The sequence below is a fragment of the Accumulibacter sp. genome (assembly GCF_023806565.1).
Taxonomy (GTDB): Bacteria; Pseudomonadota; Gammaproteobacteria; order Burkholderiales; family Rhodocyclaceae; genus Accumulibacter.
In genome coordinates this window covers 1-57,671 of record NZ_JAMTDV010000092.1, presented here as the reverse complement: position 1 = coordinate 57,671, position 57,671 = coordinate 1, and the positions used below count along the sequence as shown (strand labels likewise).

General features: G+C 63.6%; 51 protein-coding genes (1 of these 51 running past the window's edge). 38 read left to right on the top strand and 13 right to left on the bottom strand.

Features of this window, described 5'->3' with window-relative positions; translation table 11 throughout:
• The 6 genes from ispG to NFV80_RS10635 form a co-directional block, all read left to right on the top strand.
• Positions 1-133, top strand: the end of a protein-coding gene (gene ispG / locus NFV80_RS10660) for a flavodoxin-dependent (E)-4-hydroxy-3-methylbut-2-enyl-diphosphate synthase (RefSeq protein WP_295329713.1). Its footprint begins 1,112 nt before the window's first position; 133 of the gene's 1,245 nt are visible here — the last part of the coding sequence; its start codon lies beyond the left edge, outside the window; its stop codon occupies positions 131-133.
• On the top strand, positions 133-1,428 hold the full coding sequence (gene hisS / locus NFV80_RS10655; RefSeq protein WP_296758656.1) for a histidine--tRNA ligase: 1,296 nt from the start codon (positions 133-135) through the stop codon (positions 1,426-1,428). The genes ispG and hisS overlap by 1 nt, the downstream gene beginning before the upstream one ends.
• Positions 1,429-2,115 (top strand): tetratricopeptide repeat protein, encoded by a 687-nt coding sequence (locus tag NFV80_RS10650; protein WP_295329715.1) that lies wholly within the window; start codon positions 1,429-1,431, stop codon positions 2,113-2,115.
• The gene (gene bamB / locus NFV80_RS10645; protein WP_295329718.1) at positions 2,112-3,257 is read left to right on the top strand and encodes an outer membrane protein assembly factor BamB; all 1,146 of its coding nucleotides are present in this window, start codon (positions 2,112-2,114) and stop codon (positions 3,255-3,257) included. Before NFV80_RS10650 ends, bamB begins: the two co-directional genes overlap by 4 nt.
• A complete protein-coding gene (gene der / locus NFV80_RS10640) occupies positions 3,254-4,711 on the top strand; it encodes a ribosome biogenesis GTPase Der (RefSeq protein ID WP_295329720.1) in 1,458 nt (485 codons plus the stop codon). The genes bamB and der overlap by 4 nt, the downstream gene beginning before the upstream one ends.
• A gap of 213 nt (positions 4,712-4,924) precedes the next feature.
• Complete coding sequence (locus NFV80_RS10635; protein WP_295329723.1) at positions 4,925-5,473, top strand: low molecular weight protein-tyrosine-phosphatase; 549 nt, start codon at positions 4,925-4,927, stop codon at positions 5,471-5,473.
• Positions 5,474-5,563: 90 nt separating this feature from the next.
• On the opposite strand, the gene NFV80_RS10630 is transcribed toward NFV80_RS10635, so the two are convergent.
• Positions 5,564-10,183 carry an EAL domain-containing protein gene (locus tag NFV80_RS10630; protein WP_295329725.1) on the bottom strand — a complete coding sequence of 1,540 codons (4,620 nt, stop codon included), beginning with the start codon at positions 10,181-10,183 and terminating at the stop codon, positions 5,564-5,566.
• Between the two features lie 219 nt (positions 10,184-10,402).
• Positions 10,403-11,221, bottom strand: a complete 819-nt coding sequence (locus NFV80_RS10625) for a formylglycine-generating enzyme family protein (protein ID WP_295329727.1) — start codon at positions 11,219-11,221, stop codon at positions 10,403-10,405.
• Positions 11,222-11,445: 224 nt separating this feature from the next.
• Between NFV80_RS10625 and NFV80_RS10620 the strand changes: the two genes are divergently transcribed.
• From NFV80_RS10620 to NFV80_RS10610, 3 genes are read left to right on the top strand one after another with little or no spacing between them, the layout of a single operon-like run.
• Entirely contained in the window at positions 11,446-12,156 is a 711-nt protein-coding gene (locus NFV80_RS10620) for a TIGR04283 family arsenosugar biosynthesis glycosyltransferase (protein WP_295329729.1), read from the top strand.
• Entirely contained in the window at positions 12,131-12,778 is a 648-nt protein-coding gene (locus tag NFV80_RS10615) for a TIGR04282 family arsenosugar biosynthesis glycosyltransferase (protein ID WP_295329731.1), read from the top strand. Before NFV80_RS10620 ends, NFV80_RS10615 begins: the two co-directional genes overlap by 26 nt.
• Positions 12,775-13,539, top strand: coding sequence for a DUF3047 domain-containing protein (locus tag NFV80_RS10610; protein WP_295329733.1), 765 nt, complete (start codon positions 12,775-12,777; stop codon positions 13,537-13,539). Before NFV80_RS10615 ends, NFV80_RS10610 begins: the two co-directional genes overlap by 4 nt.
• A 50-nt stretch (positions 13,540-13,589) precedes the next feature.
• Here NFV80_RS10610 and NFV80_RS10605 read toward each other — a convergent pair whose 3' ends face one another.
• Positions 13,590-14,228 (bottom strand): alpha/beta hydrolase, encoded by a 639-nt coding sequence (locus NFV80_RS10605; RefSeq protein ID WP_295329735.1) that lies wholly within the window; start codon positions 14,226-14,228, stop codon positions 13,590-13,592.
• Between the two features lie 62 nt (positions 14,229-14,290).
• On the bottom strand, positions 14,291-14,599 hold the full coding sequence (locus NFV80_RS10600) for a ferredoxin (RefSeq protein WP_295329738.1): 309 nt from the start codon (positions 14,597-14,599) through the stop codon (positions 14,291-14,293).
• Positions 14,600-14,825: 226 nt separating this feature from the next.
• On the opposite strand from NFV80_RS10600, the gene NFV80_RS10595 reads away from it, so the two are divergent.
• Positions 14,826-15,851, top strand: a complete 1,026-nt coding sequence (locus tag NFV80_RS10595) for a DnaJ C-terminal domain-containing protein (RefSeq protein WP_295329741.1) — start codon at positions 14,826-14,828, stop codon at positions 15,849-15,851.
• Positions 15,852-15,857: 6 nt separating this feature from the next.
• Here NFV80_RS10595 and NFV80_RS10590 read toward each other — a convergent pair whose 3' ends face one another.
• Positions 15,858-16,958 carry a VanZ family protein gene (locus NFV80_RS10590; RefSeq protein ID WP_295329743.1) on the bottom strand — a complete coding sequence of 367 codons (1,101 nt, stop codon included), beginning with the start codon at positions 16,956-16,958 and terminating at the stop codon, positions 15,858-15,860.
• A 426-nt stretch (positions 16,959-17,384) separates the two neighbouring features.
• On the opposite strand from NFV80_RS10590, the gene NFV80_RS10585 reads away from it, so the two are divergent.
• The 3 genes from NFV80_RS10585 to NFV80_RS10575 are packed head-to-tail and all read left to right on the top strand — an operon-like array spanning position 17,385 to position 21,887.
• Positions 17,385-19,160, top strand: coding sequence for a type I secretion system permease/ATPase (locus NFV80_RS10585; RefSeq protein ID WP_295329745.1), 1,776 nt, complete (start codon positions 17,385-17,387; stop codon positions 19,158-19,160).
• 16 nt (positions 19,161-19,176) lie between these two features.
• Positions 19,177-20,556 (top strand): HlyD family type I secretion periplasmic adaptor subunit, encoded by a 1,380-nt coding sequence (locus tag NFV80_RS10580; RefSeq protein WP_295329747.1) that lies wholly within the window; start codon positions 19,177-19,179, stop codon positions 20,554-20,556.
• A 2-nt stretch (positions 20,557-20,558) separates the two neighbouring features.
• Positions 20,559-21,887 carry a TolC family outer membrane protein gene (locus NFV80_RS10575; RefSeq protein ID WP_295329749.1) on the top strand — a complete coding sequence of 443 codons (1,329 nt, stop codon included), beginning with the start codon at positions 20,559-20,561 and terminating at the stop codon, positions 21,885-21,887.
• Between the two features lie 39 nt (positions 21,888-21,926).
• On the opposite strand, the gene NFV80_RS10570 is transcribed toward NFV80_RS10575, so the two are convergent.
• From NFV80_RS10570 to arsS, 3 genes are all read right to left on the bottom strand, one after another.
• Positions 21,927-24,071 carry a bifunctional TVP38/TMEM64 family protein/FAD-dependent oxidoreductase gene (locus NFV80_RS10570; RefSeq protein WP_295329751.1) on the bottom strand — a complete coding sequence of 715 codons (2,145 nt, stop codon included), beginning with the start codon at positions 24,069-24,071 and terminating at the stop codon, positions 21,927-21,929.
• A 67-nt stretch (positions 24,072-24,138) separates the two neighbouring features.
• A complete protein-coding gene (locus NFV80_RS10565; protein WP_295329753.1) occupies positions 24,139-24,837 on the bottom strand; it encodes a haloacid dehalogenase type II in 699 nt (232 codons plus the stop codon).
• A 51-nt stretch (positions 24,838-24,888) separates the two neighbouring features.
• The gene (gene arsS / locus NFV80_RS10560; protein ID WP_295329755.1) at positions 24,889-25,887 is read right to left on the bottom strand and encodes an arsenosugar biosynthesis radical SAM (seleno)protein ArsS; all 999 of its coding nucleotides are present in this window, start codon (positions 25,885-25,887) and stop codon (positions 24,889-24,891) included.
• A gap of 649 nt (positions 25,888-26,536) precedes the next feature.
• Here arsS and tig point away from each other — a divergent pair.
• From tig to NFV80_RS10535, 5 genes are all read left to right on the top strand, one after another.
• The gene (tig, locus tag NFV80_RS10555) at positions 26,537-27,856 is read left to right on the top strand and encodes a trigger factor (RefSeq protein WP_295329757.1); all 1,320 of its coding nucleotides are present in this window, start codon (positions 26,537-26,539) and stop codon (positions 27,854-27,856) included.
• 32 nt (positions 27,857-27,888) lie between these two features.
• Positions 27,889-28,518, top strand: coding sequence for an ATP-dependent Clp endopeptidase proteolytic subunit ClpP (clpP, locus tag NFV80_RS10550; protein WP_295329760.1), 630 nt, complete (start codon positions 27,889-27,891; stop codon positions 28,516-28,518).
• A gap of 49 nt (positions 28,519-28,567) precedes the next feature.
• Positions 28,568-29,839, top strand: coding sequence for an ATP-dependent Clp protease ATP-binding subunit ClpX (gene clpX / locus NFV80_RS10545; protein WP_295329763.1), 1,272 nt, complete (start codon positions 28,568-28,570; stop codon positions 29,837-29,839).
• Between the two features lie 88 nt (positions 29,840-29,927).
• The gene (gene lon, locus NFV80_RS10540) at positions 29,928-32,348 is read left to right on the top strand and encodes an endopeptidase La (protein ID WP_295329766.1); all 2,421 of its coding nucleotides are present in this window, start codon (positions 29,928-29,930) and stop codon (positions 32,346-32,348) included.
• Positions 32,349-32,451: 103 nt separating this feature from the next.
• Positions 32,452-32,934 carry a DUF2721 domain-containing protein gene (locus NFV80_RS10535; RefSeq protein WP_295329772.1) on the top strand — a complete coding sequence of 161 codons (483 nt, stop codon included), beginning with the start codon at positions 32,452-32,454 and terminating at the stop codon, positions 32,932-32,934.
• A 21-nt stretch (positions 32,935-32,955) separates the two neighbouring features.
• Here NFV80_RS10535 and cls read toward each other — a convergent pair whose 3' ends face one another.
• On the bottom strand, positions 32,956-34,386 hold the full coding sequence (gene cls, locus NFV80_RS10530; RefSeq protein ID WP_295329776.1) for a cardiolipin synthase: 1,431 nt from the start codon (positions 34,384-34,386) through the stop codon (positions 32,956-32,958).
• Positions 34,387-34,659: 273 nt separating this feature from the next.
• Here cls and NFV80_RS10525 point away from each other — a divergent pair, with 273 nt between their 5' ends.
• The gene (locus tag NFV80_RS10525) at positions 34,660-35,322 is read left to right on the top strand and encodes a MarC family protein (protein WP_295329777.1); all 663 of its coding nucleotides are present in this window, start codon (positions 34,660-34,662) and stop codon (positions 35,320-35,322) included.
• 167 nt (positions 35,323-35,489) lie between these two features.
• On the top strand, positions 35,490-36,050 hold the full coding sequence (locus tag NFV80_RS10520; RefSeq protein ID WP_295329779.1) for a flagellar motor protein MotB: 561 nt from the start codon (positions 35,490-35,492) through the stop codon (positions 36,048-36,050).
• A 191-nt stretch (positions 36,051-36,241) separates the two neighbouring features.
• Here NFV80_RS10520 and NFV80_RS10515 read toward each other — a convergent pair whose 3' ends face one another.
• The 3 genes from NFV80_RS10515 to NFV80_RS10505 form a co-directional block, all read right to left on the bottom strand.
• On the bottom strand, positions 36,242-36,577 hold the full coding sequence (locus NFV80_RS10515; RefSeq protein ID WP_295329781.1) for a hypothetical protein: 336 nt from the start codon (positions 36,575-36,577) through the stop codon (positions 36,242-36,244).
• 115 nt (positions 36,578-36,692) lie between these two features.
• On the bottom strand, positions 36,693-37,733 hold the full coding sequence (locus tag NFV80_RS10510; RefSeq protein ID WP_295329783.1) for an AraC family transcriptional regulator: 1,041 nt from the start codon (positions 37,731-37,733) through the stop codon (positions 36,693-36,695).
• A 67-nt stretch (positions 37,734-37,800) separates the two neighbouring features.
• Positions 37,801-38,349 carry an NAD(P)H-dependent oxidoreductase gene (locus tag NFV80_RS10505; protein ID WP_295329785.1) on the bottom strand — a complete coding sequence of 183 codons (549 nt, stop codon included), beginning with the start codon at positions 38,347-38,349 and terminating at the stop codon, positions 37,801-37,803.
• 391 nt (positions 38,350-38,740) lie between these two features.
• Here NFV80_RS10505 and NFV80_RS10500 point away from each other — a divergent pair, with 391 nt between their 5' ends.
• Both NFV80_RS10500 and NFV80_RS10495 read left to right on the top strand, forming a co-directional pair.
• A complete protein-coding gene (locus NFV80_RS10500; protein ID WP_295329787.1) occupies positions 38,741-39,577 on the top strand; it encodes a hypothetical protein in 837 nt (278 codons plus the stop codon).
• Between the two features lie 94 nt (positions 39,578-39,671).
• Positions 39,672-42,131 carry an arylsulfatase gene (locus NFV80_RS10495; RefSeq protein WP_296758654.1) on the top strand — a complete coding sequence of 820 codons (2,460 nt, stop codon included), beginning with the start codon at positions 39,672-39,674 and terminating at the stop codon, positions 42,129-42,131.
• A 102-nt stretch (positions 42,132-42,233) separates the two neighbouring features.
• Here NFV80_RS10495 and NFV80_RS17465 read toward each other — a convergent pair whose 3' ends face one another.
• A complete protein-coding gene (locus NFV80_RS17465) occupies positions 42,234-42,329 on the bottom strand; it encodes a type II toxin-antitoxin system YoeB family toxin (protein ID WP_366143431.1) in 96 nt (31 codons plus the stop codon).
• Between the two features lie 425 nt (positions 42,330-42,754).
• Here NFV80_RS17465 and NFV80_RS10490 point away from each other — a divergent pair, with 425 nt between their 5' ends.
• From NFV80_RS10490 to NFV80_RS10415, 16 genes are all read left to right on the top strand, one after another.
• Positions 42,755-43,039: a hypothetical protein gene (locus tag NFV80_RS10490; protein WP_295329789.1), complete on the top strand. Its 285-nt coding sequence runs from the start codon at positions 42,755-42,757 to the stop codon at positions 43,037-43,039.
• A 47-nt stretch (positions 43,040-43,086) separates the two neighbouring features.
• A complete protein-coding gene (locus tag NFV80_RS10485; RefSeq protein WP_295329791.1) occupies positions 43,087-43,965 on the top strand; it encodes a DUF2092 domain-containing protein in 879 nt (292 codons plus the stop codon).
• Between the two features lie 10 nt (positions 43,966-43,975).
• Complete coding sequence (locus NFV80_RS10480; RefSeq protein WP_295329793.1) at positions 43,976-44,614, top strand: hypothetical protein; 639 nt, start codon at positions 43,976-43,978, stop codon at positions 44,612-44,614.
• 219 nt (positions 44,615-44,833) lie between these two features.
• Positions 44,834-45,031, top strand: a complete 198-nt coding sequence (locus NFV80_RS10475) for a hypothetical protein (protein ID WP_295329795.1) — start codon at positions 44,834-44,836, stop codon at positions 45,029-45,031.
• Between the two features lie 34 nt (positions 45,032-45,065).
• A complete protein-coding gene (locus NFV80_RS10470; protein ID WP_295329796.1) occupies positions 45,066-45,854 on the top strand; it encodes a DUF4239 domain-containing protein in 789 nt (262 codons plus the stop codon).
• A gap of 15 nt (positions 45,855-45,869) precedes the next feature.
• Positions 45,870-46,541, top strand: a complete 672-nt coding sequence (locus NFV80_RS10465; protein WP_295329798.1) for a paraquat-inducible protein A — start codon at positions 45,870-45,872, stop codon at positions 46,539-46,541.
• A complete protein-coding gene (locus tag NFV80_RS10460; protein WP_295329800.1) occupies positions 46,538-47,176 on the top strand; it encodes a paraquat-inducible protein A in 639 nt (212 codons plus the stop codon). The genes NFV80_RS10465 and NFV80_RS10460 overlap by 4 nt, the downstream gene beginning before the upstream one ends.
• Complete coding sequence (locus tag NFV80_RS10455; RefSeq protein WP_295329802.1) at positions 47,169-48,827, top strand: MlaD family protein; 1,659 nt, start codon at positions 47,169-47,171, stop codon at positions 48,825-48,827. The genes NFV80_RS10460 and NFV80_RS10455 overlap by 8 nt, the downstream gene beginning before the upstream one ends.
• 92 nt (positions 48,828-48,919) lie before the next feature.
• Positions 48,920-49,432: a PqiC family protein gene (locus NFV80_RS10450; protein WP_296758622.1), complete on the top strand. Its 513-nt coding sequence runs from the start codon at positions 48,920-48,922 to the stop codon at positions 49,430-49,432.
• A 17-nt stretch (positions 49,433-49,449) separates the two neighbouring features.
• Complete coding sequence (locus NFV80_RS10445; protein ID WP_295329806.1) at positions 49,450-49,905, top strand: hypothetical protein; 456 nt, start codon at positions 49,450-49,452, stop codon at positions 49,903-49,905.
• 222 nt (positions 49,906-50,127) lie between these two features.
• Positions 50,128-50,271 carry a hypothetical protein gene (locus tag NFV80_RS10440; RefSeq protein WP_295329808.1) on the top strand — a complete coding sequence of 48 codons (144 nt, stop codon included), beginning with the start codon at positions 50,128-50,130 and terminating at the stop codon, positions 50,269-50,271.
• A 136-nt stretch (positions 50,272-50,407) separates the two neighbouring features.
• Positions 50,408-52,720: a tetratricopeptide repeat protein gene (locus tag NFV80_RS10435; RefSeq protein ID WP_295329809.1), complete on the top strand. Its 2,313-nt coding sequence runs from the start codon at positions 50,408-50,410 to the stop codon at positions 52,718-52,720.
• Positions 52,721-53,576: 856 nt separating this feature from the next.
• Positions 53,577-54,242, top strand: a complete 666-nt coding sequence (locus NFV80_RS10430; protein WP_295329811.1) for a carbonic anhydrase family protein — start codon at positions 53,577-53,579, stop codon at positions 54,240-54,242.
• Between the two features lie 140 nt (positions 54,243-54,382).
• A complete protein-coding gene (locus NFV80_RS10425) occupies positions 54,383-55,543 on the top strand; it encodes a PQQ-binding-like beta-propeller repeat protein (RefSeq protein ID WP_296758617.1) in 1,161 nt (386 codons plus the stop codon).
• A gap of 225 nt (positions 55,544-55,768) precedes the next feature.
• Positions 55,769-57,184, top strand: a complete 1,416-nt coding sequence (gene pyk / locus NFV80_RS10420) for a pyruvate kinase (protein WP_295329815.1) — start codon at positions 55,769-55,771, stop codon at positions 57,182-57,184.
• Positions 57,185-57,198: 14 nt separating this feature from the next.
• Positions 57,199-57,486 (top strand): DUF1330 domain-containing protein, encoded by a 288-nt coding sequence (locus NFV80_RS10415; RefSeq protein WP_296758614.1) that lies wholly within the window; start codon positions 57,199-57,201, stop codon positions 57,484-57,486.
• Positions 57,487-57,671: the final 185 nt, after the last annotated feature.

Here is a 57,671-nt window from a genome sequence, read left to right as displayed (position 1 = left end):
GCCGGCTGCGCCAGTGTTCGAGGATGGCGTCAAGACAGCCACGCTGCGCGGTCAGCACATCGCAGAGGAGTTCACCGCCATTGTCGATGCCTACGTGACCCGTACCTACCGGAGAAGGCTTGCCGACCGATGATGACGCCCAAGATCCAGTCGGTGCGCGGGATGAACGACATCCTGCCGGACGAAGCCGAATTCTGGGACATGTTCGAGGAGACGATTCGCTCCTGGCTCAAGAGTTATGGCTACCGTCCGATTCGTCTGCCGATCGTCGAGCCGACACCACTGTTCAAGCGCGCCATCGGCGAAGTGACCGACATTGTCGAAAAGGAGATGTATTCTTTCGTCGACAGTCTAAACGGCGAAGCCCTGACGCTGCGTCCCGAAGGCACGGCCGGTTGCGTGCGCGCCGTCATCCAGCACAGTCTGCTTGCGCTGCAGCCGCAACGGCTGTACTACCTGGGCCAGATGTTTCGCCACGAGCGGCCGCAGAAAGGGCGCTACCGGCAGTTCCACCAGGTCGGCGTCGAAGCCTTCGGTTTTTCGGGGCCGGACATCGACGCCGAGCAGATCCTGATGGGTGCCCGGCTGTGGGATGACCTCGGGCTCGACGGCATCAGCCTGCAGCTCAACACACTTGGCCAGCCGGCGGAGCGTGCCCAGCACCGGGCCGAGTTGATCGCCTATTTCGAGCAGCACCGCGAATTGCTCGACGAGGACGGTCGGCGCCGGCTGTACAGCAATCCGCTGCGCATCCTGGACACGAAAAACCCCGATCTGCAGCAGCTGATTGCCGCCGCGCCGCGATTGACCGATCATCTGGGGGCCGAGTCGCTTGCCCATTTCGAGGGAGTGCAGCAGGCGCTGCGCGATGCCGGTCAGACGTTCACGATCAATCCGCGCCTGGTGCGCGGGCTCGACTACTACAACCTGACCGTCTTCGAATGGGTCACCGATCGTCTGGGGGCGCAGGGGACGGTCTGCGCCGGAGGCCGGTACGACGGCCTGCTGCAACAGCTTGGTGGCAGGGCTGCGCCGGCCTGCGGTTTTGCAATGGGTGTCGAGCGCCTGATCACGCTGATTCGCGAGGCCGGGGGCGAGACCAGGGCGGCGGCAGTCGATGTCTACCTCGTGCATCAGGGAACGAATGCTTCACGCTTGGCAGCGCGCGTCGCCGAGGGGCTGCGTGACCGTGGCATCGACGTGCTTTTCCATTGCGGAGGCGGCAGCTTCAAGACGCAGATGAAGAAAGCCGACGCCTCGGGCGCGAGTTTTGCCGTGATCATCGGTGACGATGAAGCGGACGCCGGCGAGGTGACGCTGAAACCATTGCGTACCACTGGCGACCGGCCGAATCAGCAGAAGCGGGTCGGCGTGGACGTCGTGGCCGACGAAATCATGAATTCGATTCTCGATAGGGATGACTCCTGAATGGCTACTTATGACCTCGAAGAGCAGGAACAGATCGCCGAAATCAAGGCGTGGTGGAAACAATACGGCAATCTGGTGGCCGCTATCGTGACCGCGGTCGCGGTCGGATTCGCGGCATGGCAGGGCTGGAACTGGTATCAGCGCAGCCAGGCCGCGCAGGCAGGCCAGGTATACGCTGCGCTGCAGAAAGCGGTGGCGGAAAAGGATCCGCAGCGGATCAAGGCAGCGAGTGGCGAACTGTTCGAGAAGTATTCCCGTACCGCCTACGCACCGCTCGCTGCCCTGCTGGCTGCCCGGGTTCTGAACGACACGGGCGACGCGAAAACCGCCAAGCTGCAGTTGGTCTGGGTGGTCGAAAACGGCAAGGACGAACTGCGGGATCTGGCCCGCCTGCGGCTGGCGAGCCTGCTGCTCGACGAGAAGGCGTACGACGAGGCACTCAAGCAGCTCGATGTTGCCGCGGGCAGCGCTTTCACCGCCCGTTTCCAGGACATGCGTGGCGACATTCTCAGCGCACAGGACAAGACGGGCGAAGCACGCGCCGCCTATCAGGCCGTACTGGCCAAGCTGGACGAGGCAGATGCGGCCGGCAAGGGTGGAGATACGCTGCAGGACACGCGGGCGCACGCGGCCTATCGTGAGTCGGTACTGCAGAAACTCGACGCGCTCGCGGAGCCCCATTCATGAGGTATCGTCTTCTCGCGGTGGTCGGTCTGTCGCTGCTGGCGGCCGGCTGCTCGACCCTCGACGCACTCAACCCTTTTTCCGGCAGCAGCGGCCCGAAGATGGCCGAACTGCAACCGATTCAGGCGGTGGCCGATGCCCGTGCGCTGTGGACGGCGGATGTTGGCAAGGCAGGTGACTATACTTTCGTTCCCGCCGTGGTTGGCTCCTCGGTTTACGTCGCGGCACGGGATGGTACGGTGCTCCGCCTCGACGATGGTCGGCAGGTCTGGAGAATCCAGGCCGGGCAGCCGTTGTCGGGTGGGGTCGGCGCGGACGAGCGAATGGTCGTCGTCGGTACACCCAAGGGGGAACTTTTTGCCTTTTCCGCAGCCGATGGTCACCTGCTGTGGAAGGCGCGGGCGAGCAGCGAGATCGTTGCTCCACCGGCGGTCACCAGCGGCCTGGTGATCGTGCGTGGCGGTGATCATCGCCTGAGTGCCTACGAGTCGAGCGAGGGCAGGCGCAAGTGGGTCTATCAACGCCCGAGCACGCCGTTGTCCTTGCGCGTAATGGCTGGACCGGTGGTCATCGACAAATATGTGTTTGCCGGCTTCCCGGGCGGCAAGCTGATTGCCGTGAGCCTGGAAAATGGCGCGCCGCTGTGGGAAGGGACGGTTGCCCTGCCAAAAGGTGCCACCGAACTGGACCGTGTCGCCGATGTCACCAGCGTTCCGGTAATCGACGGCCGGATGATCTGTGCCGCAGCGTTCCAGGGACGTATTTCCTGCTTCGACCTGGGCAACGGCAGCCTGATCTGGTCACGCGACATCTCCAGTGCCGCGGGCATCGGGGTCGACAGCCGCTACGTTTATGTCACCGACGACAAGGGGGCCGTGCACGCGCTGGACAAGGCCAGCGGAGCCAGCCTCTGGAAGCAGGACAAACTCTTCCTGAGACGGCTGACTGCGCCGCTGCCGATACGAGGTTTCGTTGTGGTTGCCGACGTACAGGGTGTCGTGCACTTCCTCAGTCGCGACGACGGTTCCTTCGTGGCACGCGTGTCGACCGACGGCAGCGCGGTACGTGCGCCGCTGCAGCGACTGGGTGTCGATCTGGTCGCACAGACTGCCAACGGACGCGTGTTCGCGATCGAATCGCAATGAAACCCAGCGTCGTTCTGGTCGGGCGACCCAATGTCGGCAAGTCGACACTGTTCAACCGGCTGACCGGAACTCGCAATGCGCTCGTCGCCGATTTTCCCGGCCTCACCCGCGACCGCCACTACGGCCACGGTCGGCTCGGCAGCAAACCGTATCTGGTGATCGACACCGGTGGCTTCGAGCCGCTCGCCAAGGACGGGGTCATGGACCGCATGGCGCGACAGACCGAACAGGCGATCGACGAGGCGGACGTCGTGCTCTTCGTGGTCGATGGTCGCAGCGGGGTAACGGCGCTCGACAGGGAAATTGCCGATCGCCTGCGCAGGTCGGGACGCGCGGTTTTCGTCGCGGTGAACAAGGCCGAGGGAACGAGTCCGGGATTGATCGTCGCGGACTTCCACGAACTTGGCCTCGGCGAACCCTTCGCCATTTCGGCAGCGCACGGCGAGGGGGTGCGCGCCCTGATCGAGCAGGCGCTCGAACCCTACGGCAAGGGGGGCGGAGAGGCTGCTGGGAGCGAAGGGCAGGGGGCGGACACTGTGATCAAGGTGGCCATCGTCGGTCGACCGAATGTCGGCAAGAGCACGATGGTCAACGCACTGCTTGGCGAGGATCGGGTAATTGCCTTCGACCAGCCCGGAACCACTCGCGATGCCATCGAAGTCGATTTCGAACGCGGCGGCCGCCGCTACACGCTGATCGACACGGCCGGTCTGCGACGTCGCGGCAAGGTTTTCGAAAGTATCGAGAAGTTCTCGGTAATCAAGACGCTGCAAGCGATCGAGGAAGCGCAGGTGGTGATTCTGGTGGTCGACGCGCGGCAGGACATTGCCGACCAGGACGCGCACATCGGCGGCTTCATCCACGAAGCCGGCCGCGCACTGGTGATTGCGGTGAACAAGTGGGACGGACTCGATGCCTATGTCCGCGACCAGATCAAGGGAGCGCTCGAAAGGAGACTGGCGTTCCTCGATTTTGCCCGATTACACTATGTCTCGGCGCTCAAGGGACAGGGCCTGGAAGCGCTCTTCCGTTCGGTCGACGCCGCCTACCTGGCGGCGACTGCCGATCTGCCGACTCCCAGGCTGACGCGGGCATTGATCGACGCCGTTGCCCGCCAAGCGCCACCGCGCAGTGGTCTGTTCCGTCCAAAGCTGCGCTATGCGCACCAGGGCGGCCGCAATCCTCCCCTGGTCGTGATTCATGGCAATGCGCTGGACAAGATCCCCGAGTCGTATCGGCGCTATCTGGAGCATCACTTTCGCGAGGTCTTCCGATTGCAGGGAACTCCGCTGCAGATCCAGTTCAACGTGTCGGCAAATCCGTATGCCGACCAGCACGCCAGCGAGCCGAACCGGCGCCGGTCACGCCCGGTCGACAAGTCCGTCTCGCGGTCCACGGACAAGCCGCTGCGCAGTACGAAAGTCCGTACAAAGGCGACTCCGGGAACGCGTTGAGCGCTGGCCTGCTGCCGTCGCAACCGCAGCTCGCTGGCGGGCTCGCAGCCGACGCTATCTTGCAAAGAGGACCTTTTCGACGGATGATGGACCCTTCGCTGTGGCTGGCTGCGGCGTAGCCGTCTTGCGGATGAGTGCTCCGGGTCTGCTGCGGAAGGCTGATCGGTGGGCGAGGCAACAACGGTTTCGGGGAATGCGTCGGGAAAGCGAACAGTGATCAAGGTTCTATTCGTGTGCATGGGGAACATCTGTCGCTCGCCGACGGCCGAAGGGGTTTTTCGTGGGATCCTGCGTCGGAAGAATCTCGAGGACAGGATCGAGGTCGATTCGGCAGGTACGCACGGTTATCATGCCGGCGAAGCACCGGATCAGCGCACACAGCGTGCGGCGGCGGTTCGCCAGTACGATTTGTCGAACATGCGCGCTCGCAAAGTGGCCGCACAGGATCTGGACTACTTTGACCTGATCCTGGCGATGGACCACAACAACCTGTCGGTTCTTAAACGGATCTGTCCTCCGGACAAGCATGATCGCCTCGGATTGTTCATGAGCTATTCGAAGAACTTCGACGACGATGAAGTCCCGGATCCCTATTACGGCCTCGGGCACGGTTTCGATCTGGTGCTGGACATGATCGAGGACGCCGCCAACGGACTGATGGAAAGCCTTGAGCAGCGACTCAGGGAGGAGGCCGAGGCCGCCGCGGGAGAGGACGGTTGCTCTGGCAACGATAGCCCCGCCGAGTTCGACCGCATGAACTGATCGGGACCGGCTGGAAAGCGTGCTTGCCGGCAGTCGGCGGCAACGCGGAACATGCAGTCGGGCGCGGTGGCCGCGACCCGACCTCACTGCTCAGTGCAGGTTGCGGGCGCGCAACCACTCGCCGAACACGTCCGGCGACAAGGGATAGGCATAGAGATAGCCCTGGCCGTTGTGGCATCCGGAGGCGTCGAGTTCGCTGTGCTGATCGGATGCCTCGACGCCCTCGGCAACGACGGTCATACCCAGGTGCCGTGCCAGTGCAATGATCGCCGCACCGATCGCACGGTCGTCGGCGTTGATCGAGATGCCATCGATGAAGCTGCGGGCGATCTTCAGTTCGTGAATCGGGAAGCGCTTGAGGTAAGAGAGCGACGAAAAGCCGGTGCCGAAGTCGTCGATGCTGATCGTCAGACCAAATTCGACCAGTTCGGCGAGCATGCGCTGGGCCCGGTCGAAATCCATCAGCACGCTCTCGGTGATTTCAATGCACAAGCGCTGCGGCGGGACGCCATGCGCGTCGATGATCTGCATCAGATCGGCGGCCATTCCTTCCTTGCGGAAGTGGCGTGCCGAAATGTTCACGCTGACTCGCACCGGCGGCAGTCCCATCTGGTCCCATGCGCCGATCTGCCGGCAGACTTCACCGAGTACCCATTCGTCGATCGCCACGATCAGGTTGCTCTGCTCGGCCACCGGAATGAACACCACCGGTTCGACTACCTCGCCGTCGCACAGCCAGCGCACCAGTGCCTCCGCCCCGATCACTCGCTGCGTTTCGAGATTTACCTGCGGTTGGTAATGAACGAACAACTCGCCGCTTTCGATGGCCCGGCGCAGTCCGGTCTCCAGCGCCAAGCGCCGCGTCGCCTGGTTGGCGAGATCGGCAGTGAAAAAGCGGAAGGCGTTCTTGCCGTGATCCTTGGCCCGATACATCGCCGAATCGGCATTGCGCATCAGCGTAGTGGCGTCGGCCGCGTCTTCCGGGAACATGCTCAGGCCGATGCTGGCACTTACGAAGCATTCGTGCTCTTCGAATTGGTAGCTGGCGCTCAAGGCGCTGAGCACGCGTTCTGCGGTGCTCGTCGCCTCGCGCCGATCGGCCGCCTCGAGCAGGACGACAAACTCGTCACCACCCAGTCGCGCGACCGTGTCCTCGGCGCGCACGCTGTCGAGCAGCCGGATCGCCGCCTGCCTGAGCAGCTTGTCACCCGTGACATGGCCAAGGGTATCGTTCACCACCTTGAAGTTGTCGAGATCGATGAACACCACGCCGATGCTCGCATGTGAGCGTTCGGCGCGGGCCAGGGCCAGTTGCAGCCGGTCGTTGAACAGCGCCCGGTTGGGCAGTCCTGTCAGTTCATCGTGTGTCGCCAGATACTCGACGCGCTGCTGCGACTCGCGCACTTTCGTGATGTCGCTGAACATCCCGACGTAGTTGACCACGTTGCCGTCCTGATCCTTGACCGTATTGATCGACAACCATTCGAGAAAGGGCTCACCGCTCTTGCGGTGATTCCAGATCTCGCCTTGCCAGACGCCGAGACGGTTGACCTTTTCCCACATGTCGACGTAGAACTGCGGCGGGGTCTTCTCGGAGCGCAGGATGCTCGGCTTCTTGCCGACGACCTCCTGCCGGGTGAAGCCGGTGAGATTGGTGAAGGCATCATTGATGGTCAGAATCCGCTGTTGGGCGTCGGTTACCATGACTCCCTCGGAGGCTCGCTCGAATACCAGAGCGGACAGTCGCAAGCGCTCCTCGGCGCGCTTGCGGGCGGTGATGTCGGTAGCCTGGAAGCAGATGCCGGTGATTGCTCCATCATCGTCAAAGAGCGGGAAGCGAACGGCGAGAAAGTGGCAATTGCCGGCGGCCAGCGGCAGCGTTTCCTCCCGCTCGATTTCCTTGCGCAGACGGATCGCTTCCAACTCGCGCTCGCGGAAGTGATCGCAGACCGCCTGCGGAAACACCTGCAGATCCGTCTTGCCGATGATCTCTCCGGGGGAAAAGCCGAAGGTCTGTTCAAACTTCGGATTGGCAAACTGGTAGCGTCCGGACGGATCCTTGACCGCCATCAGTGAGACCGAATTGTTCATGACGGCGAGCAGCCTGACCTGCGTTACGCGTGCCGAGCGCTCGACTTCATACAGGCTGGTGTTGTCTGCAAAGAGCAGGATCACCCCGGCGATGCGCTGCGGATCGCGCAACAGTGGCGCGATGTGCAGCGCGTAGTGCCGCCGGTTGGCATTGACGATCTGACGGTCAATCGCGTTCTGGGTGTCGATCACTTTCTGGCTGTCGGCGACCAGGTCCGGCATCTCCTGCGCAAACGGCAACTCGCGCAGAGGGCGTCCGACCTGTACCGCCCCGAGCTTGAAGAGTCGTGCTGCTGCGCTGTTGAAGCGTTGCAGGCAGCTATTGCGATCAAGCACCAGCAAGGGGTAGTCAACGCTGTTCTGGATGCATTCCAGCTCGATGTTGAGTTCCTGCGTCTCGGCGGTCTTGATCTGCAACTCCTCGTTGACCGTCGCCAGTTCCTCGTTGGTCGACTGCAGTTCCTCGTTGGACGCCTCGAGTTCCTCGTTCGACGCCTGCATCTCCTCGTTCGACGCCTGAATCTCCTCGTTCAGCGCCTGCATCTCCTCGTTCGAAGTTTCCAGTTCCTCGACCAGCGTCTGCAAGTGTTCGCGCGTGGCAGCCAGTTCGTCTTCGAGTTCCTTGTCGGTGACGGTGGTGCTGTCCTCGACCGAATTCTTGCCGGTCGGCGGCACGATCCACTCGATGCTGACCATGAACAGACCCTCGCTGCCAGCCACCGAAACCGGATGGATCGAGAGGCGAAGCCCACGATTGGAGTCGAGCGCCTTGATGTGCCGGGGACGGCCGTTGGCCACGGTCTGCCTGACCTGCGCCTGGCGCATCAGGACCTGCACCTCGGTACGCAATTCGCGGCGGATCAGCGAGATCAGGTCAAACGCCGGCCGGCCGGCAGATACGTTGAGCAACCGGCTGGCGTCGCCGTGAATGTGGAGGATTTCGAACTTGCTGTTGACCAGGATGCTGGTCGGAATGAAATAGCGGCCGGCGGCCTCGAGCAGGATGCTCTCGAAACCGAGCGGGGTAGTCGGCTTGCTCGTCTTCTGGTGCTGGTTCAGACCAGCGGCTGGGAGTTGCATTTCGGTGCGGAGCAGCGGCGGGCGAGTCGTCACGCCATGCCGACGATACAGGCGACCATCCTTGTCAATCACGGCGAAAAGTGCTTCCTGCTGAAAGATCCCCTCCGACTTGCCGAGAAACAGGTAGGCGCCCGGATTTAGCGCGTAATGGAAAACCGAGAGCAGTCGCGCCTGCAACTCGCTCTGAAAATAGATCAGCACATTGCGGCAGCTGACCAGATCGAGGCGGAGGAACGGCGGATCCTGGACCAGATCCTGGCGGGCGAAGATCACCACATCGCGCAGGTTCTTGTTGATTTCGTAGCGATCACCGTGCGGCGTGAAGTTGGCGCGAATCCGGCCGCGGTCCATGTGCGCCAGGCTCGACGCCGAATAGACACCCCGCCGCGCCAGCGCCATGGCATCGAGGTCGATGTCGGTGGCGAAAATCTGAAGACGGTATTGATCAAACGACGCGCCCAGACGCTCGGAAAAGAGAATGGCCAGCGAATACGCCTCCTCGCCGGTCGCGCAACCCGCGACCCAGACACGGATGTCGTCCCCCGGCTGCTTGCTGGCGAGAATATCGGCCACCACCCGCTCGAGCCGGGCAAAAGCATCGGTGTCGCGAAAGAAGGCGGTGACCGAGATCAGGATGTCCTTGCACAGCTTGTCGAGTTCGACCGGCGTCTGGTCGACCACCTGCAGGTAATCGAGCAAGGTGCTGACGTGGTTGGCTGCCATGCGCCGCTCGATGCGCCGCCACAGCGTCGGCTCCTTGTATTGCGAAAAATCGACCTTGGTGCGGCTGCGCACCTTGCCGAGCAAGGTCTTCAGCGTCGCCGGAGCACTCGCTGCCTGCGTCGCGACCGGGATCAGCCCGCGATTGAGGACGATCAGGCTGATTTCGGCGCCCATGTTCTCGGGCGGGAGGATCCAGTCCACGCTGCCGGTGTCGATCGCCGACTGCGGCATGCCATTGTACTTAGCTGACTCGGGGTCCTGGGCAAACGTGAAGCCGCCGGCCGCCTTGATCGCGTGGATTCCCGAGGCGCCGTCGGAACCGGTTCCGGAAAGGATGATGCCGATCGTCGAGTCGCCGACTTCTTCGGCGAGCGAAGCAAAAAAACGGTTAACCGACGGCTTCGGCATCGACTCGCGGGCCGGTTCGACGAGGCGGAAATGGCCTGCCGTCAGCGTCAGGTTGCGGTTTGGTGGCGTGATGTAGACCGTATTCGGTTCTGGCGACATGCCGTCCTCGATGTCTCGGACCGGCATGGTCGTCTCGCGGCCAAGCAACTGCGACATCATGCTGCGATAGGTGGGCGACAGATGCTGCACGACCACGTAGCTCAGCCCAAGATTCTTCGGCAGGCTCGGCAACAGCATCCTGAGTGCTTCCAGGCCGCCGGCCGAGGCGCCGATGCCGACCAGGAAGGGCCGCTCGTCAACCCGGACGGCGTGCGAGGACTGGCTGGCTGGCGTTGCCGCCGCGGCAACGGTTCTTCTCGAAGTCGGGCGCCTTTGTTTTTTTGGTGGTTCTTCGTTTTCGATGCTCATCGAGTCCATGTCCTATCTGGAACGAGCCGTTGCAAAGCAGCCGGTTGACCGCCACCATTGGCGATCTGTTCCACGACACGCACGCATGGCTATCGTGGCGGGCAATCTCTGGAAGGTCAATCGGCGACAGATTGTATTCCCATCGCTACCTCAGGAGTTGGCCGGCAAAGGGAAAATTCCGCACTCTCGCCACTCTCCTGCGTCTAGGAGATGCGGGCGTCAGTGGTCTCCGAGAACGATCCGGAATCCACTGCTGAGGGGCCGGTACGCTGGTTCGATGCGGCTGCGATTGGCGGAGCGCGCGTAGCGCGCCGGATCGCTCCAGGTGCCGCCGCGCAGCACCCGCATCTTGCCGAGGCGCGGCCCGCGCGGGTCGAGTTGGCTGGTCGCCGGGTATGGCTCGTACCAGTCGACGCACCATTCCCAGACATTGCCGTGCATCTCGTACAAACCCCAGCCGTTGGGCGGTAGCGAGGCGACGGGTAGCGTGCGTCGACGATGAAGGGATTTCTCGCCGCCAGCGCACGGGTAATCCCCGTTGTAGTTCACCTGCTCGGTGGTGATCCGGTCACCGAACGAGAACGCCGTCGTCGTTCCGGCGCGGCAGGCGTACTCCCATTCGGCCTCGCTTGGCAGGCGGGCGCGCAGCCCTGGCCGCAGGCGGTTCAACTCGGCGAGGAAGCCCTGCGCATCGTGCCAGCTCACGTTTTCGACTGGATTCTGCGGGTGATCCGGGAAATGGCTCGGATTCACCGGCCAGACCGCCTGCCAAAAGGCTTGCGTGCAGGCCGTGTCGGCGAGCCAGTAGCCACGACTCAGTCTTACTTCGTGCAGCAGCTCGGAACTGCCGCGCTCGGCCTCGTCGGGCGGCGATCCCATGAGGAAACTCGCCGGCGCGATCCAGCGAAATACCTGGCGTGCGCGGCCGACGCCGAGGACCAGCGCCACCCCGAAGCGATCCTCGGGCTGGAGGTCGGTTCCCGGCACCGGAAAAGGCCTGGAGAAATCCGTCGGCGGTGTTCCTCCATCGTGCTCCATAATCTCCTCTCGCTTCCTGCCTCAATTCGGTTGGCAAAACCTTTCTTTCAAGTATCCGGTGCCGGGGCGAGGCAGTCAAACGGAAGGACCCGCCACACCGGCTTGCGGCGCGACCGAAGCTGCCGACGAAAGCTGCCGAACTTGATCGTTCGCCGCGCAGGCCCCAGAATCGAAGCTCGGCCGGTTCGTCGACAGGACTGGCGCCGAATGTTTGCCCGTGGGCGATGAATACCGATACCGACCGGCCCTTCCTTTCACTGATTCTTCCCGTCCTCGACGAAGCGGCGACGATCCGCGCCCAGTTGGCGACTCTCCAGGAATTCCGGCTGCGTGGTGCCGAAGTGCTGGTGGTGGATGGCGGGAGCAGTGACGGCACTGCGATGCTCGCTGGACCGTTGGCCGACCGCCTGCTCTCCTCGCCGCGTGGCCGTGCTCTGCAGATGAATGTCGGCGCGAAGGAGAGCCGGGGAGAAGTGCTGCTGTTTCTGCACGCGGATACCCGACTGCCCGCGGCGGCCGACGCGCTGATCCGCGGCGCCATCCTGGCCGGCGCGGCCTGGGGCCGCTTCGACGTGTGCATCGACGGTCGCTCGCCGCTGTTGCGCGTCGTCGCGCGCATGATGAACTGGCGCTCGCGACTGACCGGGATCGCCACCGGTGATCAGGCGATTTTCGTTCGTCGCGACGCCTTCCGTGGCGTCGGCGGCTACCCCGAATTGCCACTGATGGAAGACATTGCCCTGTCGAAGCGGCTGCAGCGGTACGGACGCCCTGCCTGCCTGGGCGAGCGAGTCATCACTTCCGGGCGACGCTGGGAGAAGCATGGGGTGTGGCGCACGATTCTGCTGATGTGGCGACTGCGGGCGAGCTACTTCCTCGGCGCCGACCCGCAACGACTGGCCCTCCGCTATGGTTACCGCCCGCCGCGGCGCTGACCGGCTTGCCATCGCCGTTTTCGTTCGCGCCCCCGCCGCCGGTGCCGCCAAGACGCGACTGATTCCTGCCCTCGGCGCGGCCGGCGCAGCGCGGCTGCAACGGCGGCTGGCAGTGCATGCGCTGGGAGTGGCGCAGCGGGCGGCGATCGGACCTGTGGTGATTTGGGCTGCGCCGGATGCCGAACACCGTTTCTTTCGCGCCGTGCAGCGCCATTGCGCGGTTGGTCTGCGTGCCCAGGTCGGAGCGGACCTCGGTGAACGCATGGCCGCAGCTTTCGCAGCGCAAGCCGGGCCGCTGCTGTTGATCGGCAGTGACTGCCCGGCGTTGCAGCCGGCGCATCTCGCGGTGGCCGCCAGGAACCTGCTCGACGACGGCGGCAAGGACGCGGTGTTCATTCCTGCGGAAGACGGCGGTTACGTGCTCGTCGGCCTGCGTCATCCGCAGCCGAGCCTGTTCCAGCGTGTCGAATGGGGAAGCGGAAGCGTGATGGCGCAGACTCGGCAGCGCCTGGCCGGGCTGGGGCTGCGCTGGGCCGAACTGCCACGCCTGTGGGATGTCGACCGGCCGGAAGACCTGGCGCGGCTGGCCACACTGGAAGGATTCGCCGAATGGTGCCGATGAATCCGCGCCGCCGTCGCGTCTCTCAAATGCTGCTGGGGTTGCCGGCGCTGGCTGCGGCAGCATGCCTGGCGCCGTCGAGCGCCGCCGACGCAAGACGCGTGGTCGAACTGCCGAGGTTCTCCAGCGCACCGCCGGGAAACAGGCTGCCGGCGGGATGGACGCAGCGGACGCTGCCTTCGGTCGAGCGGGCGAACCGTTTCGATCTCGTGGCGGAGGAGGGCGGCAGCGTATTGCGGGTGGCTTCGGACCGCGCGGCGTCTACGCTGGCCGTCGCTTTGCGCGTCGACCCGGCGTTGACGCCGCTGTTGCACTGGCGCTGGTGGGTATCCCATGCACTTGCCGGTTCGGACCTGCGGCACAAGGCCGGCGATGACTACGCCGCACGCGTCTACGTGCTGTTCGACCTGCCCGTCGAGCGCGTCAGCATGGGCGACCGGATGAAAATGGTCGCGGCACGCATCTTGTACGGAGCCGACCTGCCGGCAGCTGCGCTGTGCTACGTTTGGGGAACAGCGCAAGCGGCCGGGGAATCGGGCTGGAATGCCTATACCGATCGCGTGCGAATGATTGTCGTCGATTCCGGCAACACACACGCGGGCGAGTGGCGCGAGGTGGTACGCGATGTCGCCGGCGATTTTCGCGCCGCCTTCGGCGATCCGGTGCCGATGATCTCTGGCGTCGCGGTCGCCGCCGATACCGACAATACCGGCGAGAGCGTCGAAGCGCGATTCGGCGACCTGTGGTTCGAGGGGCGACGCTGAGCCGCTCTCATGGCCAGCACTGGCCCGATTGACTCGCCTGCTGTCCGCGCTCAGTGCCGCCAGGCGTGGCTGACGATTTCACGAATGACATGCAGGCGGCGGTGAAAGAAGTGGTCTGCGCCGGGAACGACGACCACCGGCAGTTCCAGCGGCTTGGCCCACTCGATGACGTTTGCCAAGGGCACGGTGCTGTCTTCCGAGCCATGAATGACGATCGTGTCACGCGGCACCGCGCGGGTCTGGTAGCGGCGCGCGCCTTCGACGAAACCCGAGGCGGTGCCGACCAGGACCAGCCGTTGTGCCGGGTGCCCGGCCGCGAGCAGCGCCTCGGCGACGCGCGTCAGGACGTAGGCGCCGAAAGAGAAGCCGGCCAGGGCGACCGGCAGATTGCCGTAGCGGCACTTCGCTTCGGCGAGCACGGCCAGCAGATCTTCGGTCTCACCGCGGCCTTCGTCGTGTTTGCCCTGGGTCTCGCCAACGCCGCGGAAATTGGGACGCAGTGCGACGTAGTCGAGATGGGTGAAGGTGCGCGCCAGCGTCTGCACCACCTTGTTGGTATTGCCGCCACCGAACAGGGGGTGCGGGTGCGCAACCAGCGCGATCCCGCGCGGTGCCCCGGGATTTTCGATGGTGATATCGATCTTGCCGACCGGCCCATCGATCAGCAGTTGCTCTGCCTGGAGTCTCATTGCTTTCCTGTTCCTCTCGCTGAATTCGCCGCCGCCATCGCTGCGGCCCGACGATGGCGGCTTCAGATGCGCAGTCGATCGACCACCCGTCCGTGCACCAGATGCTCCTGGATGATTTCCTCGATGTCTTCATTGTCGACGTAGTTGTACCAGACGCCTTCCGGATAGACGACGAGCACCGGCCCGAGATCGCAGCGGTCGAGGCAGCCTGCCTTGTTGATGCGGACTTTGCCGACGCCCTTCAGCCGTAGCTGGCCGATGCGATCCTTGGCATAGGCCTGCGCGGCGCTCGCGCCGGAGTTGTTGCAGCAGGTTTCGCTCTCACCACGCTGGTTGCAGCAGAAGAACACATGATGCTTGAAATAGTTCATACCAACTGGCTCCTCGGGTTGGGTTGCTGGCGGCAGCCTTCGATTCTACCGCCGATTCCGAAATCGCGAACTCTCGCCCCCCGGCCATGGATACCTTATTCGAAAGACGAGCAGGAGACTTCGATCGCGGATCGCGTAAAATGCAATGCTCTGCTGCGTCGGTTTCGCGTTTTCATTTGTCGCGCGTTCCCGCCCGAGCCAACCCTGCCCATCCAGTGAGCCTCCCATGATCACAGGCGAAGACCCTTTCGCCGTTCTCGGTCTGCAACAGGAAGCGTCGCTCGACGAAGTCAAGCGGGCGTATCGGCGGCTTGCCATGCGTTGGCATCCGGATCGCAATCCGTCGTTGCTTGCCGCCAACGAGTTCAAGCGGGTGCACGCGGCGTATGAACTGCTGCTCGACGCCGAGCGTCTGGCCGAATGGCAGCAGACACAGTCGACCGTACCGGAAACGGAGGGCGGCGGAAAGGTTGGCGACGACCTGACGCAGGCCCTGACGCTGACGCTCGAGGAGGCGGCGCTGGGATGTCGGAAAGCGGTAGAACTGTTGCAGCGCGTCGCTTGTACCACTTGTCGCAGCAGTGGCCGGTTGAAGCACCAGAATTCGGTTCCTTGCCCGCGTTGCAGTGGTTGCGGCCGGGTGGTCCGCGCCGGTGGCCGCACGAGTCGCTGCGACGGTTGTGCCGGACGCGGCTATCTGCGCGAGACCGACTGTCCGGATTGTGCCGGCAGCGGCTGGGGCCAGGAGATGCGCACGCTGTCGGTCAGCGTTCCGGCGGGTGTGCTCGAAGGCGAGCGCCTGCGCCTCGCGCGGCAGGCACCAATGGCGGCCCACGACGCGATTGCTGGCGATCTCTACCTCGAAATCCGCCTGGCGGTCCATCCGCTGTTCGTTCTCGACGGCCAGAACCTGCATTGTCGGGTGCCGGTGAGCGTCTTTCGCCTGTTGTGCGGCGGCAGCATCGAGGTGCCGACCCTGGCGGGTACCGCCCGCCTGGAAATCCCTGCGTGCCTGCCGCGTTCGGTGGAATGGCGTCTTCCCGGCCTCGGCTTTCCGGGCAAGAGGCGGGCGGCCGCCGGTGATCTCGTCGTGCATCTGCACAGAATCGACCCAGTGGAAATCGGCAGTGACGATCGTCCGTTGCTGGAAGAACTGGAAGCGCGTCTGGCTGCAGAGATCCATCAACGTGCGCCCGACCTCGCCGCCTGGGAGCAGCAGATGCACGCGCGCAGGAACTTCGACGGCTGCTGAGCGGGGCTACGAAGCGCGTCCGACTGCGGTCAGATAGGGCAGGGCGACGAAGGGCCAGAAGCTCGCGACCCAGCGCGTCAGACCATTGAAGTTGAGGAAGTTTCCTTGGCGCCACGCAGCCAGCGCTGCTTCCGAGTAGGGATTGCCGGGGGTCAGATTGACCAGCGCGGTACCCGCCATCAGGGCGGCGCCCGCCAGCGCGATGCGCAGTTGCGCCGGCAGCAGCAGGGACAGCGAGAGTAGCAGCGTGCCGATGAGCAGGCCGACTTCGGCGCCCGGCGTCAGCCAGCCAAGTGCGTCCTGCGGGGTGATCAGCACGGCCGCGGCCAGCGTTCTCGTCGCCAGGGCGAGAATGAAAAAGGCGATCAGGACGAGGTGCGGATACGCCTGGTCGGCCAGCAGGGTGCGGGCGAACAGACCGACGACCATCGTGTTGCAGGCGATGACGCCGGTTTCGAGAACGAAGAAGGATTGCGCCGCGTAGGGTACCGCCGGCGTCAGTTCGAGCACGTGGCGCAGATCGCCGGTCCCGAAGAGCAAGGTCTCGGGCGAGAGCTGCGTCAGTAGCCAGATGCCGAGCAGCACGACGCCGATTTCGGCATGCGGAGTCGGGGCCAGCAGGGCCTGCTGCAGTTGGCCGATCCGTCGAAAGATTCGCTTGCCTCGCCAGAACGCGATCGCCGCGCCGACCGCCGCGCCGAGCGTGTTGCACGCCAGATCGATACTCGACGCCACGCGCGACGGGAGATAGGTCTGCAGGCTTTCCATGCAGAAACTCAACAGGCTGCCGAGCAGCAGCGCGACGATCGCTGCGGCCCAGCGCCCACCCGGAATGCGGCGCAGCGTCAGAGTCAACAGGAATCCGAGCGGCACGTACGCCAAGACATTGACCACGAGGTCGAAAACCGTCCAGTAGCGCGGCCATGCTGCGTGCAGGAACGCAAACGGCGAGACGCCGCGGTCGCGCCAGTTGGCGAAAGGATATAGGCTGGCGTAGATCACCAGGACCGAATAGGCCAGCGCCAGGTACAGCGGCAGCCGCGAGGCCCGCGGCGGCGCGGGCGGAGCGGGATCCGAACTAATCGACGGTGGCGGGGTGTGCTCCATCAGGTCGCCAGCAAGCGTGACAAAGCGGCAATTCTAGCAGCCTGGCCGACTCGGGCCATGCCGCAGGAACCTTGCCGTGAGCGGCGTCACGTCATCCACCGCCGGCCGGTTGTTCGTTTCCGCGGCGCGAACATCCCAGCGGATGCTGCAGGAACGAAAGGGCGCGCAGTGCCGCGGAAGCGTTCTCGTTTCGACGGCTGGAGATTCTGCCCAAGACGAAGGGCAGGTTCAGGCTGAATGTTCTGCTAGCGATATCCGGGCGTCGAGCGATCGCCATTGGAAAGTTGCTGTTCCCGGGCGGGCAGCTTGTGTCACAGTAGCGCCCTTGTGCATGTGGGCGTGACGTAGTGCCTGGAACGGCTGTCGAGCGGACGATAGACTTGCCTTTGCCACACGATGGCAACGAACTTGTGAGAAAGCAAGCGGATGATTAGATCCCCTCAACAACGCCCGGAACTCGAGCTGGTGCTCCTTTCATTTCGTCGCGTTTTCCTGACGGTCGGTGCGTTCAGTTTCTTCATCAATCTTCTGATGCTGACACCGTCGATCTACATGCTGCAGATCTATGACCGGGCGATGGGCAGCCGCAATCTCACCACGCTGCTGATGCTCACTTTGATCACGCTCGGGCTGTTTGCCTTGATGTCTCTGCTAGAGCGCATCCGGTCGATGGTCCTCGTGCGGATCGGCGCGCGCCTTGATCTCGACATCAATCAGCGGGTCTTCGACGCGACTTTCGAACGCAACCTGCGGCAGGCGGGCGATAACCCGGCGCAGGCACTCAACGACCTCACGTCGATTCGGCAGACACTGACCGGTGCCGGTCTGATCGCGCTGGCGGATGCGCCATGGATGCCGATCTATCTGATCGTGATTTTCGCCTTTCACGTGTACCTGGGCATCTTCGCCATGGTCGGCGTACTGCTGCTGGTGACGCTGGCGGTAATCAACGAGCGCATTTCTGCCGGGCCTCTCGGCGAGGCGCAACGGCTGTCGATTGCCGCCAACGCCCAGGCCAACAGCCATCTGCGCAATGCCGAGGTGATCGAGGCGCTGGGCATGTTGCCGGCGATTCGCCGCCGTTGGTTCAAACTGCACGAAAAATTCCTGATGCAGCAGGCGCTGGCCAGCGATCGCGCCGGCCTGCTGAGCGCAGTCACCCGTTTCGCGCGGATCTCGATGCAATCGCTGGCGCTGGGTTTTGGCGCCCTGCTGGCGATCAACGGCGACATGACTTCCGGCATGATGATCGCGGCGTCGATCCTGGTCGGTCGTGCGCTGGCTCCGCTCGAAGTGCTGATCGCCAACTGGAAGCAACTGGTCTCGGCGCGCGCTGCGTACGACCGGCTGAGCGAGCTGTTGCGCGCGTATCCTGCTCGCACTGCCGGGATGCCGCTGCCCCGGCCCTTGGGTGAGGTGACCGTCGAGAACGCATCGACGGCGGCCCCGGGAAGCAAGATTCTGATTCTCAAGAGCGTGAATTTCCGGGTCAAGGCGGGTGAGGTCGTGGCGGTGATCGGCCCGAGCGCGTCCGGCAAGTCTACGCTGGCTCGTCTGCTGGTGGGCGTCTGGCCGGCACTGACAGGAGCCGTTCGCCTGGATGGTGCCGAAATTTTCAAGTGGAGCAAGGATGAACTCGGCCCCTATCTGGGTTACCTGCCGCAGGACATCGAGCTGTTCGACGGAACGGTTGCCGAGAACATTGCACGTTTCGGCGAGGTCGATTCGTCGAAGGTCTTGGCGGCGGCACAGGCGGCGGGAGTGCACGAGCTGATTCTGCTGCTTCCCAGAGGCTACGACACGCCGCTGGGCGATGGCGGCAGGGCGCTCTCCGGCGGTCAGAAGCAGCGCATCGGTCTGGCACGGGCGCTGTACGGAGATCCGGCGCTGATCGTTCTCGACGAGCCGAACTCCAACCTCGACGATCAGGGCGAAGCCGCTCTGGCGGAAACGATCCGGCGCCTCAAGGCGCAGCAGCGGACGGTAGTGATCATCACCCACCGGCTGACGACGCTGGCGGTGGTCGACAGCATTCTGGTCATGCATGAGGGAACGGTGAAGGCGCACGGTCCGCGCGAGCAGGTGCTGGCGGCGCTGCGCGCAGGCCCTGCGGGGACGCAGGCGCGTGCCGAGAGCACGGCGCCACGGGCGGTGATGCAGGCGGCGGGCGGACTGCCGGCAGCACCGATGAGTGGCCACTGATTGAGACGACAAGAGCATGGCGATCAAACTTTTCAGGCGAAAATCCACTGCCGACGACATCACCGACGTGAGCGATGTCTCCGAGCGAAAGCCCGCGCTGCCCGGCGTCGACATCAACCATGAACGTGCTTCCCGGATCGGCTGGCTGGTGCTGGCCGTCGGTTTCGGCGGCTTCCTGCTGTGGGCAGCGCTGGCGCCGCTCGATCAGGGGGTACCCGCGAATGGCCAGGTGGTGGTGACGGGGAACCGCAAGACGGTCCAGAACCTCGGCGCTGGCTTGGTGCAGGCGATTTTCGTGAAGGATGGAGATGAGGTGCGCAGCGGCGACATTCTGGTTCGGCTCGATCCGACGAACGCCCGTTCGCAATACGAAATGGCACACGGGCAATGGCTGGCCACGAAAGCAGCCGAGGCCCGCCTGCTGGCCGAGGCTCAGGGCCGTTCAGAAATCGATTTCCCCGACGAACTGCTGAAAGAGCGAGAGGATCCACGGGCAGCCAGCGCGATGGCGCTGCAGACGCAGCTTCTGCGCTCGCGACAGGCCGGCCTGAAGGCCGAACTCGGAGCCTTGAACAATACCCTGGCGGGGCTGCAGTCGTCAGCCAAGGGGATCGAGGAGAGCAAGCGTGCCAAGGAAGAGCAGGCAAGGCTGCTGCTTGAGGAACTGAAGGGTCTGCGCGACCTCGCGGCCGACGGCTATCTGCCACGCAATCGGCTGTCGGAGCAGGAACGGCTTCTGGCGCAGCTAAACGGGGCGATTTCCGAGGACCTGGGAAATCTCGGGCGTACCCGGCAAAGCATCGGCGAGACGCGGATGCGGCTGGTGGCGCGCCAGCAGGAGTACGACAAGGAGGTGGAAAAGGATCTCGTCGATGCGCAGAAGGAAGTGAGTTCGCTGGACAGTCGCCTGAAGGGTTTGGCGTTCGATCTGGCGAACACGGAGGTGCGCGCTCCGTCCGAAGGGATCATCGTCGGCCTGAACGTGCATACGGTCGGTGGCGTGCTCGCGCAAGGCACGCAGTTGATGGATGTGGTTCCCAAGAACGAGCCGCTGCGCATCGACGTCCAGATCCCGACGACGCTGATCGACAAGGTCAAGCTGGCATCGCCGGTCGAAATCACCTTTCCGGCTTTCAACCAGAAGACGACGCCGCAGATTCCCGGTGAGTTTGTCCAGGTCGCTGCCGACGCGACGACCGATCCGCAGGGCAAGATCCCGCCGCACTATCGTGGCCAGGTGGTGGTCACGGCGGACGGCATGCAGAAGCTCAAGACGCACGAGATCAAGGCCGGAATGCCCGCCGAGGTGTTCATCAAGACCGGCGAGCGGACGCTCCTGAACTACCTGTTCAAGCCCTTGATGGATCGCTGGAAGTCGGCGTTGACCGAGGAATGACGATGGGGCGTTGGCAGGTCGGCCTGGCAGGGTGCGCTTTGGCGCTGTGCTCGTCAATCGCGTTCTCTGCGGGCCTGCTCGAGGCGTACCAGGCCGCTCGGCAGAACGATCCGACCTTCCGGGCGGCCCGTCATGAGCGCGATGCCGGGCAATACAATATCGATATCAGTCGTGCCGGTCTGCTGCCGAATCTCTCGTTCTCGGGGTCCTACTCGAAGAACACCGGCGAACGTCAATCGACGATCGTCAATGTCACGCAACAGCTCGACTACCGCTATACGTACAGCGTGGTGACCCTGCGCCAGCCGCTGTTCAACTACGACAGCTATGTGCGCTACCAGCAGGGAGGCGTCCTCGCTGCGTACAGCGACGCGATATTCGACAAGAAGGAAGCGGAACTGGCGGTCAAGCTGGCGGGTGCCTATTTCGACGCGCTGCTGGCGATGGAAAAACTGGCGCTGGCTGATGCGGAGATCACTGCCTACGGCGCTCAGCGCGAACTTGCCGAGCGACGCAGAAGAGGGGGCGAGGGCACCGTCACCGAGGTTGCCGAAGCCGATTCCCGCCTGCAGCTCGCACGCGCCGGGCAGGCCGACGCCCTCGACGGTCTGGCGGTGGCGCTGCGCGTGCTCGAGGGGATGACCGGAACGCGGCCGGGAAATCTCTGGCCGCTGCGCGAGGATTTCCTGCCGACCGGAGTGCAGCCGGCGCAACTGGACGATTGGTACACATTGGCGCAGGACAACAACCCGGACATTCGCGCACAGCGGAAGGCTTACGAAAACGCACGTCTGGAAGTCGACCGCAATCGCGCCGGACATTTCCCACAGGTGGACTTCGTTGCGACGAACACGCGTGGCGAGAACCAGTCGATCGATACGCTCAACCAGAAGAGCTCGATCAACGCCGTGGGCGTGCAGGTCAACATTCCCCTGTTCGCAGGCGGTCGGGTGAATGCGCAGACCAGTCAGGCGATCGCCAACCGCGAGCGAGCTCAAGCCGAACTTGATGCGGTGATCAACAGCACTCTGGTCGAGGTCAAGCGTCAGTTTCTTGCCGTCCAGACCGGCGGCACGAAGGTGACGGCGTACCAGAAGGCGGTCGATTCCAGCGTCGTGGCAAGCGAAGGGACGCTGCGCGGGATGAAAGCCGGAATTCGTACCAACAGCGACGTGCTCGACGCCGAGCGCCAGATGTTCGTCGCCAAACGGGACTTGGCGCAAGCCAGGTACCAATTCCTGGCTAACACGCTTCAACTGAAAGCCGCGGCCGGGGTTCTCTCGGAAAAGGACATCGTGGAGATCGCGCGCCTGCTCATTCCGGTACCGTGATCCATCGTCTGCGACGTGGCGGCCCCGGCGCCGGCGCGCTCAGCGGCGACGCCAGGCATGGAAACGCGCCACCCAGGCGAGCAGCTTTTCTGGCGCGTGCGCTTTCTTCCAGTTGCCGGCAACGTATTTGTTGGCCTCGGCGAGGGTCGGGTAGATGTGGATGGTGCCGAGAATCCTGTTCAAACCGATGCCGTGGCGCATCGCCAGCACGTATTCGGCGATCAGGTCGCCGGCGTGTTCGCCGACGAGGGTGACGCCGAGAATGCGGTCCTTGCCGGGTACCGTGAGCACCTTGATGAAGCCATCCGCTTCGCCGTCGGTGATTGCCCGATCGAGGTCGTCGATTCCGTAGCGCGTGACTTCGTAGGGAATGTTGCGCGCGCGAGCTTCGCTCTCGTTGATGCCGACGCGCGCCACCTCGGGGTCGACGAAGGTTGCCGCGGGAATCAGCGAGTAGTCGACGCGGAACTTGCGGAAAGGGTCGAAGAGCGCATTGACTGCCGCGTACCAGGCCTGATGGGCGGCCGCGTGGGTGAACTGGAAGGGGCCGGCCACATCGCCCGCGGCGTAGATGTTCGGGTATCTGGTTTGCAGGAAAGCATTCGTCTCGATCGTCCGCGGGGCGGCGATGCCGAGTTCCTCCAGACCGTAGCCGGTAACGTTGGCGATCCGGCCGACGGCGACCAGCACGGCATCGAAGGCAATGCGTACTTCCTTCCCGGCGTGTTCGGCGATCAGGATCTTTTCGCCGTGGTCGATCACGAACGCCTGCGCCCGATGATCGACGAGCACGGCGATGCCATCGGTGCCGAAGCGGCGCTGAACGGCTTCCGATACCTCCGGGTCTTCGCGGACCAGCACACGCGACGCCATTTCGACCAGCGTCACCGCGGCGCCGAGGCGGGCGAAGGCCTGGGTCAATTCGCAGCCGATCGGTCCTCCCCCCAGGACCAGCAGCCGACGCGGCAGCGCTCGCAGTTCCCAGACGTCATCTGAGGTCAGATAGCCAACCCGCTCGATACCCGGGATCGGCGGCACGAAGGGACGAGCGCCGGCGGCGATGACGATGCTGCGCGCGCTCAAACGCTTCCTGTCGCCGCTCTTGCGGACGATATCGACCTCCCATGGGGAAACAAGCTTGGCTGTGCCTTCGATGACCTCGACGCCGAGCCCGGCATAGCGCTCGCTGGAATCGTGCGGCTCGATCGTCCTGATCACCCGCTGCACCCGTTCCATCACTTCGGCAAAATCGAACTCGGCACACGCGCTGCGAATGCCGAACTCGGCGGAGCGATGCAGGTGCGAGAGCAGCCGGGCCGAGCGGATCAGTGCTTTCGACGGCACGCAACCGGTGTTCAGACAGTCGCCTCCGAGTCTGTTCCTTTCGATCAGCGTCACTTTCGCCTTGACCGCCGCAGCGATGTAGGCAGTCACCAATCCCGCCGAACCGGCGCCGATGACGATCAGGTTGCGGTCGTAACGCACCGGTCGCTGCCAGCCGGCATACACTTTCCTCGTTGCCAGCGTATCGACGACTTTCTTCGCCAGCAGGGGAAAAATGCCGAGGAGAATGAAGGAGGCAAGCAGCGCCGGCGACAGGATGCCGGCGAGGGATTCGAGCTTCGCCAATTGCTGCCCGGCGTTCACGTACACCAGCGTGCCGGCGAGCATGCCGAGCTGGCTGACCCAGTAGAAGGTGCGTGTCCTGAGCGGTGTCAGGCCCATCAGCAGGTTGATCACGAAGAACGGGAACACCGGCACCAGGCGCAGGGTGAACAGATAGAAGCCACCATCCTTCTCGATGCCGGCGTTGACTGACCGAAGGCGGTCGCCAAAGCGCTTCTGTACCCATTCGCGTAGCAGAAAGCGCGAAGCGAGGAAGGCGAGGGTGGCGCCCAGCGACGAGGCGAAGGAAACCAGCAACAGACCCCACCAGAGACCGAAAACGGCGCCGCCGAGCAGGGTCATGACGGCCGCGCCTGGCAGCGAGAGGCCAGTTACCGCGACATAGGCGGCAAAATAGACCAGCGCCGCGGCAATCGGCTGCGACGCTCGCCACGCCTCGATCGCCGCTTGCCGACTCTTGACGTAGTCGAGACGCAGAAAGCGCTCGAAGTCGAGGGTAAAGGCGGCGAGCAGCAGCGCGGCCAGGACTGCCAGCAACACGATGCGCCGGGCATTCATCGCTGTCGGCCGATGGTCGAGATGTGCATACGGCTTTCCCTGACCTGCCTCGCGTTCCGCTTCGAAGCTATCCGGTACGTGCCGGCAACACGATCGCCGGCAGTGCCGCAAGCTCGGCGACCTCGCAGTCTGGCGTTGCGGGAATTCGCTCGGGCGGCTGCCCGAAGCGATTGCACCACACGACCCGCAGGCCGAATGCCTTGGCCGAATAGGCGTCCCAGGCGTTAGACGAGAGAAAGCAATTCGCTTCCGGGGCGATGCCCAGGCGATCGCAGGCCAGCCGATAAACCGCCGGGTTGGGTTTGAAGACGCCGACTTCCTCGACCGAGAGCACGGCGTCGAAGACTTCGGTCAATCCGCAATGACTGACCACTGCGGCCAACATCGCCGGCGTGCCGTTCGACAGGATCGCCAATTTCAGCCCGCCTGCTCGCAACCTGCGCAGCGTTTCGGAAACTTCCGGGTAGCAGCCGAGATGAAGGTAGAGCTCGAGCAGCCGTGTGCGCAGTCCGGGCCGATCGATGGCGAGGGCGGCGAGAGCGTAATCCAGCGCGTCGGCGGTGACCTGCCAGAAATCTGCATGGCGGGCGGCGAGCCCTCGCAGCCAGGTGTATTGCAGCTGTTTCTGCCGCCACAGGTCGGAAAGGCGCTGCCAGTCTTCGCCGAGCTCGTCACTGGCGGCAGACGCGGCGCTGTTGAAGTCGAAGAGAGTGCCGTAGGCGTCGAAGACACAGGCTTCGATTCCGGCGAGATGCGTGTCATTCATGCTCGTTTCCTTGGCTGTCGTGGGCAATGTGCGGATGCTCGCCGGCACCCGTCAGGTGCCGCAGACCGGCGCCGCAGCGGTCTCGTTGCCGAGCGCGCCGCCGCAACTCGATCCCTGTCCGGCGGTGCATCCGTAGCAATGCTCGGCGACCTGGATCGTCCGGTCGGCGAGCAGTGACGCGCTGGCGTCAGTGAGGTGCAGACGCTGTCGCCCGGTGCCGGCAATCGGCAATCCCAGTTGCTGATTGAAGTCGCAGTCGTACAGGTAACCCTGCCAATCGACCGAGAGCAGATTGCGGCACATCACCCGTTCGACGTTCTCGTCGCGGTGCGCGTTGCGCAACAACTGCAGGTACGCGTTGAACTGCCCCTTCGAAATCAGCATCGATCCGAAGCGCTGAATCGGCATGTTGGTCAGGGTGAACAACTGGTTGAAGACGATTCCGAATTCTCGCCCGAGGTGTTCGCGATAGGCGGCGGCAAGCGGCTCCTGTGGCGGCGGTAGCGATGCTCCCAGCGGGTTGTAGACCAGGTTCAGGATCAGGCCGGTCGTCGGCTTGCCGAAACCGAGTGCGTTCAGGCGGCGCAAGCCGCGGATGCTGGCGGTGAAAGTGCCCGTGCCGCGCTGCTGGTCCACGTTCTCTTCGAGGTAGCACGGCAGTGAGGCGACCACCTCCACGCGGTGCGCAGCGAGAAAGTCCGCGAGGTCCTCCTGCCCGCTCTCTTCCAGGATCGTCAGGTTGCAGCGATCGATCACGCGCAGGCCGCGCGCGCGCGCGGCAACGACCAGGCGGCGGAAGTGCGGGTTCAGCTCGGGGGCGCCACCGGTGAGGTCGAGCGCGCCGACTTCGGGGCTGGCGGCAACGAAGGCGAGTACCGCGTCGACGGTTTCGGCGGTCATTTCCTCCTTGCGCTGCGGTCCCGCATTGACGTGGCAATGCACGCAACTTTGATTGCAGCGATAGCCGAGATTGACCTGCAGGGTTTCGACCGAACGGCGGCGCAACGCCGGAAAGGTGGTGGTCGCGAGAAGAGGAAGCGTGGCGTGCATGGATTTTCTCCGGTGGATCATCCTGGTCGAGCAGCAGGGGCGATCCCTTACAGTCGACCGTCCTGGCTACAGGACTCTTGGACAGCAAACGTTTGCTCAAGATGCCACGATACGACATTTCGCCGTTGCTGCGCAGCGCGCCGCATCGTGCATGGCGCGCTGGCGAAGCGCGACCGGCGCGGGCGAGTCCGGGGAGCCAATACTGCTGACTCAGGCGGCAGCCGGTCGGACGAAGAAACGCGGCAATGTTCGTTACGCCCTCTCGCGAGCATTTCGCTGATAATCTATCTGCCACAAACAAATCAACTGCTTAGCCATGGTCAAATACTTGGTGGTGAGGATGAGTGTTTCGAGCCGGCAAGTATTGCTGTAAGATTTGGTGCTTTCCGTGCGCGAAGAAGCGGCATGCCGAGTGGCAGACGAAACTGGCGCGGGTAGCGACGATCCAGCGAGCGACCTGCAGGAGTTTCGCAACAGCTCCGAAGGCGCGGTTTCGATATTGCGCAGCCTGCCGAGCACGAGCGTTGGCCGACATCGCCGATTTTCGCGCTTTCGATCTGATTGTCGGCGGAGCGTGGTCTGCAGGCCGTGAGTCTGTCGGCCGAGCCAGGTTCCCGCCAGTTTTCCGCCCGTATCACAAGGATTCTTAATGGAAACGAATGCTGCTACCACTGAGGAACCCGTCGCCAGCGCGCTGGAGCGGCGTCTTGATCTGTCGGTCGCGATTGCCGATTTCGACAAGGACGTTGACCAGCGCCTGAGGCGGCTCGCCAGAAACATGAAGATGCCGGGTTTCCGCCCGGGCAAGGTGCCGGCCAACATCGTCAGGCAGCAATATGGCGACCAGGCCCGTCACGAGGCGTTGACCGAGGCTCTCGGCCAACTCTTCAGCGACGCAGTCATCGAGCAGAATCTGCGCGTGGCTGGCTCTCCCAGGATCGAGGCGACCGACAGCGACAGTGCGACACACCTCAAATTCTCGGCAGTCTTCGAGGTGTATCCCGAGATTGCCCTGAGCGACCTGGCGGGAGTGGAAATTGAACGCCCGGTTCTCGAAATCGGGGCGACCGAAGTCGACAACACCATCGAGATTCTCCGCAAGCAGCGCATGCGCTACGAGTTGGTCGACCGCGCAGCCGCCAATGCGGACCGGGTGAGCATCGACTTCCTCGGCAAGAAGGATGGTGAACCGTTCGCCGGTGGGCAAGGCAAGGATTACCGTTTCGTGCTCGGCGAAGGCAAGATGCTCTCGGACTTCGAGAACGCGGTCATCGGGACCAGTCCCGGCGAAGCCAAGTCTTTCGACATGACCTTTCCCACCGAGTACTTTTCCAAGGAACTGGCCGGCCAATCGGTGACTTTCGAGATCACGGTCAAGGAAGTCGGCGAACCGGTGTTGCCCGAAATCGATGGTGAATTTGCCAAGGCGCTCGGCATCGAGGACGGCGATCTCGTGAAGATGCGCGACGAAATCGAAGGCAACCTCACGCGTGAGGTGAAGCGGCGCCTGCAGGCAAAAGTCACGGCGCAGGTGATGGATGCGCTGCTCCAGGCGAATGCCGTCGAGGTGCCGGGCGCCCTGGTCCAGCGGGAGATCGAGCGCCTGATGCAACTCGCGCGCCAGGACATGGAGCAGCGCGGGATGAAGGTGAAGGATTTGCCGATGCAGCCGGAATGGTTCTCGGATCAGGCCCGACGTCGTGTCAGTCTCGGCCTGATTCTTGCCGAGATCGTCAAGCAGCAGGGCTTGCAGGCGAAGCCCGAGCAGGTCAAGGCCTTGGTTCAGGAGGCGGCGCTGAGTTACGATCAGCCGGACGAGGTCGTCCGCTGGCACTACGCCCAGCCCGAGCGCCTGAACGATTTCGAAGGCGCGGCGATGGAGGCGAACGTGGTGCAGTGGGTTCTGGCGCAGGCGAAGGTGGTTGACAAACCGATCGCCTTTGCCGAACTGATGGGGCAACAGTCCTGAACATGGGCGATTCCCCTTGCAAAGGAAACGAAATGGGCATTGAAGACGCTGCCGGCTGGAATCCGCAGGCGCTGGGCCTGGTGCCGATGGTTATCGAGCAGAGCGGTCGTGGCGAGCGCGCCTACGACATCTACTCAAGACTCCTCAAGGAACGGGTCATTTTCCTGGTGGGCCCGGTGAACGATGTGACCGCCAATCTGGTGGTCGCGCAACTGCTCTTTCTGGAAGCCGAGAATCCGGACAAGGAGGTGCACTTCTACATCAATTCGCCAGGCGGCTCGGTGTCTGCCGGGCTGTCTATCTACGACACGATGCAGTTCATCAAACCCGACGTGTCGACCCTGTGCATGGGGCAGGCCTGCTCGATGGGTGCCTTTCTCCTTGCCGCGGGAGCCCGCGGCAAGCGCTTTGCCCTTCCCAATTCTCGCGTCATGATCCATCAGCCGATGGGGGGGTTCCAGGGGCAGGCGTCGGACATCGCGATTCACGCCAAGGAAATCCTTTCTCTGCGTGCCAAGCTGAACGAACTGATGGCACATCACACCGGTCAGTCGATCGAACGCATCGAGCGCGACACCGATCGCGACAATTTCCTTTCGGCGCAGGAAGCGGCAGAATATGGTCTGATCGACAAGGTGCTGGCCAATCGGGAGGCGCTTTGACGGCGTAGCCGGTCAGGGTACGCAGGTCTTGAGATAGAGGTAGCACGACATGTCGGAAAAGAAAAGTGGTACGGAAAAACTCCTCTACTGCTCGTTCTGCGGCAAGAGCCAGCATGAGGTGAAGAAGCTCATTGCCGGGCCGTCGGTCTTCATCTGCGACGAATGCATCGAACTGTGCAACGACATCGTTCGCGACGAGATCTCCGGCGAGCAAGGGGGCAAGGGGGCAAACAACGACCTGCCGACTCCGAAGGAAATCGCGGCACTGCTCGACCAATACGTGATCGGGCAGGAGACGGCCAAGCGCATCCTGTCGGTCGCCGTCTACAATCATTACAAGCGGCTCCGCCACTTCGGCAAGTCCGGCGACGACGTCGAACTCGCCAAGAGCAATATCCTGCTCATCGGTCCGACCGGATCGGGCAAGACACTGCTCGCGCAAACGCTGGCGCGCATGCTCGACGTGCCCTTCGTGATGGCCGACGCGACCACCCTGACGGAAGCCGGTTACGTCGGCGAGGACGTCGAGAACATCATCCAAAAGTTGCTGCAGAAGGCAGACTACGATACCGAGAAAGCGCAACGCGGCATCGTCTACATCGACGAAATCGACAAGATTTCGCGCAAGTCGGACAATCCGTCGATTACCCGCGACGTCTCGGGGGAGGGCGTACAGCAGGCGCTGCTCAAACTGATCGAGGGCACGGTGGCGTCCGTACCGCCGCAGGGCGGGCGAAAGCATCCCAATCAGGATTTCGTGCAGGTCGATACGACCAACATCCTGTTCATCTGCGGTGGCGCGTTCGACGGACTGGAAAAGGTCATTCGCAGTCGCTCCGAACGTGGCGGCATCGGTTTTGGCGCCGAGGTCAAAAGCAAGGACAACAAGAAGGCGACCGGCGAGGTGCTGCGCAGCGTCGAGCCCGAGGACCTGATCAAGTTCGGCCTGATTCCCGAACTGATCGGGCGTCTGCCGGTGGTGGCAACGCTCGAGGAACTGTCGAGCACGGCACTGGTGCAGATCCTCGTCGAGCCCAAGAATGCGCTCGTCAAGCAGTACCAGAAGTTGTTCGCGATGGAAGGCGTGGCGCTGGAAATCCGTCCGGCGGCAATGATGGCGGTTGCCCGCAAGGCGCTCGAACGCAAGACCGGGGCTCGCGGCCTGCGCTCGATTCTCGAGGCGGTACTGCTCGATACCATGTACGAACTTCCTGGTATGGAGAATGTCTCAGAGGTCGTCGTCGACGAGAACGTAATCGTCGGTGATGCCGAGCCACTCCTGATTTACGCTGACCAGCCGAAGGTCTCCGGCGGCAACTGACGATGTGCTGGCCGCCTCCAGCGCGGCTTGAAATGCGGGTTCATGCCACAATCTTCTCGCATGGACTATTACCTAAAGGGCACAATCAATGTCTGCAACTCCGAAGTTGTCTGTCGAACCCGTCGAGCTTCCGCTGCTGCCCCTGCGCGATGTAGTCGTCTTTCCGCACATGGTGATTCCGCTCTTCGTCGGGCGGCCAAAGTCGATCAAGGCGCTCGAAGTGGCGATGGAAGCAGGCAAGAGCATTCTCCTGGTGGCGCAGAAGTCGGCGGTGAAAGACGATCCGGAAGCCGACGACCTGTATGCCGTAGGCTGTGTGGCAAACATCCTGCAGATGTTGAAGCTGCCGGATGGTACGGTCAAGGTCCTGGTCGAAGGTTCCCAGCGAGCTCGCCTGGAGGCGATCGAAGCCCGCCAGCAGATGTTCTTCGCGGGCGCGCGACCGGTTCTTGCCGACGAAGGGATCAATCACGAAGTCGAGGCGCTGCGGCGTGCAGTGATCGCCCAGTTCGACCAGTATGTCAAGCTGAACAAGAAAATTCCGCCGGAAATCCTGACTTCGATCGTCGGCATCGAGGATGCCGGGCGGCTGGCCGATACCATTGCCGCGCATCTGCCCGTGAAGCTCGAGCAGAAGCAGGAAATCCTCGAGATGTTCGACATCCGCGCGCGGATCGAGCGTCTGCTGGCACAGCTCGAGTCCGAAATCGACATCCTGCAGGTGGAAAAGCGCATTCGGGGTCGGGTCAAGCGCCAGATGGAGAAGAGCCAGCGCGAGTATTACCTCAACGAACAGGTCAAGGCGATCCAGAAGGAGCTTGGCGAGGGAGAGGAGGGCGCCGACCTTGATGAACTCGACAAGAAGGTCAAGGCAGCCGGCATGAGCAGGGAAGGGCTTGCCAAGGCGCAGGCGGAGTTTCGCAAGCTCAGGCTGATGTCCCCGATGTCGGCTGAGGCGACAGTTGTCCGCAACTTCATCGAAACGCTGATCGCTCTGCCATGGCGCAAGCGCACGCGCATCAGCAAGGATCTCGCGGCAGCCGGGAAGATCCTCGATGCTGATCACTGGGGTCTGGAAAAGGTCAAGGAGCGCATCATCGAGTATCTCGCGGTGCAGCAGCGGGTAGACCGGCTCAAGGCGCCGATCCTTTGTCTGGTGGGGCCGCCGGGTGTCGGCAAGACTTCGCTTGGGCAGTCGATCGCCCGGGCGACGGGCCGCAAGTTCGTGCGCATGAGTCTCGGCGGAGTGCGCGACGAGGCGGAGATCCGCGGCCATCGCCGCACCTATATCGGCTCGATGCCCGGCAAGATCCTGCAGAACATGAGCAAGATCGGCGTCCGGAACCCGCTCTTCCTGCTCGACGAAGTAGACAAGATGGGTCAGGATTTCCGTGGAGATCCGAGCTCGGCGTTGCTGGAAGTGCTTGATCCGGAGCAGAACTCGACCTTCGTCGATCACTACGTGGAAGTCGAGTACGATCTCTCGGAAGTGATGTTCGTCGCCACCGCCAACACGCTGAACATTCCAGCGCCACTGCTCGACCGCATGGAAGTGATCCGCCTCTCGGGTTACACGGAAGACGAGAAGGTCAACATCGCGCAGCGTTACCTGCTACCCAAGCAGATGAAGAACAATGGCCTGAAAGTCACCGAGCTGACCGTGGCGGAGAGCGCCCTGCGCGACATCGTCCGTTACTACACGCGCGAGGCCGGAGTGCGGTCGCTCGAACGCGACATCTCGAAAATCTGCCGCAAGGTGGTGAAGACGCTGCTGCTGCGCAAGACGCAGGGAAAGGTCGCCGTCAGCGCACGTAATCTCGACAAGTTCCTCGGCGTGCGGCGTTTCAATTTCGGCGTCGCCGAGCGCGAGAACCAGGTGGGGCAGGTAACGGGTCTGGCATGGACCGAGGTTGGCGGCGAGCTGCTGACCATCGAGTCGGTCGTCCTGCCCGGCAAGGGCAAGACGACGACCACGGGCAAGCTTGGCGAGGTCATGCAGGAATCGGTTCAGGCAGCGCTGTCGGTAGTGCGCAAGCGTGCTCAGTCACTCGGTATCGACCACGATTTCTACCAGAAGAGCGACATCCACATCCATTTGCCGGAGGGCGCCATCCCGAAAGACGGTCCATCCGCGGGAATCGGCATCTGCACGGCGCTGGTTTCCGTTCTTACCGGCATTCCGGTCTGCTGCGATGTTGCCATGACTGGCGAGATCACCCTGCGTGGCGAAGTGTTGCCGATCGGTGGCCTGAAGGAAAAGCTCCTGGCTGCGGTCCGCGGAGGTCTGGCGAGAGTCTTGATTCCCGAGGAGAACGTCAGGGATCTGGCGGAAATTCCGGACAACATCAAGAACAAACTGGAGATCATTCCGGTCCGGTGGATCGACCAGGTGCTCGAACACGCGCTCGAACACAAGCCGACGCCGGCTGCCGCCGAGGAACCGGTCGCGCCGGCGGTGGTAGCCGCCGCGCCGGACAGCGTTTCCGGTCCGAACGTCGTCACCCACTGACGTCGCCCCGACTGCAGCGCCTGCTGCGCTCGCTCTGTCGGACGGCGCGGGCGCGCGGGTCGCGTCGATACGGACCGGAGGACTGTCGCAAGAGTCTCCCGCCATGATGCAACTGCCGAGTCAGGTTTCATCCGTTGCGCAGGTGATCCAGCTCGCCGTCGCGCCGGTCTTCCTGCTGGCCGGCGTCGGCGCTTTGCTTGGCGTACTTGCAAATCGGCTAGGGCGGGTGATCGACCGTTTTCACGTGCTCGAGAAAAGTCTGGTCTCGGACTTGTCGGCGACGGAACGTGCGCAAACGCTGTCGACGATCCTCTCGCTCTCACGCCGCGCCCGCATGATCCACTGGGCGATCTCGCTGTGTACCGCCTGTGATCTGCTGGTTTGCCTGGTCGTCGTCGCGCTGTTTGTCGGCGCGGAACTGCAGGTCGAGTTGTCACGCACGATTGCCGGACTGTTCATTGCCGCGATGCTGGCGCTGATTGCAGGTTTGACGTGCTTCCTGCGCGAGATCGCGCTGGCGACGAATTTCATAGAGGACCTGGACAAGCGAGCCGCGAGTATCGACGGCCAGTCCGGAAGACGGTGACCGACACAAAGCGGCCACCGTTCAAAGGAGGGGGCTCATCACCTGCACGGCGTTTTCGAGCAGTCGCCGCCAGTGCGGCCGCGCGCACCATTGGTCAAGCAGCAGCGCCGCCGACCGCGATTCGTACTGGCGCTGCAATTCGCGCACTTCGCTGGAAAACTGACGGTCGAAGGCAATCAGCGAGACCTCGAAGTTGAGTTCAAAGCTGCGCAGATCGAAGTTGACGGTTCCGAAAATGCTCATCTGCTCGTCGATGACCATGCTCTTGGTGTGCAGCAGGCCGTCGCCGAACTGCAGAATGGTGATGCCTGCCGCCAGCAGGTCGTCCTTGTACGCATCGCTGGCGTAGCGGACGAGCAAGGAGTCTACTTTCGCCGGAACGATCAGGATCACCCGCACACCGCGCACGGCAGCCGAGCGCAGCGCGGTCAGCAAGGGCTCGCTGGGAACGAAATAGGGGGTGGTCAGGACAATTTCGCGTCTCGCGGCGTAGATCGCCGTGAGCAGCAGCGCTTCGATGTGCCGCACTGACGACTGCGGCCCCGAGGGGAAAATCTGTACCCGGCTGTTGCCGACCTGCGCCAGCGCCGGTGGCTCCGGCGGCGCAAAGTCTCCACCCGTCTGCAGCGCGGTCAATGACAGGGACACTGCTTCGAGCGCCCAGGCCGCCGGCCCTTCGATGCGGACCATGGCATCGACCCATTCGCCGACTCCCGCGTCCTGTTTGAAGAAGCGCGGGTCGGCAATGTTCATGCTGCCGGTGTAGGCGATGCCGCGGTCGATGACGGCAATCTTGCGATGGTCGCGCAGATCGAGGCGGACGAACAGGGCGCGCAGCGGGTTGACCGGAAGGACCTCGACGATCTCGATGCCGGCGTCGCGCAGGCGACCGATGGCGCTGCTTCGGAAAAACGGACGGCTGCCGAGCGAATCCATCAGGGCGCGACAGGCGACCCCGCGACGTGCGGCGTTGACCAGCGCCGTAACCAGATCGTCGACGAAACCGCCAGGATTCCAGATGTAGAACTCCAGGTGCACCGAACGGCGAGCCGCATCGATGTCGGCAATCAGCGAGCGCATGATCGTTTCACTATCGACCAGCAGACGCAGCCGGTGACCCCCCATCAAGGGCAGACCGGCGAATCCGGTGGCGAGTCGGCTGACGCTCTCGGCACCGGTCGTCAGCGTGTCCGGCGCGACCACGTCGGATGGCGGAATGTCCCGGGCCCAGCGCAGGATCTGCGGTTGCAGACTGATCGCCCTTTGCATCCAGGTTCTGCCGAGACGCCGTTCGCCAATCAGCAGGTAGGCCAGCGCGCCGACGGCGGGGACGAGAATGACCAGCAGCAGCCAGGCCAGCGCCGTGCCGCGTGAGCTTCGCCGGGAAAAGATGCGCAGCGCCACGGCCAATGCCAGCACCAGGTAGACGAAGGACAGCAGACTGAAAACCATGTGCGGGAGTATGAGACTGCTGCACCCGGCTGGTCAACGCGCTGCTTGCAAGGGCAGTTTGCCGGCTTGTTTGCCAGGGACATCGCCCGTAGGTCTCGGCGATCGCGGCCGGAATGCGCCGTGGTCCGATGCATTGCGGGGGCAGCGTGGTGACAACTTGGCGAGGCATTGTGATAGCCTGCCGGCGTTTGCAGCCAATGCACCCCGTTGCATCGGGACGCCCAGGCGAAGGATCCTCTCTTCGGAGATTCACTGCAAAGGGATGCTGACCACATGACTCCCACGTTTACCCTGTTCATCAGCCTGTTTACCACCCTGCTGGCGATCATCAACCCGCTCGAAGCGATCCCGGTCTATCTCGGCCTGACCGATGGCAAGGCGGAAAGCGAACAGCGGCGCGTGGCGCGCCAGGCCTGCGTTTACGCCCTGCTGCTGTCTTTTTTCTTCCTGCTTTTCGGAACCGCGTTGTTACGCGTTTTTGACGTGCCGCTGAGCATGGTGCGGGTGGTCGGTGGAGTGATTCTCATGCGTGTCGGTTTCGAGTTGTTCAACCCGCCCCCATCGGGCGGCATCATTCCGCGCACGGATGGTGGCGATGCCGACGTCGCTTTCGTGCCACTGGCGATGCCGATCATGTTTGGACCCGGGGCGATCGCGACCTTGATCAGCATGGCCTCGACGATCAAGCAGTCGCCGCAGGAACTGCAGCACTTTTTCGCGGCTGCCGCAGCGATCGTATCCTGCATGCTGACCACCTATCTGTCACTGATCTATGCGAAGCCGATCCTGCGCAAGTTCGGCAAGCAGGGGATCGACGCAACCACCCGCATCGTCGGCTTTTTCGTTGCGGCGATGGGGATGGGTTTGATCTTCAACGGTGCCGTGGAATTTCTGGCGCCATACACGTGCGTTGCCCGTAGTGCGGCGGGGAACTGAGCCCGGCGTCAGACGGGCGTGCCTTGCTGTCGGGTAGCAGCCGTCGATATACTGCGCGTCGTGCCGGGAAGGCAGTGGCCTCCTGGCAAGAATGGGCGATGCGCAGTGCCAGAGACACCGCAAACCGCTCTCGTTGATCGCAGTACTTTGTGGAAGGGTTACCAGGGATGAATAGCCGTGCATTGGTCGTTCCGTTCAGCCTGCTGTTGCTGGCCGGCTGCGTGACGGAACAGAAGTACGACAAGCAGGTGCAGCAGACGCAGAAGGCTGTAGCGCTTGAACAGCAGTACCAGGCGCTCAATCAACAATTGCAACAGGAAGTGGCGCGGGATCAGGTGCAGATCAAGCAGCTCAACGATCGCCTCGTGGTGACTTTTGTCGATGAGATCCTGTTCGCTTCGGGCAGCGCCGAGATGAACGCCAAGGGGCGCGCGGTCCTGAACAAGGCCGTGCCGACGCTGGTCAACCTGACCGGCCACTGGATCGACGTGCAGGGCTACACCGACAACGAGCCGATCGGACCGGCACTCCGCGGCCGCTATCCGAGCAACTGGGAGCTTTCGGCAGCGCGCGCGGCGGACGTCGTAAGGTATCTGCAGTCGCAAGGGGTCGACCCCAGCAACCTCGTCGCCGAAGGCTTCGGGCAGTACCAGCCGGTTGCATCCAATGCGACTCCCGAAGGGCGCGCCAAGAACCGCAGAATCGACGTCGTCCTGCGTGCCAAGTAAGGTCGCCTCGCGAGCGGCGAGGTGCAGCGGGGCAAGCGGCCGCTTCGCCTCGTTGGTCGACGAAAGAGCAAAAAAAGCAGGATTCGCAAGGCGATCTCGCAACTTTCACGTCGAAGGAAGCGGTAAGTGGCAAATCGGGCTGCCGACGCGGCCCAAGGCGGGGGAGAGGAGCGCTGCTCGTGTTCGCCGGCTTAGTCGGGGGGTAGCGCGGGATCCGGGCGGACGGCGTCTGGCGACCATACCGGCGGCGGGTTTGTCTGCTCAGGAGAAAGCGCCGGGGCGCGCGGCACCGCGCCGGGCGAGAGCGCGCGCCCCGCTTCGGTTTGCTCCGGCGAGAGCGAGCGGTCGGGGCGAACCGCCCCGGATGACAGCACGGGGCCCGAGTCGATCTGTTCGGGCGACAGCGCAGGGTCGGGACGCACCGCGCCATCGTCGGTGTACTGCTGGGCCTGCGCCGTTGGCACGCCGATGAACACGACGACTCCGCAAAGCAGCGCGATCGCTAAACCTTGCCGTTTCCACTCCATGATTCACTTCCTCCGCATGACCGCCATGCCCGGAGATCGCGGGTCAGTCGGTTCGACCACAGTAACGGGCGCGTGCCGACCGGTCAAGCTGCTGCGGGTACCGGCGGGCAGACGCCTATCTGCCGCTCATTGCGCCAATCTGTCTTTCCGCCCGCCATCGTCGGGGCGGCTTGCCGCTCCAGCGGGCGAAGGCGCGGCTGAAGGCGCTGGCGTCCGCATAGTTCAGCGCGGCGGCGATCTCGCTGACGGTCATTGCGGAATCTTCGAGCATCTGGCGGGCGATCTCGTAACGGCTCGCGTCGGCGAGCTGCCGGAAGCTGCTGCCAGCGGCCTGCAGGCGGCGGTTCAACGTGCGGCTGTGCATCGAGAACAGCGCCGCCACCTCGGGCGCAACCGCCCGCCCGGTAAGCACGGCGCCGTGCAGGACGCGTTGCACCTGATGCGGAAAATCGCCGCCGTAACGCGCCTCGAGAGTGTCGATCTGCTTCTGCAACAGGCGATGCAACTCGGGATCTGCTCCCGACAAGGGCTTCCTCAGCCATTCGGAGGAAAAGACCAGCGCATTCTGCTCTGCATCGAAGCGCAGCGGTGAGCGGAAGAAGCGGCGGAACGGCGCGATCTCCTGCGGCGCGCGGTGTGCGAAGAGGACCTCACTGGCTTGCCATTCGCGTCCGCACAGGCGGCGCATGATATTGCAGCCAACGGCCAGGGCGCCGTCGACGATCTGCTCCGACGCCGCGATACGCGGCTGGTAGATGGCGTAACCCAGGGCGGCCGAGCCCTCGACGATCGCCAGGGTTGGAACTGCTCCACGGTCATGATGGTGCAGATAGCGCACCAGCGTGCGCAGCGCCGATTCGACATCCGGCGAGTGCAGCGCCAGGAAACCGACCAGCCCGAGCGAGGAAGCGCCACCACCCTGGCCAACCAACAGCCCGAAATGCTTGCACCCGGTCCGTGCCACGCAGAACGCCAATAACTCGCCAAGGCGGGCAAAGGGAATGCGGTTCTCGGGATCGTCGAAGAGCGCGGGATCGATCCCTGCCTCGCCGAGCACTTCACGCGGATCGCAACCGAGTCCGCGCAACACCGAGGGGATCGACGCCACGCCGCCGATACGAAGGACGCTCTCGGCGCGATGCTCGCGTGACATCATCCGCTTTGCTTCCGGACGCGGTAACCGGTCCTGTGGTCGGTCCACGGGGGGTCGCCGAACGAGTCGATCAGCCTCTGATCCGCCGTGTCCAGTCGGCGAGGGCCTGCATCTGCTCGGCGATCAGGCCGGCAATCCGTTCGTCGGTGAGATTCCCCTCGGCGTCGAATCCGCCGGCAAAAGCGTTGGAAAATACTTCGGGTCGGTTGAGCAGGTGCACGTTCAGAAAAACGCAGACCTGGCGCAGGTGATATTGCGAACGCGAAGTTCCCATTCCGGCCCCGGCACCCATCAGAGCCGCAGTCTTTCCGGAAAGCAGGGCATTGGCCGGTTCGCGCGAGGCCCAGTCGAGAATGTTCTTCAAGGCCGGGGCCAGCGAGTAGTTGTATTCCGGGCAGGCGATGACAAAGGCGTCGGCAGTGGCCATCTGCGCCAGGACACGGACGACGCCGGCTGGTTTTTCCGTCAGATCGGCGTTATAAAATGGAACGTCACCGAGATCGGCGATCTCCATGCTCACGTCGGCCGGCAGGCGGGCGCTGGCTGCGCGCAGGAGGCCGCTGTTGCACGATGCCCGACGAAGGCTGCCGGAAATGCCAAGAAATTTGATTGCGGACATCGACGGTCTCCAGAATAGTATGGGTCTTTGGCGCAGCCATTCCGGCCGGGTGCCATGGTAGCAGGACTCGACGCCCGATCGGGTTGCTGCTGCCGGCTGCGCTATGCGGGAATGCCCGGTTGTTGCCAGCATGCGTCGAACCTGTCTGGCGTATCGAGTGCGCAGTGTCGCAAATCATCATTTTATTGTCCAGAATCATCTAGACAGCCAGGCTCGGAAGCGAGCGATAATGCGTCCTCGTTGAGGATCGAGGGGCAGGCGCGGGCGAAGCCGGGCCTGCATCAGCGGCGATTCGGGCAATTCCACGTCGTCCGGTGGGCTGCGCCGCAGGCCTTGCGCGCTAGGCCGTCCGGGCGGCGACCTGTTTGTCAATGCAGGAAAGGGGGGGCGGATGTCTGCAGCGAGAGGTGGCAGGAAGCGATACGCGGGCGCTCTGTTGGGCGCGCTGGCGGTGTTGGCAGCGATGCCGGCCAGCGGTGAAGAGCGGGTGTCGGCGGAGAACATGTTCGACGGGCAGTGGCACCTCGGCGTCACACCGTACGCTTGGCTGCCCACCATCTATACGTCGGCGACCTTGCAGCCGCTGGGAATTGCCGGCGGCGTGCAGGCGAACATGCACAGTGATCCCGGCACCTATCTGCACAACCTTTCCTTCGCGTTCTTCCTCGCCGGCGAGGCGCGCAAGGGCGAGTGGTCGCTGCTCGCCGATTACATTTACATGAAGTTCGACCGCCAGAATTCGGGCGTCAGGCCGCTCAACGGCGGCGGTGGGGCGGTAGCACTGCCGTTCGATGCATCGATGTCGCTGAAGTCCAACGTGCTGACGCTCGCTGGCAGCTACACTGCCTGGCGACGTGGCGCTTCGCACCTCGACATCCTCGCTGGCACGCGCTATCTGAACATGGACGCAACGCTGGATTTCAGCCTGCTTGGCATCACCGGCGGACGGGACGCGTCGGCCAGCATGAACAAATGGGATGCGATCGTCGGACTGAAAGGGCAGGTCGACCTCGATGCCGAGGCCAAGTGGTTCGTGCCCTATTACCTGGACGTCGGCGGCGGTTCCGCCAACACCACCTGGCAGGCTCTGGTCGGAGTGGGTTACCGCTACGGCTGGGGCGACCTGACGCTGGCCGTGCGCAACCTGAGCTACAACTTCACTGGCCGCGGCGGTGGTGTCGAGCCCCGCTTCACCGGATTCGCGCTGGCCGCCACCTTCCCTTTCTAGACTGTTCCGCTCCAAGAATTCTTGCGACGTAAAGGAGGCACAAGTGAAACAACGCATACCCCAGTGGATATTGGCCATCGTGGCGTGGATCGGCATGATCTGCGTCGCCTCTGCGCAGCAGATCACCGGTGTTCCGGGGTCGCCGAGCGCGACCACGACGATCAGCAATCGGCAACTGCCGCCGCCCGATCCGAAGTTCGGCGGCGTGATCAAGGACGATGCCTTGCAGTCGAAGTACTGGTGGGCGCCTCGGGTCGTACCCCCGAAAGCTGCCCCGAATGTGCTGCTCATCATCACCGACGATGCAGGCTTTGGGGTGCCGAGCACCTTTGGCGGCGTGATCCCGACGCCGACGATGGACCGCATCGCGAATGAGGGCCTGCGCTACAATCGCGTGTTCTCGACCGCTCTCTGCTCACCGACCCGCGCCGCGCTGATTACCGGGCGCAACCACCACTCGGTCGGTTTCGGCGTGATTTCGGAGCAATCCACCGGCTTCCCCGGCTACAACAGCATCATCGGCAAGGACAAGGCGACCGTCGGGCGCATCCTGCTCGACAACGGTTACTCGACGGCGTGGTTCGGCAAGGACCACAACACACCGGCGTTTGCGGCGAGCCAGGTCGGTCCGTTCGATCACTGGCCGACCGGGATGGGCTTCGAGTACTTCTATGGCTTTGTCGGCGGCGACGCCAACCAGTGGGAGCCGAACCTGTTCCGGAACACGACGCAGATTTATCCGTTCCAGGGCCAGGAAGGCCAGTGGAATCTGGTGACCGCGATGGCCGACGACGCCATTGATTACATGACGCGGATTCACCAGACCGACCCCTCCAAACCGATCTTCATCAAATACGCGCCCGGGGCGACGCATGCGCCGCATCACCCGACCAAGGAATGGGTGGACAAGATCAGCGCGATGCATCTTTTCGACGATGGTTACGAGAAGCTGCGCGAACGCATCTTTGCCAACCAGAAGAAGCTCGGTATCGTCCCGCAGGACGCCACCCTTACCCCATGGCCCAAGGATGTGCTGAAGCCGTGGGATGAGCTTTCGCCAGACGAGAAGAAGCTCTTCATCCGCCAGGTCGAGGTGTTCGCAGCGTACGCTGCCTATAGCGACTACGAAATCGGCCGCGTGATCCAACAGTTCCAGGACCTCGGCAAACTCGAGAATACACTCGTCATCTACATCAACGGCGACAACGGCACCAGCGCCGAGGGCGGCCCGCTCGGCACCCCGAACGAGGTGGCATTTTTCAACGGCCTCAACATGTTGCCGGCCGAAGTGCAGATGAAGTTTTACGATGTCTGGGGCACGCAATATACCTACAACCACATGTCGGCCGGCTGGTCGTGGGCGTTTGATACGCCGTTCGACTGGTTCAAGCAGAACGCCTCGCGCCTGGGCGGCATCAATCAGAACATGGTGGTCTCGTGGCCGGCGCGCATCAAGGACACGGGCGGTGTGCGCAACCAGTTCGTACATGTCATCGACGTTGTTCCGACGATCCTCGAGGCGGCCGGAATCAAGGCGCCGGAGATGGTCGATGGCATCAAGCAGGCGCCGATCGAGGGCACGAGCTTCCTTTACACCTTTGACGAGAAAAACGCCAGGGCGCCGTCGCGTCACAAGACGCAGTACTTCGAGATGATGGGCCAGTGGGCCTTATACGACGACGGCTGGCTACTATCGACCAAGGTCAACCGGGCGCCGTGGGAGGCGTTCGGGCCGGCCAATCCGGATCCACTGAACAACCAGGCGTTCCAGCTCTACAATCTGAATGACAACTGGAACCAGACCGACGACCTCGCGGCGAAGTATCCGCAAAAGGTCAAGGAAATGAGGGCAAAGTTCGTCGCCGAGGCGAAGAAGTATCAAGTCTTTCCGATGGACGCTTCTGTGGCCGCACGCATCGTTGCTCCACGGCCGAACATTACGGCGGGCCGCAGCGAGTTCGTCTACACCCACCCGATGGTCGGCCTTCCGCAAGGGGACTCGCCGTTCATTCTGGATGCATCTTACACCTTCACGGCCGACATCGAGGTTCCGCAACAGGGCGCCGAGGGAATGATCGTGACCTCCGGTGGACGCTTTGGCGGCTATGGCTTCTACCTCTTGAAGGGCCGGCCGGTCTGGCTGTGGAACTTGGTCGACCTCGAACGCGTGAAATGGGAAGGACAGGAACCGCTCGCACCGGGCCGCCACGTACTGGAGTATGACTTCAAGTACGATGGACTCGGAGTCGGCACGCTTGCCTTCAACAACTTCAGCGGCCTGGGACGACCGGGTACGGGAACGCTCAAAGTGGACGGCAAAGTGGTTGACACGAAGGCGATGCCGAAGACGCTGCCGATGATCCTGCAATGGGACGAGAGCTTCGACATCGGCTCGGACACGCTCACCGGCGTCAATGATGCCGACTACAAGCCACCTTTCCCGCTCACCGCCAAGCTGAACAAGCTGACGATCAAGGTTGATCGGCCGCAGTTGTCGCCCGCGGACATCAAGAAGCTGGAGGCGGCCACACGCAACAACCAGATGAGCGAGTAGGACCTCAGCACCCGGGCAGCCTCGGTACCGACGCTGCCCGGGGCGAACTCAGCCGATGCCTGCCCTGGTCGTCGGAGCGTGGCCGTCCTCGATAGTTAGTGACTATGCCAGAAGCTGGCAGTCGTCCTTGATCCGGTAGACGAAGCGATGCTGGCGGACGACTCGTCTTGACCAGCGGCCAGAATGCGTGTGCCGCAGTTGCTTCCACTTGACGCTTCATCCCCGCGGCATGCTACGCCAGCAACAAGGCGTCTTGCCTTGGCCGGGCGGCGCAGCAGTAAAGAGGTTTCCTCAAACGCTTCGTAGTCCTCGGGCGACAGTATCACCATCAACTGCTGTGCCAGTACAGTTGATGATGGCTGTTCAATGCCTTCGACACCGGCCCGATGGTGTTGGCCAGCCTGACAAGGGCAGTGTTCCGGGTGATCGCCCGCATCAGATGCTGCCCGCGAATATGTGCATGTCATCGCACAATTGCGCGAAATCTGCCATCATGCAGCGTAGAATGGCGGCTTTTCCGCCCAGCTGACGGAAAACCCGCGGCGAGCCAGGGCGAAATCGGACGGCTGCCTGAGAAGGCGGCTGATTGTGGTCACAGCAATTTGTGAAAGGAGGAGTCCATCATGAACAAGCGTTTGCTTCCGTTAGCCATCCTGCCGGCTGCTTTCATTGCCGGCGTGAGTTTTGCGCAATTTCCGGTACTCGACATGGTTGCCAACAAGGTGGTCCAGAAGTACGAGATGGCGAGTTGTGAACAGTTGTGGATGAAGAAGGGGCAGCCGAAGTCAGCGGAGGAGCAGCGCGTCATCGCCCTTCTGCGCTCCGATCCAGCGATGCGCACCGAGTTCATCAACCGGGTGGCAGCGCCGATTGCCAACAAGATGTTCGAGTGCGGGATGATTCCGTGAGCGTTGGCGGACGTAGATCCCGCTTCATCTGAATGAGGAGAGCATTGATGATCCAGTATCCGTTTGTTCGGCGCGTGGCGATTTTCGCCGCCAGCCTGCTCCTGGTCGGCAGTGTGCACGCGCAGCAGCCGGCGTCCGTGGCGAAGACGTCGAAGCAGGCAAAGGCGTCCAGCAAGGCGGTGGTCCGCCAGCCGCTCGTCGAAGCCAGGGCGATCGACCTTCTGAAGGCGATGAGCGCGCGTCTGGCTAGCGCACGTTCGATGGCGTTCACTGCGGTGGTGACCTACGAAGCGCCCAGTCTTATCGGTCCGGCGCTCGCCTACACGACGAGTTCGGACGTGCTCATGCAGCGGCCGGACAAGCTGCGGGTGATCACGCTCGGTGATGGCCCGGCGTCCGAGTTCTACTACGATGGCAAGACGATGACGGCGTTTGCGCCGGCCGAGAATCTGGTTGCCGTTGCGGCTGCCCCGCCGACCATCGATGCAGCACTGAAGGCGGCTTTCGACTCTGCCGCGATCTACTTCCCGTTCTCCGACGTCGTCGTCGCCGATCCCTACAAGACGATGGCCGAAGGTCTCACCGATGCCTTCTACATCGGGCAGTCCAAGGTCATCGGCGGCACCGTGACCGACATGGTGGCGTTCGTCAATGACTACGTCTTCGTGCAGATCTGGATCGGCGCGGAGGACAAGTTGCCGCGCCTGCTGCGGGCGGTGTTCCGCGACGACCCGCTGCGCCTGCGTCATCAACTGGAACTTTCCAACTGGAAGATCGATCCGGTCGTGCCTGCCGATGCGTTTGTCGCGGCGAAAGCGGGCAGTGCGACAGCGATCACCTTCGCTCATCCGGAGGGAGCACCGTCAGGGTTCAAGCCGCCGCCGCGGGGCAAGCCTGGCAAAGCGCAAACCACCAAGACCCAATAAGGAGATTGCCATGAAGACAATTGTCATCGGCATGGCCGGACTGGCGCTCGGCGCACTGTTGCCGCAGCAGGTTGCGGCCTGGGCCAGCGCCAACCGTTTCGGCGGCAGCACAGAGCACGTCGCCGGGGTGGGCACCGAGCATACGAACCGCTGGGGCGGCAGCTCCGAACACGCCTACGGCGGCGGTACCGAACACACCAACGTTTACGGCGGTACTACCGCCGGCAAGTATGGCGAGGGGGCCTACCACACGACTCCCGGCGGCGCGACCGCTTATCACCCGCCGGGATATCCGGCGTACCCCGCGTATCCCGGATATCATCCGCCGGTTGCCGTGCCGTACTATTCGGCGTCCGGCTGTTACGGCTGTGCGGCGGCGGCAGGCGCGGTCGTCGGCGTTGCTGCCGGTGCGGCGGTGGCTTCGGCAAATACTGCCGCCGCAACCAGTAACGCATACGCATCCGGCTACGCCGCCGGTAGTGCCAATACTGCCGCCGCCTACCGGATGGGAGTGAACTACGCTGCGCTGCCCGCCGGTGCGGTCGCCGTGCAGAAGTATGGGACCACGTACTATCTGTTGGGAAACATCTGGTTTCAACCCGCTTACGGAGCCAACGGCGTGTATTACCGCGTGGTTCCCACGCCTTGACCCTCCGGGTCGATAGCGCAATGCGCCGGGGAGGAGCGTTTCCGAAACATCTCGCCATGCCGTGCCGGATTCGCGGTCCGGCCGGGTCACTGGCCCGATCGCGCCGCCGGTTTGCCGGCGGCAACAAGCACTCTAATCGTTTAGGAGAAAATGCCATGAAGACCTTGTCCGTGACTCTCGCTGTCGCCTGTCTGATGATCGCCCGCGCAGGCGAAGGCGGTGACTTGCGAAGAGGGCGTTCGCCACGCCGCCTGTGAAACCTCCAGGGGTGCTGTGGAAGTCCGGAAACCGGTTCCCGTCGCGGAAGTCCCGCACAAGGAAGTCGTCGTCGAACCGACCAGGGAGGTGGTCGAGAAGCCGAAGGTCGAAGTCGTTCCGGAGTGCAGGATCGTCGACGGCAGACGCGTCTGTCGTTGACGGGGATTCGTGCGGCCGCCTTGAAACGCTGCATGTGGATCACCGGGCGGCCGCCGCCGACATGAGCCCCTGGCTGGTGGCGGTGGCCGTCGCAGTGCTGGTATTGGCCGGATCGTTCCTGGGAGCTTTCCTGCGCACGCGCTTACCCAGGCACCATCTCGACGATGATTCGAAGGAAATGGTGAAGATGGGAATCGGTTTTCTGTCGACGCTGGCAGCGCTGGTTCTCGGCTTGATCATTTCTTCTGCCAAGGGCTCGTTCGATACCAAATCGGCCGAAGTGGAAAGCGCGGCTGCACAACTTCTGCAGTTGAACAACAACCTGAGGCAACTCGGCGACGCCGGCGAGCCGGCGCGCGCCTTGCTGCGGCGACTGGTAACCGAGCGCGTCGGCGAATTCTGGGACAAGGACCGAACGGGAGGTAATGGGTCGGAGGTGAACGAAACGGCGCGCGCGCTTTATCATCTGCAGAAGATGCTGCGAGCAATTCCTTTGACCAACGCCGGGCAACATTCCGCGTGGTCGAAAGCGCTGCAGCTGATCGACGACCTCGCGCAGCTGCGGTCCGTGGCGATCGCCCACAGCGGCAGTTCGATCACACCGCCACTGCTCGCCCTGCTGGTGTTCTGGCTGATGATCATCGCGGTTGGCCTCAATCTGTTCGCGCCGTCGAACGGAACGATCCACGCAGTCAATGTATTGTGCGCGCTGTCGGTAGCTGGCGCCATTTTCCTGATCCTCGAAATGGACCAACCGTACGAAGGCCTGATCCGCGTCTCCGACGCGCCGCTGCGCGCGGTACTGCTGCAACTGGAAAAGTGATACGGTCGAAGGACGATGGAGCAGTCCGCTATCGATCCCACCCTCGTCGCCTGTCGCGACTGCGATCTCCTGCAGCGCCTGCCAGACGTACCGGCAGGCGGGTCGGCGTGCTGCGCACGCTGCCGGGCGCGGCTCTGGCGTTGCCGGCCGCATTCGCTCGATCACACGCTGGCGCTGTCCATCGCCGCTGCGATCCTCTTCGTGATCGCCAACAGCGTGCCGATGCTCGGCCTTTCGGTGGCGGGACGGGAAGCCGCGACGACGGTGATCGGCGGTGTCGTCGCCATGTGGCGCGACGGTCGTGAGCTGGTCGCACTGCTTGTTCTGTTTACCGGGGTAATTGCCCCGGCGCTGGAAATCTCCTGCTTGCTGGGGGTCACCCTGACGGCGCGCCGACCACCGGCACCACGCTGGTCGGGAACCCTACTGCGCACTTACGAGATCTTCCGTGAATGGAGCATGATCGAGATCATGCTGCTCGGTGTTCTGGTTGCGCTGATCAAGATCGCCGAACTCGCGACGGTGATTCCCGGTCTCGCGATCTTCGTTCTCGGTGCGCTGGTTTTCCTGCTCGCCGCCATGGGCGCCGCTTTCGATCCGCGCGCCGCCTGGGAGCGAATCGACTGGGTCGCGAGTCGCTCGGGGCGGCCGGCAACGGGCGGCGACGGGCTGTCGGAGGCGAAATGAACGGGGTGCTGCACGCCAGTGCGATGTCGCTCGGTCTTGTCGGCTGCGAGGTTTGTGGTCTGGTGTCGCGCCCCTTGGCCGGCGCTGTCGCCACGCTCTGTCCGCGCTGCGGCGAACGACTGCATTGGCGCCGTCCCGACAGCATCGAGCAAAGCTGGGCGCTGGTGCTGACCGCGGCGATTCTCTACGTTCCCGCGAATCTGCTGCCGGTGCTGGCCACTTACACGCCCTTGGGCTCCAGCACCGATACCATCATGCAGGGCGTTGTCGAGCTGTGGTCGCCGACGTCGTGGCCCTTGGCCATCATCGTCTTCGTCGCCAGCATCACCATTCCGCTGGGCAAGCTGATCGCGCTCGCTTACCTGCTGATCAGCGTGCAGCGCGGCTGGGTTCGATCGCCGGAGCAACGCATCCGTCTTTATCGGCTGGTGAAGTTCATCGGGCGATGGTCGATGCTCGACGTCTTCGTGGATACCTTTGTCGTCGCGCTGGTGCAGTTGCAGCCGCTGATGTCGGTCGAGCCGGGGCTTGGAGTGCTCTTCTTTGCCGGCGTTGTGGTGGTCACCATGCTTGCGGTGAACCGCTTCGACCCGAGAATGATCTGGGACCTGCCGCAGAAGGAAGGCGATGGCTGACAACGCGCTACCGCCACTTCCCGAGGCGACGGCGGTGGCAAGGCCGCGCCGGCGACTTTCCGCCGTGTGGATCATCCCGATCATCGCGGCACTGATGGGCGGCTGGATCGCGGTGCAGAAACTGCTCGCCGAAGGGCCGAGGATCGAGATCAGCTTCTCGTCGGCCGAGGGTCTGGAGCCGGGCAAGACGACCGTCAAGTACAACGGCGTCGATGTTGGCAAGATCGAATCGCTGAAGGTCGCCGAAGACCGCCAGCGCGTGCTGGCCAGTGTGCAGATGGCGCCGGAGACACGCGATTGGCTGGTCGATGGCACCACCTTCTGGGTCGTACGTCCGCGCATCTCGGGGGGCACCGTCACCGGGCTGGGGACGCTGCTCTCCGGATCCTACGTCGGAATGACGGTCGGCAGCGGCACGGATCGCCTGCGCGAATTCACTGGGCGCGATTTTCCACCGGTGGTGGCTGGAAATACTCCCGGCCGCTTCTTCCTGCTCAAGGCTGCCGACCTGGGATCGCTCGACTACGGCACTCCGATCTACTTCCGCCGCATTCCAGTCGGGCAGGTCGCTTCCTACAGGCTCGACGACGACGGCAGCGAAGTGAGCGTGAGAATTTTCGTGAAATCTCCCTACGAGCAGTTCGTCAATGCCGGGACGCGCTTCTGGCAGGCGAGCGGGCTCGATCTGTCGCTGAACGCGAATGGCCTGAGCGTCCAGACACAATCGCTCGCGTCGGTTCTGATTGGCGGCCTCGCCTTTGACAACCCGCTTGCCGGCACCCGCGCCGAGCCTGCCGCCGAGGACACGAGTTTCCGGCTCTTCCCCGATGAAGCGTCGGCGAAGAAGGCTCCCGAGCGCGGCGCGAGCGAGTTCGTGCTTCATCTCGATGAATCGGTGCGAGGTCTATCGGTGGGGGCACCGCTGACTTTCCTCGGCCTGCCGATTGGCGAAGTCACTGCGGTCGGTCTCGATGTCGGCGATCGGCGGAAGCTGCAGGTACGGGCGCGCGTGGTGATCGCCGTCTATCCGCAGCGTTTTCTCGATATTCTGGCGAACCCCGGAGAACTGACCGGCGGCAAGCCACTTTCGCCCAGCGTTCGCCATGCTTTCGTTGACCAACTGGTGGCGAAGGGTCTGCGCGCGCAACTGCGTACGGGCAGCATGCTCACGGGTCAACTGTACATTGCGCTGGATTACATTCCGAATGCTGCCACGGCCCGGGTAGACTGGCAGTCCAGCCCACCGGAGTTTCCGGTGGCCCGCGGCGGCCTGACCGACATCGAAGCCAAGTTGACCAGCATTCTCGGCAAGCTGGACGCACTGCCGGTGGCGGCCATCGGCGACGACCTGAAGCGCTCGCTGGCCACACTGGCTGATGCGCTGGCCGAGGTGGACGCGCTGGTCAAGCGTTGGCGAGGCGAATTGACGCCAGAGGTGGCTGCCACACTGGTCGAAGCACGCCGCGGCTTTGCCGCCGCCGAACGAGCGCTCGACGCCGCCGGCAGGACGATCGCCCCGGATTCGACCGTGGTCGAAGAGTTGCACGGCACCCTCGCCGAGGTAAAGCGCGCCGCGCAGTCGATTCGCGAACTGGCGGATTATCTCGAGCGCCATCCGGAAGCGCTCATTCGGGGCAAGGAGGCACAGTGAGGTCAGCCACGAGAATTGCCGGTGTCGCGCTGGCGTCGCTCGCTGCGATTTCCACAATTTCGGGCTGCAGTTCGCCACCGTCGCGTTTCTACATGCTGGCGGCGACGGCACGGCCAGAGGGTGCGGCGCCCGCGGCTTACGGTGTGGTGATCGACGGCGTGGGCATCCCGGCCGTGGTCGATCGCTCGCAGTTCGTCGTCCAGCAGGGGCCGAATCGCGTGCTGATCGACGAATTCAACCGCTGGGCGGCGCCGCTCGGGGCCAGCGTCGCCCGTACGGTCGCCGAGAATCTGGTCGTGCTGCTCGCTAACCCGCGTATCGTCAGCGGGCCGCTGGCGCCGAGTTTTGATCCTGCCTACCGGGTGACGATTGATGTGCAGCGCTTCGAGTCGATACCCGGCGAAGCGGCGACGCTCGACGCGCTGTGGGTCGTGCGCCAAGGCGTCACCTCGTCAAGTGGTCGCACGACGGTGCGTGAGCCGGTGCGGGGGGAGGGCTACGACGCGCTCGCCGCTGGGCACAGCCGGGCAATCGCCAGCTTGAGCCGCGATATCGCCGCGGTGATACGCGAATTGCGGGCCCTGCAAAATCCCAACGCTCCTTGATACGAGAAGGAATCGCCATGTGTATTCGATCCACAACCGCGCGCATATCGCTCGCCGCCTTGACCTGCACCCTTGCAGCGTTGCCAGTCTGCGCCGAAATGAGTGCCGAGGAACTCGCCAAGCTGACGCAGAACCCGGTGGGTAACCTGATCAGCGTGCCGTTTCAGAACAATACCAACCTCAGCACCGGGCCACTAAAGGGGACGCAGAGCATTCTCGACATTCAGCCGGTGATTCCGGTCAGCGTGGACGACGACTGGAACGTGATCACTCGTACCATCCTGCCGGTGATCTCCAATCTGGCGTTCGCACCCGGAGAAGACCTCGTCATTGGAATCGGCGACCTGCAGTTCGCGGCTTTCCTTTCGCCCGCGAATCCGGGCACGTGGATCTGGGGTGCCGGGGCCATCACGCAGTTGCCGACCCACAGCAATTCGGAACTCGGCAACAATCACTGGGGTCTCGGCCCGTAGTTCGTCGTCCTTCCCCTCGACAAGGGCGATCCCTGGGTCTACGGTGTACTGGTTACCAACGTCTGGTCGAGTGGGGGTGGGAGCAGCGGGTCGCCCTCGTACAACAACGGTCTGATCCAGTATTTCATCAACTACAATCTTCCCGACGGCACCTTTTTCACCAGCGCACCGATCAATACGGTCAACTGGAAGGCGGACGGTGGTCAGCAATGGACCGGTTCCTTGGGTGGCGGCGTCGGCAAGATCGTCCACTTCGGCAGGTTGCCAGTGAACATGCAGCTCAGCGCCTACTACAACGTCGTTCGCCCCGAGAACACGGCCAACTGGCAGATTCGTGCGCAGGTCCAGTTCTTGTTTCCGAAGTAGGGATAGTGCCAGTGCCTGAGGAGGCCCGCTCCAGCAACCAGCGGCAATCCGAAACATGACCCGACGGGCGAGAACGAAGCCCATTTCGGCGCCTGCCTCCGGGCCCGCGCCGCGCAAGCGGCTGCTCGCAATCGGATTGCTGGCAGGAGCCGTGCTCGTCGGCGTGCTCGTCGCTTTCCTCCTCTATCCGAAAGCGCCAGAGCCGGCAGCAGACTCGCCTGCAGCAGGGACCGCGTCCTCCACCATTGCGGCCCGCTACGTCGGTGCCGAGGCCTGCAGGACCTGCCACGAAAACGAATACCGGGCGTGGAGGGGTTCGCATCACCAGTTGGCGATGCAGGAAGCCAACGCCGCGACGGTGCTCGGCGACTTTGCGGATGTCCGGTTCAAGCACCAGGGAGTCGAGTCGGTCTTCTTCCGGCGCGGTGACCGTTATCTGGTGCGTACCGACGGTCCGGATGGCAGACTCACCGACTACGAAATCGCGTACACCTTCGGAGTGTATCCACTGCAGCAATATCTGATCGCTTTCCCGGGCGGACGTTACCAGGTGCTGCCAATCGCCTGGGACGCGCGTCCGCAGGGCGAGGGCGGTCAGCGTTGGTTCCACCTCTATCCGAAACAGCGGGTCGACCACCGTGATCCCCTGCACTGGACAGGTGTCTACCAGAACTGGGCGCTGCAGTGCGCCGAGTGTCACTCGACCCATCTGCGTAAGGGTTACGACGCGGCCACGCATACCTACCAGACGACCTTCAGTGAAATCAACGTCGCTTGTGAAAGTTGCCACGGTCCCGCTTCGGTTCATGTTGAGTGGGCGCGCAATGCCAAGTCGCCCTACGCCGAGAGCGAAGGCAAGGGCCTTCCCGCCATGCGCAGCCGCTGGAACGAGGCGTGGAAGTTTCCGGGCGACGGCGCCCGGTTCGCCGTGCGTGATCGCCCGGCCGACGCTGCCGGCATGAACAGTTGCGCTGCGTGTCACTCCCGCCGTTCGACCCTCACCGAGGAGCGGAAACCGGGCGCCCCGCTCGAGGACAGTCACCGCCTGGCGATGCTCACCGCGCCGAACTATCACGCCGACGGTCAGCAACGGGAAGAGGTCTATGTCTGGGGTTCGTTCCTGCAGAGCAGAATGCACCAGCGCGGTGTCACCTGTATGGATTGCCACGATCCGCATTCGCAGAAGCTTCGTGCCGAAGGCAATGCACTCTGCACGCGCTGCCATGCGGCGGCGGCCTTCGATACTCCCGCGCACCATCACCACGCCGCTGATGGCAAGGGAGCGGCCTGCGTTGCCTGCCACATGCCGACACAGAACTACATGGTGATTCATGCCCGTCAGGATCACAGTCTACGCATCCCGCGTCCCGATCTTTCGATTGCGCTGGGCAGCCCAAACGCGTGCACCCAGTGCCACGCCGACCGTCGAGCGCAATGGGCGGCCAGCGCAATGGACCGCTGGTACGGCACGAACTGGCGCGTGCGCGCTCACTTCGGCACGACCCTGCACGCTGGCGAGACGCAGGGTGTGCGCGCGCTGCCGGATCTGCTCGAGCTTGCGGCCAATACGGCCTTCCCGGCAATCGTTCGGGCGACTGCGCTGACGCTCGCGCAGCCCTATGTCACACCCACCGTCTTGTCCGCCGCGCGGCCGCTGCTGCGCGACACCGATGCCTCGGTCCGCATTGCGGCACTCGCACTGATGGCGCCGGCCGACCCGGGCGACCGCGTTGCCAGTGCCGGGCCATTGCTCGACGATCCGGTGCGCGGTGTGCGCGTCGAGGCCGCCCGTGTTCTCGCCGACATCCCTGATGCGCAACTTGCGGAGGGCCGGCGCACCACCCGTGCGACTGCACTGCGCGAGTACGAGGAAGCTTTGGCGCTGGGCGCCGATTGGCCCTCGGGGCAGGTCCATCTCGGCGACCTGCGTCTGCGCCAGGGACGCCCCGACGAAGCGATCGCCGCTTTCGCAAGCGCCATTGACCTCGACGCGAGGTTTTCCGACGCTTATGTGAATCTTGCCGATACCTACCGTCGACTGGGACGCGAAGCGGACGCCGAGCGAACCCTGCTCAGGGGACTGGCGGCGCTACCTTCCGACGCCGATCTGCATCACGCGCTCGGCCTACTTCTGGTGCGCAAGGGTGACAAGGCTGGGGCGCTCAGGGAATTCGTCGAGGCGGTGAGACTTGCCCCGGGGAACGCGCGCTATGCCTACGTGCGCGCGATCGCCGTCGATTCGGTCGGCACGCGCGAGCAGGCACTGCTCTTGCTGCGCAGCGCCCACCAGCGCTATCCGAACGATGTCGATATCCTTGTCGCACTGCTGTCGATGAGCCGCGAGGCCGGCGACAGGCAGGCCGCGCTGGCGTATGCCCGGCAGCTTGCGGCGCTGCTGCCGGACAATGCCGACCTCGGCCGCCTGCTGGCAGAACTGGAAGCCCGCTAGAGCCGGGTAGACGCTGGCGGGGATTGGGCGACGTCGGTAGCCGACTGGCATGTCCGCGGCGCTCGTCGACGTCGTAGATGGGGGCGCGGCAATTCCTCCCGTGGGGCCCCGGATCGTGTCTGATGCGAGCTGCCGGCAGCGACCCGCACCATTGCGCCCGTTGACCGGACTATCCTTTGCGCGTATTAGTGCGACCCGGAGTGTTGCTTCCGCGTTGCTCCGCGCACGATGACTACGAGAGGAGACCAACATTGTCGAAGAAAAAGGCCAAAGACAAGTCCGCGAAGAAGGCTGCCGCGGATTCGCAGGCAGTTGCCAGCGATCCGATCCAGCTCTTGAATGATCGTGTCGACGCCTTGGCGGCACAGATCGCAGCGCTGAATCTCAAGGAAGGACCGCCCGGTCCGCAAGGCGCGCCAGGACCGGCAGGGCCGAAAGGCGATCGCGGCCCGGCGGGACCCAAGGGAGAGCGCGGCCCCGCTGGCGCCACTGGTGACCCCGGTCCCGCCGGACCCAAGGGGGACGCAGGCCCGGCCGGTACCAAGGGACCTGCCGGTCCGGCAGGTCCGAAGGGGCCCGCTGGTCCGGCCGGGCCGCAGGGTCCGCAAGGCGAGCCAGCGCCTGTAGGCTGAGTGGCGTCGAGCGCGTGCAGGCGAGAATTGTCATGCGCCATCTCTCCGGCGATCGGCTGCCGCCCGGCGGTTGCCGATCGTCACCAGACCCTGTGCCATCATCACGCCTGTCCGCTGACTTGGCGAGGCATACTGGGCAGCGCATCAATTCGGCGCCGCCACGCCTTCGCAAACTCCCTCCTTCGCACGGCCGGGAAACCGGTTTCCGCCACCTCACAGTAGTCTTGCTGGTCGTCGCACTGTTCCTGGCGTGGTCACCGGATGTTGTCGCTGCGGACAGCCTGCGTTGTCGGATCGGGCACAAGCAGTCGCCGATCGACATCGTGACAGCCGTCAAGGCCGATTTGCCAGCGCTGGACTTCCGTTATCGTGCGGAGCCACTGCGCTTTGCCAACGACGGACACACGCTGCGCGTGCGCTTAGCCAACGACAGTCGCCTGTGGATCGGCGCCAATGCTTACCGACTCGAGCAAGTCCACTTCCACACTCCGGGCGGCGATCGAATCGCCGGAGAGGAGTTTCCGCTTTCCGCACATCTCTTGCATCGGAGCGACGCGGGGCAGTTGCTGGGTGTCGTCGTGCTCTTTCGCCGGGGTGCCGGGAATCCGGCGCTTGCGGCCCTGTGGCCGCGGATTCCGCAACGCGCCGACGGCGATCACCGGTCAAGCGACACGATCGACGCCACTCGCCTGCTGCCTGCCGATCGCAGCTATTATCGCTACGATGGTTCCTTGACTGCTTCCCCATGTACCGAGGGAGTAGTCTGGCTGGTGATGAAACAGCCTCTGGAAGTGTCGAGCGAGCAACTGGCCTACTGGCGGGCGCGCTTTGCCGACAACATGCGGGGACCGCAGCCGACGCACGGACGCATCGTCCAGGAAGGTCCGTAGATTGCCGACGGGTGGGAGCGCGCCTGCCACGCCAAAGCGCACCGATTTCGCAGCACGGACCGAAGATTTGAGTTGGATCAAGAGCGTGGGCGTCGGGATGCGGAAGAATTTCCATACCATCCATCGACAAGGGCTGTGCCATGCGCTCATTTCCCCATTTCCTCCGAATGGCCGTCGCGGTAACGCTGCTGACCGTCGGTGCAAGCAGCGAACCCGTTCTTGCCGAGGCGGTGGCAGACGGTGCCAAACCTGGCACGGCAGGGGTGGCAGTGAAGGTGAGTCCGGAAATGATTGGTGCCGGAATCGTGTCGAGTGGCGTCACCTTGCCACCGATTCCTCCCGTCACCGGCAACCGACAGAAGCCAGTGCCGTCCTGGGGCAAACCGCTGCCCTATCCGGTGGTGATCGCCGACCGGCGCAACAATCGCCTGATCGAGATCGCACCGGACAAGAGCATCATCTGGGAATTCGTCTCGCCGAATCTGAAAGTGTATCGTGGCAACGAGGACGTGAACTTTTCGCCGGACGGCAAGCTGCTGGCGGTCAGCGAGGAGGACAACTATGATGTTCACATCATCGATTACGAGAAGAAGGCGCTGACCTGGACCTATGGCACGCCCGATGTGCGTGGCAAGGAGGCCGGCTTTCTGAATTATCCGGACGATGCGCATCTGCTCGCCGATGGCAGATTCATCACTGCGGACATCCGCAACTGCCGTATTCTGATCATCGACCCCAAGGACAACAGCATCGCCACGCAGTGGGGGAAACCGGGCAAGTGCCGCCACGATCCGCCACACGAACTCGCCCATCCGAATGGCGCGACGCCGCTGGAGAACGGCGACATTCTGGTGACCGAAATCGCCGGTTCCTGGATCTCGCGGATCACTCGCGAAGGGCAGGTGCTGTGGAGCGTTCGTGCTCCCAACATCCGTTACCCGTCGGACGCTTTCATGACGGTCGACGGCAGGCAGGTGGTCGTCGCCGACTTCTGGAAGCCGGGTCGAGTGGTGATTTTCGACCCGGCGACGCGCAAGATCAGTTGGGAGTATTTCGTCAAGGAAGGCGAGAGAATGCTGGATCACTGCTCGATCGCTCGCGAACTGCCGGATACCGGCGACATCTTCGTCGTCGACGATCTGCGCGACCGTGTGCTGGTAATCGACCGCAAGAGCAAGGAGATCATCTGGCAGTACGGAGTCACCGATACCAAAGGGCACAAGCCGGGCTACCTGTTTTACCCGGACGGCTTCGATATCGACGTCTTCCGTGACTGGAAAGCTGCGCTCGGCCGGCGCTGAGTCGGCCGCCACGGTTTCCGCGATGACCCGCTGCGGGAGCCGCGACCGACTCGCGTTCCCGGGTGTGCGGCGGTCTCGCTGGCGGCGTCGCGATTGACTGTGCCGGGCCCTGCTCCCTATACTCCGCCACCTGCCGTGGAAGTGTCGTGCACTTGCAGGGATAGGCCGCGCTCGTCATCGTTGTGGCCGGCGACCGGGCAGGACGAACTGATCGAGGAGTAGCGAATGCGTCGAACGAAGATCGTGGCGACGGTCGGACCGGCCACGGCCGAGCCCGGAGCCATGCGGCAGTTGCTGGCAGCGGGAGTGGACGTGGTGCGGCTGAACGCTGCGCACGCCGACATGGCCACGCATGCCGCGAACGCCCGGCGGGTGCGAGAACTGGCACAGACACTGGGCCGGAACATCGGGATCCTCGTCGATCTGCCCGGACCAAAGATCCGCTCTGGCGTGGTGGCCGGGGACGCGGTCGAGCTCGAATCGGGCGAGGAATTCGTGCTCAGCGGTGGCGAGGACGGCCACGGCGACTCCCGGCAGGTCACTACGACCTTGCCCGAACTGGCACAGTGGATGCGTCCGGGCGACGATGTCTACCTCGCCGATGGAGCGATCGTGCTGCGCGTGCTGACATCGGTCGGCAACGACGTACGCACCGAGGTCGTGCGTGGCGGCACGCTGCGTTCGCGCAAGGGCATGCACCTGCCGCGAGCCGAGGCGCACGTCGATCCCTTCACCGAGCGCGATGCACTGGCGCTCGAAATGGCGATTGCCGCGAAGGCCGATTTCATCGGTCTCTCGTTCGTTCGCCGTGCCGAGGATGTCGAGCGCATCCGGGCGCTGTTGCCCAAGCGCGGCGTGCGTCCGGCGCTGGTGCCCAAGATCGAGACGGCGGCAGCGATCGACAATCTCGAAGGGATCATCGGCGCTGCCGACGCGGTGATGGTCGCGCGTGGTGACCTCGGCATCCAGATGCCCGCACGACGCGTGCCACTATTGCAGAAGGAAATCATCCGTCAGTGCAACATGGCAGGCAAGCCGGTGATCACGGCCACCCAGATGCTCGAATCGATGACTCGTTCGCCTTTGCCGACGCGGGCCGAGGTGAACGACGTTGCCAACGCCGTGCTCGATGGTACCGACGCCCTGATGCTCTCGGAAGAGACGGCAGTGGGACTGTTCGCCGCCGAAACGGTGCGCATGATGGGCGAAGTCGCGGAGTCGGCCGAAGAGTGGCCGCGACTGCGCGCTGATCGGGCAGCCATCGTCGGCTCCGATTCCGACCGCGTCTCCTGGGCGGTGGCACACGCTGCCGTGCAGGCGGCGGAGGATCTCGGTGTCGCCGCGATTCTCTGCCCGACGCGCAGCGGCGACACCGCGCGTCGCGTCGCGGCTTTCCGGCCGAACGTCCCGATCGCCGGCATCGCAGCAAGTGCGCCGGTGCTGGGCGGTCTGTCGCTGGTATGGGGAGTGCGGCCGTTGATGATCGTCGAGAATGCCGATCGGGTCGAGCAACTGCGCATCGCGGTCGAGGCGGCGCGTGCGGCCGGCGTAGTCCGCGACGGCGACCTCGTGGCGCTGGTGTTCGGCTCCGCCGGTCCGCGCGCCGGCAGCACCGACAGCGTACGCATCGTGCGCGTTTGAACGGGCAACAGGCCATGGGCAACGCCTACGTCGTCGGACACATCGCGGTGAAGGACGAGCAGAAATGGGCTGCCTATCGAGAACAGGTACCGGCCACTCTGGCCCCGTGGGGTGCCGAACTGGTCTTTCGCGGGAAACGGGCGGCGATTCTGGCCGGTGAACATCCCTACGTTGACATCGTGGTGATCCGTTTTCCCGACATCGCGGCGATCGCCGGTTGGTACTCGTCCGCCGTGTATCAGTCGCTGATTCCGCTGCGCAAGCAGGCGGCAGACGTGCTTCTGCTATCGTATGAAAGCTAGTCGCAATACTTTCCTGGCTTGACGCCGGCATTGCTCGCGAGCCATACTAGCCCGGTATGTCATCCATCACCTTCAGGAGCGGGGAAGAAACATGAACAGACGATTCTCGATCAGCGGCGCAGTGCTGGTGCTGGCCGCCATGGTGGCGCTGGCAAGCGCAGCACCGGCGCTTGCCGAAAGCACGG

Bases quoted from the DNA above. Each gene is read 5' to 3' on its own strand.
- hisS (WP_296758656.1), top strand. From the start codon at position 133: ATGACGCCCAAGATCCAGTCGGTGCGCGGGATGAACGACATCCTGCCG.
- NFV80_RS10650 (WP_295329715.1), top strand. From the start codon at position 1,429: ATGGCTACTTATGACCTCGAAGAGCAGGAACAGATCGCCGAAATCAAG.
- bamB (WP_295329718.1), top strand. From the start codon at position 2,112: ATGAGGTATCGTCTTCTCGCGGTGGTCGGTCTGTCGCTGCTGGCGGCC.
- der (WP_295329720.1), top strand. From the start codon at position 3,254: ATGAAACCCAGCGTCGTTCTGGTCGGGCGACCCAATGTCGGCAAGTCG.
- NFV80_RS10630 (WP_295329725.1), bottom strand. From the start codon at position 10,183: ATGAGCATCGAAAACGAAGAACCACCAAAAAAACAAAGGCGCCCGACT.
- NFV80_RS10625 (WP_295329727.1), bottom strand. From the start codon at position 11,221: ATGGAGCACGATGGAGGAACACCGCCGACGGATTTCTCCAGGCCTTTT.
- NFV80_RS10620 (WP_295329729.1), top strand. From the start codon at position 11,446: ATGAATACCGATACCGACCGGCCCTTCCTTTCACTGATTCTTCCCGTC.
- NFV80_RS10615 (WP_295329731.1), top strand. From the start codon at position 12,131: ATGGTTACCGCCCGCCGCGGCGCTGACCGGCTTGCCATCGCCGTTTTC.
- NFV80_RS10610 (WP_295329733.1), top strand. From the start codon at position 12,775: ATGAATCCGCGCCGCCGTCGCGTCTCTCAAATGCTGCTGGGGTTGCCG.
- NFV80_RS10605 (WP_295329735.1), bottom strand. From the start codon at position 14,228: ATGAGACTCCAGGCAGAGCAACTGCTGATCGATGGGCCGGTCGGCAAG.
- NFV80_RS10600 (WP_295329738.1), bottom strand. From the start codon at position 14,599: ATGAACTATTTCAAGCATCATGTGTTCTTCTGCTGCAACCAGCGTGGT.
- NFV80_RS10595 (WP_295329741.1), top strand. From the start codon at position 14,826: ATGATCACAGGCGAAGACCCTTTCGCCGTTCTCGGTCTGCAACAGGAA.
- NFV80_RS10590 (WP_295329743.1), bottom strand. From the start codon at position 16,958: ATGGAGCACACCCCGCCACCGTCGATTAGTTCGGATCCCGCTCCGCCC.
- NFV80_RS10585 (WP_295329745.1), top strand. From the start codon at position 17,385: ATGATTAGATCCCCTCAACAACGCCCGGAACTCGAGCTGGTGCTCCTT.
- NFV80_RS10580 (WP_295329747.1), top strand. From the start codon at position 19,177: ATGGCGATCAAACTTTTCAGGCGAAAATCCACTGCCGACGACATCACC.
- NFV80_RS10575 (WP_295329749.1), top strand. From the start codon at position 20,559: ATGGGGCGTTGGCAGGTCGGCCTGGCAGGGTGCGCTTTGGCGCTGTGC.
- NFV80_RS10570 (WP_295329751.1), bottom strand. From the start codon at position 24,071: ATGAATGCCCGGCGCATCGTGTTGCTGGCAGTCCTGGCCGCGCTGCTG.
- NFV80_RS10565 (WP_295329753.1), bottom strand. From the start codon at position 24,837: ATGAATGACACGCATCTCGCCGGAATCGAAGCCTGTGTCTTCGACGCC.
- arsS (WP_295329755.1), bottom strand. From the start codon at position 25,887: ATGCACGCCACGCTTCCTCTTCTCGCGACCACCACCTTTCCGGCGTTG.
- tig (WP_295329757.1), top strand. From the start codon at position 26,537: ATGGAAACGAATGCTGCTACCACTGAGGAACCCGTCGCCAGCGCGCTG.
- clpP (WP_295329760.1), top strand. From the start codon at position 27,889: ATGGGCATTGAAGACGCTGCCGGCTGGAATCCGCAGGCGCTGGGCCTG.
- clpX (WP_295329763.1), top strand. From the start codon at position 28,568: ATGTCGGAAAAGAAAAGTGGTACGGAAAAACTCCTCTACTGCTCGTTC.
- lon (WP_295329766.1), top strand. From the start codon at position 29,928: ATGTCTGCAACTCCGAAGTTGTCTGTCGAACCCGTCGAGCTTCCGCTG.
- NFV80_RS10535 (WP_295329772.1), top strand. From the start codon at position 32,452: ATGATGCAACTGCCGAGTCAGGTTTCATCCGTTGCGCAGGTGATCCAG.
- cls (WP_295329776.1), bottom strand. From the start codon at position 34,386: ATGGTTTTCAGTCTGCTGTCCTTCGTCTACCTGGTGCTGGCATTGGCC.
- NFV80_RS10525 (WP_295329777.1), top strand. From the start codon at position 34,660: ATGACTCCCACGTTTACCCTGTTCATCAGCCTGTTTACCACCCTGCTG.
- NFV80_RS10520 (WP_295329779.1), top strand. From the start codon at position 35,490: ATGAATAGCCGTGCATTGGTCGTTCCGTTCAGCCTGCTGTTGCTGGCC.
- NFV80_RS10515 (WP_295329781.1), bottom strand. From the start codon at position 36,577: ATGGAGTGGAAACGGCAAGGTTTAGCGATCGCGCTGCTTTGCGGAGTC.
- NFV80_RS10510 (WP_295329783.1), bottom strand. From the start codon at position 37,733: ATGATGTCACGCGAGCATCGCGCCGAGAGCGTCCTTCGTATCGGCGGC.
- NFV80_RS10505 (WP_295329785.1), bottom strand. From the start codon at position 38,349: ATGTCCGCAATCAAATTTCTTGGCATTTCCGGCAGCCTTCGTCGGGCA.
- NFV80_RS10500 (WP_295329787.1), top strand. From the start codon at position 38,741: ATGTCTGCAGCGAGAGGTGGCAGGAAGCGATACGCGGGCGCTCTGTTG.
- NFV80_RS10495 (WP_296758654.1), top strand. From the start codon at position 39,672: ATGATCTGCGTCGCCTCTGCGCAGCAGATCACCGGTGTTCCGGGGTCG.
- NFV80_RS10490 (WP_295329789.1), top strand. From the start codon at position 42,755: ATGAACAAGCGTTTGCTTCCGTTAGCCATCCTGCCGGCTGCTTTCATT.
- NFV80_RS10485 (WP_295329791.1), top strand. From the start codon at position 43,087: ATGATCCAGTATCCGTTTGTTCGGCGCGTGGCGATTTTCGCCGCCAGC.
- NFV80_RS10480 (WP_295329793.1), top strand. From the start codon at position 43,976: ATGAAGACAATTGTCATCGGCATGGCCGGACTGGCGCTCGGCGCACTG.
- NFV80_RS10465 (WP_295329798.1), top strand. From the start codon at position 45,870: ATGGAGCAGTCCGCTATCGATCCCACCCTCGTCGCCTGTCGCGACTGC.
- NFV80_RS10460 (WP_295329800.1), top strand. From the start codon at position 46,538: ATGAACGGGGTGCTGCACGCCAGTGCGATGTCGCTCGGTCTTGTCGGC.
- NFV80_RS10455 (WP_295329802.1), top strand. From the start codon at position 47,169: ATGGCTGACAACGCGCTACCGCCACTTCCCGAGGCGACGGCGGTGGCA.
- NFV80_RS10450 (WP_296758622.1), top strand. From the start codon at position 48,920: ATGCTGGCGGCGACGGCACGGCCAGAGGGTGCGGCGCCCGCGGCTTAC.
- NFV80_RS10445 (WP_295329806.1), top strand. From the start codon at position 49,450: ATGTGTATTCGATCCACAACCGCGCGCATATCGCTCGCCGCCTTGACC.
- NFV80_RS10425 (WP_296758617.1), top strand. From the start codon at position 54,383: ATGCGCTCATTTCCCCATTTCCTCCGAATGGCCGTCGCGGTAACGCTG.
- pyk (WP_295329815.1), top strand. From the start codon at position 55,769: ATGCGTCGAACGAAGATCGTGGCGACGGTCGGACCGGCCACGGCCGAG.
- NFV80_RS10415 (WP_296758614.1), top strand. From the start codon at position 57,199: ATGGGCAACGCCTACGTCGTCGGACACATCGCGGTGAAGGACGAGCAG.